Annotated in this window: 49 protein-coding genes (2 of these 49 only partly in view); 26 read left to right on the plus strand and 23 right to left on the minus strand. The window is 35.8% G+C overall.

Going from position 1 to position 57,671, the window contains the following annotated elements:
- The 9 genes from AC1RNE_RS10935 to AC1RNE_RS10975 all read left to right on the plus strand — a co-directional run.
- Positions 1 to 604: the 3' portion of an efflux RND transporter periplasmic adaptor subunit gene (locus AC1RNE_RS10935; protein ID WP_492801007.1), read on the plus strand. Its footprint begins 449 nt before the window's first position; only the last 604 of its 1,053 coding nucleotides appear in the window; the start codon falls outside the window, past its left edge; its stop codon occupies positions 602 to 604.
- Between the two features lie 119 nt (positions 605 to 723).
- Positions 724 to 3,819, plus strand: coding sequence for an efflux RND transporter permease subunit (locus AC1RNE_RS10940; protein ID WP_492801008.1), 3,096 nt, complete (start codon positions 724 to 726; stop codon positions 3,817 to 3,819).
- Positions 3,820 to 3,846: 27 nt separating this feature from the next.
- On the plus strand, positions 3,847 to 5,163 hold the full coding sequence (locus AC1RNE_RS10945) for a TolC family protein (RefSeq protein WP_492801009.1): 1,317 nt from the start codon (positions 3,847 to 3,849) through the stop codon (positions 5,161 to 5,163).
- A 477-nt stretch (positions 5,164 to 5,640) separates the two neighbouring features.
- On the plus strand, positions 5,641 to 6,180 hold the full coding sequence (locus AC1RNE_RS10950; RefSeq protein WP_492801010.1) for an RNA polymerase sigma-70 factor: 540 nt from the start codon (positions 5,641 to 5,643) through the stop codon (positions 6,178 to 6,180).
- Between the two features lie 82 nt (positions 6,181 to 6,262).
- Positions 6,263 to 6,934: a hypothetical protein gene (locus AC1RNE_RS10955; RefSeq protein ID WP_492801011.1), complete on the plus strand. Its 672-nt coding sequence runs from the start codon at positions 6,263 to 6,265 to the stop codon at positions 6,932 to 6,934.
- Positions 6,935 to 6,950: 16 nt separating this feature from the next.
- Positions 6,951 to 8,171 (plus strand): DUF4374 domain-containing protein, encoded by a 1,221-nt coding sequence (locus tag AC1RNE_RS10960; protein WP_492801012.1) that lies wholly within the window; start codon positions 6,951 to 6,953, stop codon positions 8,169 to 8,171.
- Positions 8,172 to 8,340: 169 nt separating this feature from the next.
- Complete coding sequence (locus tag AC1RNE_RS10965) at positions 8,341 to 10,713, plus strand: carboxypeptidase-like regulatory domain-containing protein (protein ID WP_492801013.1); 2,373 nt, start codon at positions 8,341 to 8,343, stop codon at positions 10,711 to 10,713.
- A 62-nt stretch (positions 10,714 to 10,775) separates the two neighbouring features.
- A complete protein-coding gene (locus AC1RNE_RS10970; RefSeq protein ID WP_492801014.1) occupies positions 10,776 to 11,975 on the plus strand; it encodes a DUF4374 domain-containing protein in 1,200 nt (399 codons plus the stop codon).
- An 86-nt stretch (positions 11,976 to 12,061) separates the two neighbouring features.
- Positions 12,062 to 13,240: a PepSY-associated TM helix domain-containing protein gene (locus tag AC1RNE_RS10975; protein WP_492801015.1), complete on the plus strand. Its 1,179-nt coding sequence runs from the start codon at positions 12,062 to 12,064 to the stop codon at positions 13,238 to 13,240.
- A gap of 112 nt (positions 13,241 to 13,352) precedes the next feature.
- Here the strand turns inward: AC1RNE_RS10975 and AC1RNE_RS10980 are convergent, their stop codons facing one another.
- The gene (locus AC1RNE_RS10980; protein ID WP_492801016.1) at positions 13,353 to 14,774 is read right to left on the minus strand and encodes a glycoside hydrolase family 125 protein; all 1,422 of its coding nucleotides are present in this window, start codon (positions 14,772 to 14,774) and stop codon (positions 13,353 to 13,355) included.
- Positions 14,775 to 15,011: 237 nt separating this feature from the next.
- Positions 15,012 to 16,043, minus strand: coding sequence for a uroporphyrinogen decarboxylase (gene hemE / locus AC1RNE_RS10985; protein WP_492801017.1), 1,032 nt, complete (start codon positions 16,041 to 16,043; stop codon positions 15,012 to 15,014).
- A gap of 275 nt (positions 16,044 to 16,318) precedes the next feature.
- Between hemE and yihA the strand changes: the two genes are divergently transcribed.
- Entirely contained in the window at positions 16,319 to 16,921 is a 603-nt protein-coding gene (yihA, locus tag AC1RNE_RS10990; protein WP_309921864.1) for a ribosome biogenesis GTP-binding protein YihA/YsxC, read from the plus strand.
- A 92-nt stretch (positions 16,922 to 17,013) separates the two neighbouring features.
- Positions 17,014 to 17,475 (plus strand): DUF5606 family protein, encoded by a 462-nt coding sequence (locus AC1RNE_RS10995; protein ID WP_492801018.1) that lies wholly within the window; start codon positions 17,014 to 17,016, stop codon positions 17,473 to 17,475.
- A 79-nt stretch (positions 17,476 to 17,554) separates the two neighbouring features.
- Here the strand turns inward: AC1RNE_RS10995 and AC1RNE_RS11000 are convergent, their stop codons facing one another.
- The 13 genes from AC1RNE_RS11000 to AC1RNE_RS11060 form a co-directional block, all read right to left on the minus strand.
- Positions 17,555 to 17,845 (minus strand): hypothetical protein, encoded by a 291-nt coding sequence (locus AC1RNE_RS11000; RefSeq protein WP_323252866.1) that lies wholly within the window; start codon positions 17,843 to 17,845, stop codon positions 17,555 to 17,557.
- Positions 17,846 to 17,956: 111 nt separating this feature from the next.
- Positions 17,957 to 18,298, minus strand: a complete 342-nt coding sequence (locus AC1RNE_RS11005) for a c-type cytochrome (protein WP_492801019.1) — start codon at positions 18,296 to 18,298, stop codon at positions 17,957 to 17,959.
- A 148-nt stretch (positions 18,299 to 18,446) separates the two neighbouring features.
- Positions 18,447 to 19,277, minus strand: coding sequence for an N-acetylmuramic acid 6-phosphate etherase (gene murQ, locus AC1RNE_RS11010; protein ID WP_492801020.1), 831 nt, complete (start codon positions 19,275 to 19,277; stop codon positions 18,447 to 18,449).
- A gap of 205 nt (positions 19,278 to 19,482) precedes the next feature.
- Complete coding sequence (locus AC1RNE_RS11015; protein WP_492801021.1) at positions 19,483 to 20,838, minus strand: dipeptidase; 1,356 nt, start codon at positions 20,836 to 20,838, stop codon at positions 19,483 to 19,485.
- A gap of 122 nt (positions 20,839 to 20,960) precedes the next feature.
- A complete protein-coding gene (gene plsY, locus AC1RNE_RS11020) occupies positions 20,961 to 21,611 on the minus strand; it encodes a glycerol-3-phosphate 1-O-acyltransferase PlsY (RefSeq protein ID WP_309921845.1) in 651 nt (216 codons plus the stop codon).
- 257 nt (positions 21,612 to 21,868) lie between these two features.
- Complete coding sequence (locus AC1RNE_RS11025; RefSeq protein WP_492801022.1) at positions 21,869 to 22,663, minus strand: LytR/AlgR family response regulator transcription factor; 795 nt, start codon at positions 22,661 to 22,663, stop codon at positions 21,869 to 21,871.
- Entirely contained in the window at positions 22,660 to 23,589 is a 930-nt protein-coding gene (locus AC1RNE_RS11030; RefSeq protein ID WP_492801023.1) for a sensor histidine kinase, read from the minus strand. Before AC1RNE_RS11030 ends, AC1RNE_RS11025 begins: the two co-directional genes overlap by 4 nt.
- 659 nt (positions 23,590 to 24,248) lie before the next feature.
- A complete protein-coding gene (locus AC1RNE_RS11035) occupies positions 24,249 to 26,801 on the minus strand; it encodes a DUF5686 and carboxypeptidase-like regulatory domain-containing protein (protein ID WP_492801024.1) in 2,553 nt (850 codons plus the stop codon).
- A gap of 252 nt (positions 26,802 to 27,053) precedes the next feature.
- Positions 27,054 to 27,626, minus strand: a complete 573-nt coding sequence (locus AC1RNE_RS11040; RefSeq protein ID WP_492801025.1) for a non-canonical purine NTP diphosphatase — start codon at positions 27,624 to 27,626, stop codon at positions 27,054 to 27,056.
- A 61-nt stretch (positions 27,627 to 27,687) separates the two neighbouring features.
- On the minus strand, positions 27,688 to 28,566 hold the full coding sequence (locus tag AC1RNE_RS11045) for an FKBP-type peptidyl-prolyl cis-trans isomerase (protein WP_492801026.1): 879 nt from the start codon (positions 28,564 to 28,566) through the stop codon (positions 27,688 to 27,690).
- A 12-nt stretch (positions 28,567 to 28,578) separates the two neighbouring features.
- Entirely contained in the window at positions 28,579 to 29,463 is an 885-nt protein-coding gene (locus AC1RNE_RS11050) for an FKBP-type peptidyl-prolyl cis-trans isomerase (RefSeq protein WP_492801027.1), read from the minus strand.
- A 244-nt stretch (positions 29,464 to 29,707) separates the two neighbouring features.
- Positions 29,708 to 30,574, minus strand: coding sequence for an FKBP-type peptidyl-prolyl cis-trans isomerase (locus tag AC1RNE_RS11055; protein ID WP_492801028.1), 867 nt, complete (start codon positions 30,572 to 30,574; stop codon positions 29,708 to 29,710).
- A gap of 61 nt (positions 30,575 to 30,635) precedes the next feature.
- Positions 30,636 to 31,661 carry a DHH family phosphoesterase gene (locus AC1RNE_RS11060; RefSeq protein ID WP_492801029.1) on the minus strand — a complete coding sequence of 342 codons (1,026 nt, stop codon included), beginning with the start codon at positions 31,659 to 31,661 and terminating at the stop codon, positions 30,636 to 30,638.
- A 224-nt stretch (positions 31,662 to 31,885) separates the two neighbouring features.
- On the opposite strand from AC1RNE_RS11060, the gene AC1RNE_RS11065 reads away from it, so the two are divergent.
- Positions 31,886 to 32,305 (plus strand): nucleoside-diphosphate kinase, encoded by a 420-nt coding sequence (locus AC1RNE_RS11065; RefSeq protein WP_309921818.1) that lies wholly within the window; start codon positions 31,886 to 31,888, stop codon positions 32,303 to 32,305.
- 43 nt (positions 32,306 to 32,348) lie between these two features.
- Here the strand turns inward: AC1RNE_RS11065 and ftsA are convergent, their stop codons facing one another.
- The 3 genes from ftsA to AC1RNE_RS11080 form a co-directional block, all read right to left on the minus strand.
- Positions 32,349 to 33,731: a cell division protein FtsA gene (gene ftsA, locus AC1RNE_RS11070; RefSeq protein ID WP_492801030.1), complete on the minus strand. Its 1,383-nt coding sequence runs from the start codon at positions 33,729 to 33,731 to the stop codon at positions 32,349 to 32,351.
- A 132-nt stretch (positions 33,732 to 33,863) separates the two neighbouring features.
- Entirely contained in the window at positions 33,864 to 34,619 is a 756-nt protein-coding gene (locus tag AC1RNE_RS11075; RefSeq protein ID WP_492801031.1) for a cell division protein FtsQ/DivIB, read from the minus strand.
- A 240-nt stretch (positions 34,620 to 34,859) separates the two neighbouring features.
- Positions 34,860 to 37,193: an alpha-ketoacid dehydrogenase subunit alpha/beta gene (locus tag AC1RNE_RS11080; RefSeq protein WP_492803631.1), complete on the minus strand. Its 2,334-nt coding sequence runs from the start codon at positions 37,191 to 37,193 to the stop codon at positions 34,860 to 34,862.
- Positions 37,194 to 37,577: 384 nt separating this feature from the next.
- On the opposite strand from AC1RNE_RS11080, the gene AC1RNE_RS11085 reads away from it, so the two are divergent.
- From AC1RNE_RS11085 to AC1RNE_RS11100, 4 genes are all read left to right on the plus strand, one after another.
- Positions 37,578 to 38,030 carry a DUF1573 domain-containing protein gene (locus tag AC1RNE_RS11085; protein WP_492801032.1) on the plus strand — a complete coding sequence of 151 codons (453 nt, stop codon included), beginning with the start codon at positions 37,578 to 37,580 and terminating at the stop codon, positions 38,028 to 38,030.
- A 317-nt stretch (positions 38,031 to 38,347) separates the two neighbouring features.
- On the plus strand, positions 38,348 to 38,902 hold the full coding sequence (locus AC1RNE_RS11090; RefSeq protein WP_492801033.1) for a fasciclin domain-containing protein: 555 nt from the start codon (positions 38,348 to 38,350) through the stop codon (positions 38,900 to 38,902).
- Between the two features lie 440 nt (positions 38,903 to 39,342).
- Positions 39,343 to 39,930: an RNA polymerase sigma factor gene (locus AC1RNE_RS11095; RefSeq protein ID WP_492801034.1), complete on the plus strand. Its 588-nt coding sequence runs from the start codon at positions 39,343 to 39,345 to the stop codon at positions 39,928 to 39,930.
- An 83-nt stretch (positions 39,931 to 40,013) separates the two neighbouring features.
- On the plus strand, positions 40,014 to 40,838 hold the full coding sequence (locus AC1RNE_RS11100; RefSeq protein ID WP_492801035.1) for an anti-sigma factor: 825 nt from the start codon (positions 40,014 to 40,016) through the stop codon (positions 40,836 to 40,838).
- A 190-nt stretch (positions 40,839 to 41,028) separates the two neighbouring features.
- Here AC1RNE_RS11100 and AC1RNE_RS11105 read toward each other — a convergent pair whose 3' ends face one another.
- A complete protein-coding gene (locus AC1RNE_RS11105) occupies positions 41,029 to 42,360 on the minus strand; it encodes a DUF58 domain-containing protein (RefSeq protein ID WP_492803632.1) in 1,332 nt (443 codons plus the stop codon).
- Positions 42,360 to 42,758 (minus strand): DUF4296 domain-containing protein, encoded by a 399-nt coding sequence (locus AC1RNE_RS11110; RefSeq protein ID WP_492801036.1) that lies wholly within the window; start codon positions 42,756 to 42,758, stop codon positions 42,360 to 42,362. Before AC1RNE_RS11110 ends, AC1RNE_RS11105 begins: the two co-directional genes overlap by 1 nt.
- Positions 42,759 to 42,867: 109 nt before the next feature.
- On the opposite strand from AC1RNE_RS11110, the gene AC1RNE_RS11115 reads away from it, so the two are divergent.
- From AC1RNE_RS11115 to AC1RNE_RS11135, 5 genes are all read left to right on the plus strand, one after another.
- Positions 42,868 to 43,734 carry a DUF58 domain-containing protein gene (locus AC1RNE_RS11115; RefSeq protein ID WP_323251592.1) on the plus strand — a complete coding sequence of 289 codons (867 nt, stop codon included), beginning with the start codon at positions 42,868 to 42,870 and terminating at the stop codon, positions 43,732 to 43,734.
- Between the two features lie 47 nt (positions 43,735 to 43,781).
- Entirely contained in the window at positions 43,782 to 44,888 is a 1,107-nt protein-coding gene (locus tag AC1RNE_RS11120; protein WP_492801037.1) for a hypothetical protein, read from the plus strand.
- A 20-nt stretch (positions 44,889 to 44,908) separates the two neighbouring features.
- Positions 44,909 to 45,901: a VWA domain-containing protein gene (locus AC1RNE_RS11125; RefSeq protein WP_492801038.1), complete on the plus strand. Its 993-nt coding sequence runs from the start codon at positions 44,909 to 44,911 to the stop codon at positions 45,899 to 45,901.
- A 262-nt stretch (positions 45,902 to 46,163) separates the two neighbouring features.
- Positions 46,164 to 47,618 carry an inorganic phosphate transporter gene (locus AC1RNE_RS11130; RefSeq protein ID WP_492801039.1) on the plus strand — a complete coding sequence of 485 codons (1,455 nt, stop codon included), beginning with the start codon at positions 46,164 to 46,166 and terminating at the stop codon, positions 47,616 to 47,618.
- A 97-nt stretch (positions 47,619 to 47,715) separates the two neighbouring features.
- Positions 47,716 to 48,546 carry a DUF2490 domain-containing protein gene (locus AC1RNE_RS11135; protein ID WP_492801040.1) on the plus strand — a complete coding sequence of 277 codons (831 nt, stop codon included), beginning with the start codon at positions 47,716 to 47,718 and terminating at the stop codon, positions 48,544 to 48,546.
- Positions 48,547 to 48,642: 96 nt separating this feature from the next.
- Here the strand turns inward: AC1RNE_RS11135 and AC1RNE_RS11140 are convergent, their stop codons facing one another.
- Together AC1RNE_RS11140 and AC1RNE_RS11145 are read right to left on the minus strand one after the other, a co-directional pair.
- Positions 48,643 to 49,926: a metallophosphoesterase gene (locus AC1RNE_RS11140; RefSeq protein ID WP_492801041.1), complete on the minus strand. Its 1,284-nt coding sequence runs from the start codon at positions 49,924 to 49,926 to the stop codon at positions 48,643 to 48,645.
- A 150-nt stretch (positions 49,927 to 50,076) separates the two neighbouring features.
- Positions 50,077 to 50,946 (minus strand): AraC family transcriptional regulator, encoded by an 870-nt coding sequence (locus AC1RNE_RS11145; RefSeq protein ID WP_492801042.1) that lies wholly within the window; start codon positions 50,944 to 50,946, stop codon positions 50,077 to 50,079.
- 155 nt (positions 50,947 to 51,101) lie between these two features.
- Here AC1RNE_RS11145 and AC1RNE_RS11150 point away from each other — a divergent pair, with 155 nt between their 5' ends.
- Complete coding sequence (locus tag AC1RNE_RS11150) at positions 51,102 to 51,659, plus strand: RNA polymerase sigma factor (protein WP_309921773.1); 558 nt, start codon at positions 51,102 to 51,104, stop codon at positions 51,657 to 51,659.
- 410 nt (positions 51,660 to 52,069) lie between these two features.
- Here the strand turns inward: AC1RNE_RS11150 and AC1RNE_RS11155 are convergent, their stop codons facing one another.
- Positions 52,070 to 52,441 carry a hypothetical protein gene (locus tag AC1RNE_RS11155; protein ID WP_492801043.1) on the minus strand — a complete coding sequence of 124 codons (372 nt, stop codon included), beginning with the start codon at positions 52,439 to 52,441 and terminating at the stop codon, positions 52,070 to 52,072.
- A 181-nt stretch (positions 52,442 to 52,622) separates the two neighbouring features.
- On the opposite strand from AC1RNE_RS11155, the gene AC1RNE_RS11160 reads away from it, so the two are divergent.
- The 4 genes from AC1RNE_RS11160 to AC1RNE_RS11175 all read left to right on the plus strand — a co-directional run.
- Positions 52,623 to 53,828 (plus strand): acetyl-CoA C-acetyltransferase, encoded by a 1,206-nt coding sequence (locus AC1RNE_RS11160; RefSeq protein WP_492801044.1) that lies wholly within the window; start codon positions 52,623 to 52,625, stop codon positions 53,826 to 53,828.
- A 200-nt stretch (positions 53,829 to 54,028) separates the two neighbouring features.
- Positions 54,029 to 56,176: a 3-hydroxyacyl-CoA dehydrogenase NAD-binding domain-containing protein gene (locus tag AC1RNE_RS11165; RefSeq protein ID WP_492801045.1), complete on the plus strand. Its 2,148-nt coding sequence runs from the start codon at positions 54,029 to 54,031 to the stop codon at positions 56,174 to 56,176.
- A gap of 75 nt (positions 56,177 to 56,251) precedes the next feature.
- Positions 56,252 to 57,160, plus strand: coding sequence for a TraB/GumN family protein (locus AC1RNE_RS11170; protein WP_492801046.1), 909 nt, complete (start codon positions 56,252 to 56,254; stop codon positions 57,158 to 57,160).
- 108 nt (positions 57,161 to 57,268) lie between these two features.
- Positions 57,269 to 57,671 carry the 5' portion of a 2OG-Fe(II) oxygenase gene (locus tag AC1RNE_RS11175; RefSeq protein ID WP_492801047.1) on the plus strand. The gene runs 212 nt beyond the window's last position, so only the first 403 of its 615 coding nucleotides appear in the window; the start codon lies at positions 57,269 to 57,271; its stop codon lies beyond the right edge, outside the window.

Consider the following 57,671-nt stretch of genomic DNA (forward strand, 5'->3'; position numbering starts at 1 on the left):
TTTGGCTTATACCCAAGTGTTAATCGATAAAACTGTATTGAAAGCACCATTTACGGGTGTGATTGGTCTTCGTCAGATAAGTTTAGGAGCTTTTGTTTCAGCTACCACTATCATTGCTACCATTCAGCAAGTAAATAAATTGAAAGTTGACTTTACAGTTCCTGAAGAATACTCTCCACTCATCCGTAAAGGAAGTGTGGTAGAGGTTGAAGTAGAAGGACAAAGAGACGGTCGTTGCAAAGCTGTAGTAGTAGCCCGCGAACCGCAAATCAACCAAACTACCCGTAACTTACTGGTGCGTGCCTTGTTGTCAAACTGCAATGCCAACCCTGGTACTTTTGCAAAGGTATATTTTAGTGCAGGCCCAGCACAAAATAGTATCTTGATTCCTACCAATGCGATTATCCCAGATGATAAAACGAAAAAATTGGTCATTGTAAAAGACGGCAAAGCTAGTTATGTAGTAGTAGAGACTGGTTTTAGAAAAGAAGATGTTGTTGAAATTACAAGTGGCTTAACCGAAGGAGATTCTGTAGTGGTTGATGGCGTTTTATTTGCTCGTGCAGATAAACCTGTAAAAGTAAGAAGTGTAAAAAAACAGTAGTCATTTGAAGGTGAATGGGCTATCAGCGATGTTGGCGTCATCATCCATCATTAAAAAGATTTCATAAAATTGCTTTTCATCTTCTACAAAAGATGGGAGTAATTTAATCATCAATATTCATGAATATTTCAGAATTATCTCTTAAAAGGCCTGTACTCGCCACAGTACTGAATATCCTGATTATCCTTTTTGGGATAGTTGGATTTTCGTTTTTGGCAGTAAGGGATTATCCAGCTATTGACCCACCGATGGTTACTGTAAGAACAGCTTACACTGGTGCCAACCCTGATATTATTGAAAACCAAATTACTGAGCCTCTCGAAAAACAAATCAATGGTATTCCAGGAATTCGTTCTATTACGTCATCAAGTACTTTAGGAAGTAGTTCTATTTCAGTAGAATTTAACCTTGATGTACCATTGGAAGCAGCCGCCAGTGATGTGCGTGACAAAGTGGCTCAAGCTGTTAGAAGTTTACCCCAAGATATTGATGCACCTCCTGTCGTGTCCAAAGCGGATGCTAATAGTGACTTTATTTTGTTGTTGGCTATCCAGAGTAGAAGTAAAGGTTTATTAGAACTGAGTGATTATGCCGAAAACGTATTACAACAACGTTTCCAGACCATTAATGACGTAAGTGGTGTAAACATTTTGGGTCAAAAACGTTATGCCATGCGTATCTGGTTGAAAACAGACCGTATGAATGGTTATGGCTTATCTTTTACAGATATCCAAACAGCTTTAGCGCGTGAAAACGTAGAACTTCCTGCAGGTAAAATTTATGGTAGTAACACAGAGATGACGATTCGTGCTTTAGGTAGATTAACATCGGAACAACAATTTCGTGATTTAATCATCCGTGAAAGCAATACGGGTATCGTTCGTTTAGGTGATATTGCTGATGTGGAATTAGGACCAGAAACCCTAGAACAAAGCTGGAAATACAATGGCGTGTATGCCGTTGGTTTAGCAGTTGTTCCTCAGCCTGGAGCTAATTATATCAAAATTGCGGATGAATTTAATAAACGTTTGCAGGAAATTGAGAAAGAGAATAAATCTGACATTCAGTTTAAGCTATTAATTGATAATACTAAAAACGTTCGTCGCTCATTAGAGGAGGTAGAAGAAACCTTAATTATTTCTTTTGGTCTGGTAGTATTAGTAATTTTCTTCTTCTTCCGAAATTGGCTTATTGCGATTCGTCCCCTTATCGATATTCCTATTTCATTGGTTGCTACCTTCTTTGTAATGTATTTCTGTGGTTTCACCATTAATGTACTTACGCTGTTAGGTATCGTTTTGGCGACAGGGCTTGTAGTTGATGATGGTATTGTTGTTACAGAAAATATTTTCCGAAAGCTCGAACAGGGCTTACCTATCCGTAAAGCTGCTTTGGAGGGTAGTAGAGAAATCTTCTTTGCCGTAATTTCTACTTCCTTAACATTGGCGGTGGTGTTCTTGCCTGTTATTTTCTTAGAAGGATTCGTAGGTAGCCTCTTCCGTGAATTTGGTATTGTGGTCGCAGGTGCGGTATTGATTTCAGCCTTTGTTTCACTGACGATTACGCCTGTACTGAATGTGTATTTAACACGTAAAAAAGCAGGTCACGGGTGGCTTTACGACAAAACTGAGCCATTCTTTACAGGCATGGAAAATGGCTACAAGAGTATCCTAAAGGGCTTTATGAGCGTCAGATGGATGGCTTGGGTAATTGTAGTTGCCTGTGGATTGTTGATATGGCTAGCGAGCAAAAATCTTCAAAGTGAGATTGCTCCGATGGAAGATAAAAGCAGTATTCGTTTTACGGTAAGTACGCCTGAAGGGTCTAGTTATTTATATACTCAGAAGGTTTCTGATGATGTAACCAATTTCTTGAACGATTCTATTCCTGAAAAAGAATTTGTATTTAATGCTGTGCCTGGCTTTGGTGGAAACGGTGGTACAAACTCTTCTGCGGCTCGTATTGGTTTGGTAGACCCCGACCAAAGAACCAGAAGCCAAGATGAAATAACCAAGTTATTGAACAAAAAAATGAGCAGGTTTAATAATGCTCGTGTATTTGGTGTACAAGAACAAACTATCTCGGTGGGTTTAGGTTCAAGAGGAAGTTTACCTGTACAGTTCGTATTACAAAATATCGACTTTGCTAAGATTAAAGACGCTATTCCGAAATTTTTGGAGGAAGCTCGTAATGATAAAACTTTCCAGAATGTTGACGTAAACTTGAAATTCAACAAGCCTGAGATTTTAATGACCTTCGACCGTATTAAAATCAAAGACTTAGCCCTTACGACACAAGATGTTGTAAGTGCTGTCCAAGGGGCATTCAGTGGTAGAAGGCTAGCGTATTTCACCATGAATGGTCGTCAGTATGAAGTAATTGCGCAAGTGGAAAGAAAAGACAGAAAAGAGCCTACGGATATTGAAAACATTTTTGTGACCAATACGCGTGGTGAAAGGATTCCTTTGAGTGCCGTAGTGAAGTTGGAAGAAAGTAGTAATCCTTCAACGTTGTTTCACTTCAACCGTTTGAAATCGGCTACTGTGTCAGCCTCTTTGGCAGAAGGAAAAACCATTGGAGACGGTGTAAAAGCGATGCAAGCTATTGCAGATAAAGTATTGGACAAATCTTTCCAAACAGCCTTGAGTGGTCCTTCAAGAGATTATTCTGAAAGTTCTTCTAACACAACTTTTGCTTTTGGATTAGCCTTAACATTGATTTATTTACTATTGGCGGCTCAGTTTGAAAGCTTCAAAGATCCTTTCACTATTATGATTACCGTGCCTTTGGCTTTGGCGGGTGCATTGGGTAGCCTTTGGTTGTTTGGACAAACATTGAATATTTTCTCGCAGATTGGTATGATTATGTTGATTGGACTAGTAACCAAAAACGGAATTTTAATTGTTGAATTTGCTAATCATAAGCGAGCCGAGGGTATGTCAAGAATTGAAGCTGTTGTTGAAGCCGCAACCCAACGTTTGCGTCCGATTTTGATGACAAGTTTAGCAACATCTTTAGGAGCTTTGCCGATTGCTTTGAGTTTAGGGGCAGCATCTACTAGCCGTATTCCATTAGGTACTGTTGTTGTGGGGGGTATTTTATTCTCTTTAATTCTTACGTTACTCGTTATTCCAGCAGTTTATACATTTATCTCTAGTAAAAATTACGTAACAGAAGAATCTAAACTAGTAGCAGAAGAACAAGCGGCAGATTAAACTAAAGCTGAAAATCAACAAAAAAACATGAGAATCATTTTTAAAAGTAATATACTGTTGGTAAGTTGTTTGCTAATGATGGGCTTTTCAGAAGGTTTTGCTCAACAGCAAATAACATTGAACCAAGCCGTTGAAACAGCCTTAAAAAACAATTTAGATATTCAGGTTTCTAAAAATACGCTATCTGCCAATACTATCAATAATTATATTGGTATCGCTGGTGGTTTGCCTACAGTTACGGGCGCTTTTAGTACAAACGAACAGATAACTGGACTGAACCAAGAGTTAAGTAATGGTACAAGTACTAACAGAACGGGCGTAGTTTCCAACAATACCAATATGAGTTTTACAGCAACGATGATGCTGTATAATGGCGGAAGAGTAATAGCAACAAAAAAGCGTTTAGAGGAATTACAAAAACTTAGTCAGGAGCAATTGAATGCTACAGTACAAAATGTAGTGGCTGACGTGATGTTAAAGTATTTTGCAGTAGTTCAGCAACAAAATTTTGTAACTACCTTACTTCAGTCTATCGAAGTATCAAAACAAAAACTATCGCTGATTGAAGCCCGCAAAAGCGTAGGATTATCAAACGAAGCAGAATCTTTACAAGCTACGATAGATTTGAATGCCCAAACGCAAGCTTTGCAAACTCAAAAAATAGTGATTGAACAAAGTAAGGCTGATTTACTCCGTAGTTTAGTATTAAACCCTAGAACTGCTATTACTATTTCCGATACGATTGTATTGGATAGAAGCCTGCAATGGGAGAATTTAGACGCCAACATAAAGAAACATCCAAGTATTTTATCGGCTGAGGCACAAATTAATATAAATCTTTTGTTAGAAAGAGAAGCCAATGCTAGGCGTTATCCTACTATCAATTTGAATACAGGCTATAACTATGGCCGTAACCAAAGTGGTGCAGGTTTTACACTTTTAAACCAAACCTATGGTCCATTTTTAGGAGTGAATGCCAGTATTCCTATCTATTCAGGTGGTGTAAATACGCGACAAGTACAAATAGCCAAAATCAATACTGAAACGGCTCGATTACAGAAAGAAATAGTTTACCAGAATTTCGAAACTGCGGCGGCTAAATCTTGGGAAGCATATAGCAATACGTTACAATTGATAGAAGCCGAACGAGAAAATTATGCGTTAGCAGATAAATTATTGAAAATAATGAATCAGCGTTTTCAATTAGGTCAAGCTACTATCATTGACGTAAAACAAGCACAGCAAAGTTTTGAAAACTCGGGCTATCGTCTGAATAATTTGAGCTATACAGCCAAAGTAGCTGAAATTACGTTGAAGCAAATAGCTAGTCAGTTAGGTAATTAATACTTCATAGAAAATAATAAAATATCAATTTTGAAAACATGAGTCATCCCGAATTTTAAGCAAAATTTGTCCATAAGATATTTTGAATGACTATTCTTATTCTGTAAATATGTGTCATTCCGAATTCTATCATCAAAAAGCGGTCAGAAAAATTATTTTTCTGACCGCTTTTTGATGATAGATAATGGATTATAGTTCCGTTAGGAACAAGATATCGGTAGAAAAAGTATTCTGTTAACCCCACAAGCCCCATCGGGGCGAAATATATCGCCTCTATGAGGCTATTTTATTAAACTTTCTCATTTTAAAAAAAATTCGAGATAACCCCATGTTTGTAAAGATAGTTCTCCTACATATTTAGCTAAAAATGTATATTATTTCAAGAGGGTGGAAAATAAAAAGGTTTTTCTTATTTGGACTAATTATAAATAATAACGTATATTTGTGCATTATTAGTCTTTCCACAACTCCCATAGCATGAATAACATTCAGGTGGACAATATCTCCATTAAAATTAACGAGGATTCCTTTCGGGAAATCTATAATTTGTATTGGGAAAAAGTTTTTTCGGTATGTTATGCTAATCTGAAAGACGAAGAGCTTTGTAAAGGAATGGTACAAGATATTTTTAAGTCACTTTGGGAAAAGAGAGATAAGCTTGAAATTAATCAGTCTGTTGAGAAATACCTTGTAAAATCTGCTAAGTATAAAGTATTTGAACATATCAGAAATAAAAAAATCAGAGAACACCATTTAGAGCAAATTGCTTCTTCACAAACAGTATCTAGTAATTATACTGAAAATGAAGTGATGCTAAGTTCTTTAAAAGAAAGAATATCTACCTTGATTGAAGACCTGCCTAATCAATGTCGTAGGGTTTTTAAAATGAGCCGTGAACAAGGCTTATCCAACAAAGAGATTGCCTTAGACCTACTTATCTCTGAAAGAGCGGTAGAATACCACATTTCTAAAGCTATTTCCTCTCTTAAATCCAATTTACCAGAATATTCACTCTGATTTTCTTACCTACAGCTTCGGGAAACCCTTAAATATGCTACTTTTACAAAAAAGAGTCTTTTTGTTCTAAAAAACATGTTTAATGAAGGTTAGTAAAGAGCTTATTGAAAAATACCATTGCGGACAATGTACACCAACAGAAATAATGTTGGTTGAAAATTGGTTGCTCGATGAAAACGAAGACGATTTTTTAGTCTTTCCTGAAAACATAGATAAAGAAAAAACAGCTACAGAAATGTGGCAGGATATTGCTGATATTCTCCCTTCAAATTCCAAAAAATCAACAAATAATCCGTTTTTTATTTTTCAGAATACCAAATATCTTTCCATAGCAGCCACTTTAGCATTTGCCATTCTTGCGTCTTCTCTGTATATTTTTTATCAAAAAGCAGACGAGGCATTGATTACTGCCGTAAATACTACGGGTACTACCAATAAAGAAATTTTTGCCAAAGATTATACCATCTCGCTTGGACCAGAGAGCAACGCCAACATTGATGTAAACAATGATTCGATTCATTTTTGCGGAAGCATGCTGATTAGTCCCAACAAAGATATCTCTATTACCGTAAAAGGACTTTGTACTAAAAGTGCGAACCAAAGTAATAAGGTGAATTTCAAGAAGGGCGAAAGTTATATCGTTCTTGATGACCCTAATACCCAAAACAGTCAAGTGATTATTATGGACGAAAAACTGTTGATGGGCTTACCTCCCGTAATGAAAAGACAATTGATGGATCAATTTAATATTTGAAACTCTTGATTATATTATGTGCTTTAAAAAAAGCCCGATTACTTTTATCATAGCCTTTATCGTAGGATTAACTTCTTTGTTGGGTTGTTCAGAATCAAAAGATGCCCCTGATAAACATAAAAAATATAGCATTTATGTCATGGCAAAGGACTATAAAGAGTACATTATTCATACTGACGATATTTCTACGGGCAAGATTAATCCGATAGAAGAAGGTACCCGAGTTTTTCCCAAACAAATCTGGTATGATTTAATTGTTAAGAATGGTTTCTATTATCGGTTAGGGCGAAAAAGTCAGTATTTAATAAAATCGGTTATTACCAATAATAGTCTTCAACCTATCGACTCTGTTTTGCTTAATGGCTTTGTGTATTTGGATAATTATAGTTGGGTTCATCCAGATTCACTTTTTTTAATTTCTCATAATAAGAAACTCAATAAACTTCAATATGCCAAAGTGAATGTCAATGACATGAAGGCTCAGATAGGTATCTTCCCTCTTCCTAAGCCCACTGGCATTTACAATTCCATTTCTGTAGGGTTTTCTAACTTCTTGACCAACAAAGTGGTTGTAGGCTATACTTATCATGCTATCTCGACACCACAAAATTATCAAACTAGCGATACGGCTTTTGTAAGTATCTTGACATACCCAGCACTCAAATTAATAAAGACTCAAAAGGATACTCGCTCTACTTATCCTGGGGGTATCAATACCGCTCAGCCCAATACCTTTACTGCTCAAAACGGCGATTTTTATTTTCTCGCCTGTCCAGGTATCGCACTAGGCAATAATCCTAATAAGCCTACGGCGATGTACAGAATTCGTAAAGGACAAGAATCTTTAGACAGTTCATTTTTCTTCAATATTTCGGCTTCTATTAAAAATCATGCTTATGGTATGTGGGACATTGGCGACGGTAAAGCTATTCTCAGAAGTGAGCGAAAAGATTTATTCACAGGCTTTGAAGACCATTATAAAGTGCCTCACGTAGAGTTTTATGTAGCAGATCTTGTAAAACAAACCCTAAAAAAGTTGGATTTACCTTTGGATAAAGGGACTTCTAGGCGTTGTATTCTGGTAGAGCATGGTTTAGTCTATATTTCTCTTAATTCTGATACGGGTGGAAACAATATTTGGATTTATAATCCCAAAGATGGTAGCTTGAAAAAAGGATTACAGCTTGAAGGCCCTATAGATTACATCCTCCGCATTGAAAGGTTATATGAAGATTAAAATAAAGAATTATACATAACCAATTTTCAACAATAATTATCAGCATTTCCTTAAAATTTCTTTCTCCTGACCTTCGGGGGTAGCAGAGTTGTGCTACTTAGGTATTTGAAAAGGCAAGTTTAGTAATTGCCTATTCATGTATCTAAACAGTATTCCTCAGCTAAAACCAATGTGCTCAACTAAGTTTTTATTTACTACAATTTTATTTTTCTTATTACAAATCAATAGTCTTGTCTTTGCACAAACTGGAAATAGTGTTTCTGGAACGATACAGGGCGAAGATGGCAATAAATTAGCAGGCGTAAATGTCGTATTGAAAGGTACGACTATTGGTACTGTTACCAAAGACGATGGATACTTCAAACTATCTATCACGAGGGCTGGTTCTTATACTTTAGTAGTTTCTTCTGTAGGTTACTTATCACAATCAAGAGTTATCTCACTCAAAAATGGTCAGGAAGTTAAGGCCAATTTTACCCTAAAGTTTGATTCTAAAAACATGGACGAAGTGGTTGTTCATGGCAAAACAAAAACACAGGAAGTAAAAGAACAGGCTTTTGCCGTTAATGCGATTGAAACTAAGCAATTCGCTAATACTACCGCCGACCTTAACCAAGTATTAAACAGAACCGCAGGAATAAAAGTACGTGAAGAAGGTGGGATGGGTTCTGATTTCAACTTTTCAATCAATGGATTATCGGGCAAAGCTGTAAAATTCTTTTTGGATGGTGTTCCGATGGAATTAATGGGCAGTACGATGTCGCTGAATAATATTCCTGTCAATCTTGCTGAACGCATGGAGGTTTACAAAGGTGTTGTGCCTGTAAGCTTAGGGTCGGATGCCTTGGGTGGAGCTGTTAATATCATTACTAATCAAAACATCAGTAATTATTTAGATGCTAGCTATAGTATCGGTTCTTTTGATTCTCACAGACTAGCCCTAACGGGTCAATATCGCTTTGGAAACGGAATTATCCTTAAAGCCAGTGCCTTTGCTAACTATTCTAAAAACAACTATATCATGCGTGATATGGAGATTTGGGATGAAGCACAATACAAATACGTTAATAAAGATTTTAAACGATTCCACGACAAGTATCAATCAGCGATGGGACAGCTTGAAGTAGGTGTAGCTAATAAAAAATGGGCTGATATTTTCTTTGTAGGGCTTTCTTATTCGGGTACTAACCAAGATATACAAACGGGAACGCGACAAGATGTGGTTTATGGGGCTGTCACTAAAAATGGTTATGCCTATAATGGGTCGCTTCGTTATCGTAAAGACAACCTATTTACGAAAGGCTTAAATGCTAATATTTTTGCTTCACGCTCGGTTGATAATTATGTGGTTACTGACACATCAAGTTATAAATATTATTGGGATGGCTCGCGTGTAAAAACTAGTTTAGCCGAAATCGGTTCGATAAAAACGGTTAACAACATTAATCGTCCAAGAACTTTTGTGCGTACCAATTTTGGCTATGAATTATCTTCTGTACACTCGTTCAACCTGAACTATACTTATGACCACCTCAGAAACGAAACCTATGATGAGTTAATTACCGACCATGCAGATATTCCGGGAATATTAAGCAAACAAATTTTGGGCGTAGCTTATCAGCAAAATCTACTCAATGAACGCCTTACGAATACTTTATTTGGTAAAGTATATGGGTTAAGTGTTCAGCAATCTAAATACATTTCTGTTTCGGGTCAGTATGGACAAGTAAACGATTCTCAGATCTACCAAGGTTACGGATTAGCCAGTCGCTATAAAATAACAGGAGATATTGGTGTGAAGGCATCCTTCGAAAAAGCATATCGTTTGCAAGAAGTAGGCGAAATGTTCGGGAATGGTTATACTGTTGTGGCAAACCTAGACCTAAAACCAGAGTCGAGCAATAACTTAAACATCGGAGCTTACTACGGTTTCCGTTATAATAAGCATAAGTTATTTGTCGAAGCATCATGGTTCTATCGTAATGCCAACGACTTTATCTATGCCGTAGTTTATAAATCTAATTCTAGTGTAAGCCGTTACGAAAATACTTCAAATGTAAAAGTGAATGGTTTGGAAGGAGACATCAAATATAATTATGGTGATTTAATCTACTTCAACGCTAACATCAGTTACCAAAATGCTATCAATAATACTAAGTATTCACCTGGTTCAGCGGGTACTACTATTGAAGCAACTTATTTAAACAAAATTCCTAACCAACCTTGGCTTTTTGGGAATGTAGACTTGGGCATTGGTAAAAACAATGTAATCGGTAAGGCATCTCGTATGCAATTCAATTTAAGTACGCAATATGTCCATTGGTTTTATTTGACTTGGGAAGCTTACGGAAACAAAGCAGGAAAAAGTACTATTCCTGAACAGTACATCCACAATGCGTCTATCTCAAACTCATGGAAAAATGGCCGATACAATCTCTCTTTAGAATGCCGCAATTTCACTAATAATCTGGCATTTGACAATTTTCGCTTACAGAAACCTGGTCGTGCATTTTCGGTAAAACTCAGGTATTTTCTACAATAATTTCAACCATCATTTTATCAAATAAATCGTAATTATTTAATCCATTATATTATTTAAGCATCATGTTTAAAACATTCAAATTCTATTCATTTTTGGTGGCAATTGCCCTAATTTCATTACTAAACGCTTGTAGTAGTGATGATAACACACCAACTCCTGTAGATGAAACACAGGAAAAATATACCGTTTGGTTACAAATTGGTAGCTGGCCAAATACTACGCAGTATATTCTGGGAACAAACTCATTGACAGAAGGTTCTATCAACTTGACTGGTCACGGAGCGGAAGTTACAGGCAAATCTGCCTATGGAATTATTACAAAGGGAGGATATTATTACTACTATAATACTACTTCTGGTCGTTTCTCTAAATTCAAGTATGAAAAAGAGCTATACAATACTATCTTGGAAGTGCCTTATACTCACATGAGCGATGTTGGTGGCTTTACTTGGATTAACGATAAAACACTTTTCTTAATCGGGACCGATGGCGAAGGCAAAAAACTTCATTATTCAGTAGTAGACACAGAAACGCTTAAAATGACAAATGGTGTGTTTGAAACACCCGCCATCCCTACAGGATACAAAAGCTTAAACTTAGGAAACGTTGAATATACTAACGGTAAAGTTTTTGTTCAATTTGGATACACTGCCGATAGGCCAGCACCTTGGCAAGAAAAAACATATTTCGGTGTAATTGATTATGCTACCTTAAAATATGAAAAAACATTAGAAAGTACTCAATCTGCTGGCCCAGGAACTAATAAATTATGGTTGTCATCATCTTTTGTGGCTGAAAACGGAGATACTTATTTCCAAACTAACGTAGAGTGGAGTAGTATCGCGACTAAGAAAACGGCTATTTTCCGTATCAAAAAAGGTGCTACAGTATTAGACGATACGTATACAGCTAACAACGCTACAATAGGTTATCACGGGGTAGGTTTATGGTATATCGGTGGTACAAAGGCTATCATTAAATATATTGACAACGCTATTACTAATTCAGCACACATTTATGCTTTTGGTGTATTTGACCTTGAAACTGGAAAAATCACTAAAAAACTGACTGAAATACCAAACGATAATGATGCCTATATGCAGAATATCATTGTAGAAGATGGCAAGGTTTATATGATTACAAATGCTGAAACGGGCAAAGATTATATCTATATCTATGATATTGCTGGTCAGACTGTAAAAACTGGTATGGAAATGATTGGCGGATATGACTATATTCTTCGTCTTGACAAAATGCGTTAATATTCACTTCTCACTAACAAATTAAAATATATACCTACCTGAAACAGTACTTCTATTTCAGGTAGGTTAACTAATTTCTGTTCTGAATGACCACATTAAGTAAAATAAATGCATGGTTGCATCTTTGGCTTGGGCTTGTATCTGGTATTATCGTATTTATCGTAGCCTTGACGGGTTGTATTTTAGTCTTTGAACAAGAGTTTGAGTCCCTTACTCAACCTTGGCTTCATGTTGAAAGACCTGAAAATGCGCCCTATCTTACTCCTTCTGCTATTGAAAGTAAGGTTGCACCTTTATTTCCAGACAAAAAAATCACTGGGATTTGGTACTACGGGCATGAAAGGTCTGCTCAAATAAGTATGAACTCAGACTCCTTAGTATATGTAAACCCATACACAGCGGCAGTAGTAGGGATTGTAGACCATGATAATTTCTTTCACTTTGTTTTAGAAGGTCATACTGAATTGTGGATTGAGGCAAAAATTGGTGATGTAGCCATTGGTCCAACCATTGTGGGGTATGCTACGCTTATATTTTTTGTTTTGCTAGTTAGTGGTCTGATTCTATGGTGGCCCAAAAAGTGGAATAAAAGCAATCGTGATAAAAGTTTTAAAATAAAATGGAATGCCAAGTTCAAACGTGTTAACTATGACCTCCATAATGTATTAGGCTTTTACGCACTAATCGTTGCATTATTGATTACCATTACTGGTTTAAGCATGAGCTTCTCGTGGGTCTCTAAAAGTGTTTATTGGTTAAGTTCAGGCGGAGGTGCTCCAGCACCATTTACACGTTCATTTTCAGATACAACCAAGATTGTTCCAAACGTTGCGATGCGAAATGTGGATATTGCCTTTCAAAAAGGAATTGAAAGTGTAGGTGTTTATAATAAAGATGCCATTATTGTTTCTTTTCCTCAAAAACCTGCTGATGCTATTGCGTTATGCGTGGATATGTACAATGGTTCTTGGCGATATGTCAACTTGGACCAATATACCCTTAAAGAGCTTCCATCTACACAAGTACAAATAGATGACTTGAATGTTGCCGACTGGATTAGACGCACCAATTATGCCATCCATGTAGGGGCTATTGGTAACATTCCTACCAAAATATTATACTTCCTCGCAAGTTTGATTTGTGCTACCTTACCCATAACTGGGTTTTATGTGTGGTGGGGACGTAGTAGATTTAGTAAATCAAAAACGAAAAAAAGTAAGAAGACGTCTTCTACATCATTAGAAAATGAGACTGAGAACGTATAGTCATTATATTACACAAATAAACATTTTCCCAGTTCTGTCTTACTTCTATTCCTTTTTAAATTTAGTCGCTCTTTATAAAAGTCATAAAGAGCGACTAATATTTTATCAAGTACTACAGCTTTACTGTTAGTAAATGCGGTCTTTCTCTTTCTATCTTCAACATTAATTCACCGAACAAAGTATTTGCCCAAGCAAACCATTTACGGGTAAATTTAGTAGCATCATCTTTATCAAAAGATTCGTGCATAAATCCTGTATTAGCATGAGTCTTTTTCAAGAAACGCAATTGTGCTAATATCTCTTGGTCATTTGTGGAGGTCATGGCACGCATAATGATACTCATTGGCCATATTTGATCCACTAAAGTATGCGGACTACCAATACCCTCAGCATCTTTTCCTTTAAAGAAGTAAGGGTTATTATCACTAAAGATAAATTTACGGGTATTCTGATAAATAGGGTCTGATAGTTTCAAGGCTCCTAAATAAGGCAATGCCAATAAGTTCGGTACGTTAGCATCATCTTGTAACAAACGATTTCCATAACCATCTACTTCTAAAGCATACATTTGTCCATAAACTGGATGCGTAATAATTGCGTGTTTCTTTACTGCTGTTTCCACTTCATTGGCAAAGGTTGAACATTCTTTGGCAAATGAAACATCTTTATAAACCTTCTCCGCAATTTCTGCTATCTGACGGAAAGAAACTACGGCGAATAAATTGGAAGGAATTAGGTAAGGGAAAACCGTAGCGTCATCTGAAGGACGGAAAATACTATTGATTAAGCCATTTGGTTTTGTCGGATTACCATATCCATTCCCCGGTACCGTATCGGTAGACCATGAGGTAGTTCTTCCAAAATGATATGGGCCTTTTCCATGAAAACGTTGCTGTTCTCTGCAAGTAGCAATAATAAGCTTGGTAGCTTTCAGCCATTTTTCATCAAAAATACTCGTATCATTAGCTGTTTTCCAATAATGAAAAGCCAAACGAACGGTATAGCACAATGAATCTAATTCCCATTTTCTTTCATGTAATTCAGGCTTCATATCCGTATGGTCAGTAAGCCATTCTGACTTTCCTGGTCCATCATTAAAAGCATTAGCATAAGGGTCAATCAAAATACATTCTGTTTGGCGGTTTACTACGCCAGCAATCAGCTCTCTTAATTTATCATCTTGCTTAATTAAAGGTAGGTATGGCCAAACCTGTGCAGTACTATCACGCAACCACATCGCATGGATATCGCCTGTAATCACAAAAGTATCTGGTCTATTATTCCTGATTTGGAAATTAACCGTAGTATCTAACGTATTAGGAAAACAGTTTTCAAACATCCAAGCTACCTCCGCATCTTTGATGCTGGTTTTCATACGCTTGATGGTTGACTCAATCAGGGGACTATTAAATTTTCTTTGCCCTACGCCTACTCGTACAGTAGGAAATTCATTGGCAAAAACAGGCGAGTTTACCATTAAGCCTGCACTTGCAATAGACGAAGCCTTAATAAATGTTCTACGGTTGATGTTCATTAATTTGTTGTTTTATAATTGTATTGAATTGGATAAGGCTTAAATATCCCTATTTTTTGAAGGCTATCTACCCTTTTTTGTAAAGATATATTGGTGGAATACTACTCAGTTGATAAGTATTAAAGCCTTTTTATCAAACGGTAATTTTGTAATGTCATGTATAAAGTCAGGGCGTTAAAAACACCTAAGGCACGGACTCTTTGCCGTGCCTTAGGGAGATATTGTATATTTGTAATACTACAAACTATATTCCTTTACCGTATCAATAAAACATTTTACTTTTTCAGGGTTAGTATCTGGGTATACGCCATGCCCTAAATTGGCAATATATTTCTGTGCGCCAAACTGTTGAATCATCGAGCGAGTATGTGCCTTTATTTCAGCGAATGAACCATATAATACACATGGGTCAAGGTTTCCTTGTAAGGTTTTGCTATCGCCAATTAATCTTCTAGATTCGGCAATGTCCATGTTCCAATCTAAACCGATGGTTTCGCAATTCAATTTACCCATTTCTTCGCGCGCAAAAAATGCACCTTTAGCAAATACCGTCACGGGTACTTCGTTGATGGCATCACAAATCTGAGCGATATAAGGCAATGAATAAATACGATATTGTTCTGGAGAAAGAATACCTGCCCAAGAGTCAAAAATCTGAACAAGGTTTGCTCCAGCGGCTATTTGTGCTTTTAGATAAGCAATTGTGCTATCCGTAATTTTTTGTAAAAGAGCATGCGAAAGTTCGGGCTCTGAATACAAGTATTTCTTAGCCTTCGAGAACGTCTTTGAGCCTCTACCTTCTATCATGTAGCAAAGCAATGTAAAAGGAGCGCCAGCAAAACCAATTAAAGGCACACGACCATTCAATTCTTTCTTTACAATTCTGATAGCATCTAATACATATTTCAATTCTACCTCTGGGTTAGCCACACGAAGCTTATCCACATCTGCCATCGTTTTAATGACTTCTGGAAAGATGGGTCCTACTTTTTCTTCCATCATATACGGCAAACCCATTGCTTCGGGAATGACCAAAATATCTGAGAAAATAATGGCTGCATCTACGCCTAAAATATCAACAGGTTGGATGGTTACTTCAGCAGCTAATTCAGGTGTTGTAGCCAATTGTATAAAACTTCCTGCTTTCTCACGAACGGCACGATATTCAGCTAAAATTCTTCCTGCCTGACGCATCATCCAAACGGGTACACGTTCTACTTGCTCGCCACGGGCGGCTCTTAACAATAAATCATTTTGTAAAATTTCCATATAAACTACACGATTGCATGAATCGTTTGTGGTATTGATAAAAGCGAATCGTCTAATCGCTGTAATTTGCACAAAGATACGATTGTTTCATTAGACTGGATTTTGATACTGAAATAAATCGTTGAGCTTTTCCTTAGATTATGATTAGTTTGTGAGATAATTGTCGTTAAAAAGCTTAGAAGCAAGAGAAGTGCTAAATCTTCCGTAAATTTGTGAAAGTTTAAAAAAGAAGTATCTCCTTCAATAAGTAGGCATACTATTTTAACATTAGTTTTATGAAAATCACAGAAGCAATATTTTTACAGAGTAATACAGAATACGAAAAGTGCCCAAAACCTGATAAACCAGAATATGCGTTTATTGGTCGTTCAAATGTGGGTAAATCATCGTTAATCAATACGATTGTTCAAAAAAAAGGCTTGGCTAAAACATCACAAACGCCAGGGAAAACTCAATTGATAAACCATTTTTTGATTGACCAAAAATGGTATTTAGTAGATTTACCGGGGTATGGTTATGCCAAAATCAGTAAAACAGAGCGTGAAAAGTTTGAATCGATGATTCATGATTATCTTTCAAACCGTGAAAATTTATTATACACTTTTGTATTAGTAGACATTCGTCATGAACCACAGAAAATTGATATGGAATTTATCAATCGTTTGGGGGAAGAAGGTATTCCTTTTTGTTTGGTTTTTACAAAGGCTGATAAATTATCAAAAACGGCTGCTGACAGAAATGTTGCCTTGTATCAAGAAAAGCTATTGGAAACATGGGAAGAAATGCCACAATTTTTTGTAAGCTCTTCCGTTAATGGCTCTGGTAGAGAAGAAATTCTTCATACAATTAGTGACTTAAACCAAGAGTTTAAAGCTTGAAAAATAGCTACCTAGGTAGGTTTTCAGCCTTAGTACTATTTTGCTAAGAACTAATTGAGTAATTTTGCAAAAACAAATCATTAAAATAAAACATGGAATTATTAAAAGAAATAGCCAATATTTCTGGCCAAAGTGGGTTATACAGAATTTTAAAACCAACACGTACAGGAGTTATTGTTGAGAGTTTGGATGGCAAAAAAGCTCGTTCAGTTGTGGGAGCAAATGCACGCGTATCAGTGTTAAAAGATATTTCAGTATATATTGAAGATCACCAAGATGCAGCAATGCCTCTAGCAAATATTTTCTTGAAAATCAGAGAAACGCATGGTGAAAAAATTGAATTGAATACAAAAAATGCTACTGAGGCTGATCTTTTTGATTTCTTAGGTACGGTAGTTCCTAATTTCGACCGTGAACGTGTTCATGGCTCGGATGTGAAAAAAATGATTAATTGGTATAATATCATTTCACAGAATTTACCAGAAGCATTTGAAGTAGAAGAAACTACTGAAGAAGCTGTTGAAACAGAAGAAACAAAAGCAGAAGAAGCTTAACAATATGATAGAATAACTAAAAAAGGCTTGGATGTTTAATAACATCCAAGCCTTTTTTAGTTATTTGTATATTCCGTTCTTAGTTCATAACCATTTTGGGGAAACGATATGATTGTGAATCATACACCATCAATTGGTCTATCTCTAATTCAAAATAGCTATATAGTGGCGAACGTTCTAGGTATTTATGAACACTTTCCTTGCTTTTAGCATTGACGATAATCCATCCTCTGCCAGCTTCTGCTGAAATAGCATAAGAATCTATTACTCCTTTCAGAATTAAGTCATTTATCACACTACGGTGTTCAGGAACCAAGCTCATGAATTCTTGGTCAACACTAAAATAGACGGTTACTTGGTATTTGTTCATATTAATAAAAATTGCGACTCGAATTAAAAATACTAATATTGTGCCAACAAAAAAAATACCTTGACAGTTCGTTAACGCCGTCAAGGTATTTTTTTTTAATGTTCAAAAGTATTAGCCTTTTTTGCTTTTTCCTTTAGACTTCGCAGCTAGTGAATTAATCCAACCTGCTATTTTCAAAGCATCTTCTTTAGGTACTTTCAAAGCAGCCATTGGTGGATAACCTGGCCAGTTTGATGGCTTAGGAGCACCGATTAATTCTACGATTTTTTCATTCGTATATTTCTTTTTTGCAACATCTGTATATGCAGGGCCAACCAATCTAGCGTCTACTTTATGGCATGCTGTACAAGCATACTTTGTTACAAGTGGCTTAATATCTTCAGGAAAATCCTGTGCTTTTGCATTAATTGCTAGGGCTGAAAGCAACATCGCACTTAATATCGTTTTTTTCATAATAAAGAAAAGAAAGGGTTACTGATGTATTGATTAAATCTTATTGTTGGATAAAATAATTAGACATAAGACTAGTTCGCCTTTTAAGTAATTCAACTTATAACGACAAACATAGTTGCTTGTTTTTGTACTTGGTGTTAATGATATGTTAATGATTGGCTCTGTAGGCATCTACCGAGGCTCTTACACTTCCATGTTGCTGTAATAAGCCTTCGGCTTCTTCACGGCTAATGCCTAGCTCTTCCATCACCATATTTTCAGCCCTCACTACCAATTTATTATTGCTTAATTGCATATCAACCATTCTGTTTCCCCTTACTCTTCCCAATTGAATCATCACAGAGGTAGAAATCATATTCAAAATAAGCTTTTGAGCCGTTCCAGATTTCATACGTGTACTTCCCGTTACGAATTCTGGGCCTGGAATTGCTTCAATCTTAAATTCAGCTGCTTTTGATATTTCACTGTCTTCATTACATGAAATAGCGCCCGTCAATAAGCCGTTTTCACGTGCTTTGTTCAAACCGCCAATTACATAAGGTGTTCTTCCAGATGCCGCAATACCAATTACGGTATCTAACTCATGAATATCATAAGCTTCTAAATCCTTCCAAGCTTGTTCTATATCATCTTCGGCATTTTCTACGGCCTTACGAATAGCACCATCCCCCCCAGCAATCAAACCAATGACTAAATCAAAAGGTACGCCAAAAGTAGGCGGACATTCAGAGGCATCTACAATTCCTAAACGGCCACTTGTGCCTGCTCCGATATAGAAAAGTCTTCCTCCCTTTTTCATTCTAGGAACAATTGCCGACACAAGTTTTTCTATTTGCGGGATTGCCTTTTCTACAGCATAAGGCACTGTTTTATCTTCATTATTGATGCCTTCTAAAATCTCACGCACAGACATCTCATCAAGGTTTTCATACCGTGAGGTTTCTTCTGTGGTAAGGGCTTCTAAATTAATTTCGGTCATGATGATTATAATTCTTTCAGAAAAGGTAAAATCAACACTAATACCTCTCTTTAATCTATGTTCTTAAGATATTTCTTTGCTTTTGCTCACTTCTATCTTTTTGCAAATATAACAATTTAGCACTTTAATTAAACACTGTATTGTATTGACTATTTTGTGATTAATCCAAAAAACAGAAGAATATCGCAACATTTTATACCATTACTTATGATTCTGTATAGTATTTAAAGAATAAAGGTATCGTTTCTATGCCTTTATAATAGTTAAATAAGCCATAATGTTCGTTAGGAGAGTGAATCGCATCTGAATCTAACCCAAAGCCCATCAATACAGTTTTCAAGCCTAATTCTTTCTCAAATAAAGCCACAATTGGAATACTTCCACCACCACGAGTAGGTACTGGTTTCTTCCCAAAGCTTTCTTCCATGGCTTTTTCAGCCGCTTTATATTCCTTAGAATCTGTCGGTGTAACATAAGGTTCACCACCATGATGTGGGCGAACGCTTACCTTAACTCCTGCTGGAGCGATAGACTCAAAATGTTTGGTAAATAGCTCGGTAATTTTATCTGATTGCTGATTAGGTACTAATCTCATCGAAATCTTTGCTGAAGCTTTTGAAGGTAATACAGTTTTGGCACCTTCTCCAATATAACCTCCCCAAATACCATTCACATCTAATGTTGGACGGATGGATGCTCTTTCTAAAGTAGAATAGCCTGCTTCTCCTCTTACATCATCAATGTCCAAATCTTTCTTATATTCGGCTAAATTGAATGGCGTTTGTGCCATAGCTTCACGTTCAGTAGGTGTTAATTCAACTACATCGTCATAAAAAGTAGGAATAGTGATATGGTTATTTTCATCATGCAATGAAGCAATCATTTTGCTCAGCACGTTGATTGGATTAGCTACTGCCCCTCCATAAACGCCAGAGTGTAGATCTCTATTTGAGCCTATTACTTCAACTTCCAGATAACTCAATCCTCTCAACCCTACATCAATGGAAGGAATATCATTGGCAATAATAGCCGTATCAGAAATCAAAATAACATCTGCTTTCAAGCGGTCTTTATTGGCTTTTACAAAAGTTCCGAGGTTGTCTGAGCCTACTTCTTCTTCACCCTCAATCATAAACTTTACGTTGCAAGGTAAAGCGTCTGTAGCAACCATTGTTTCGAAAGCCTTGATGTGCATATATACTTGGCCTTTGTCATCACAAGCACCGCGAGCATAGATTTTTTCATCTTTTACTACTGGCTCGAATGGCGGAGAATCCCAAAGATTTAAAGGGTCAGCTGGTTGCACATCATAATGCCCATACACTAAAATAGTTGGCAGTGATTCATCTATTATTTTTTGTCCAAATACAATCGGATGCCCTGCTGTTTCACTTATTTCTGCAAAATCAGCCCCAGCCGTTTTAATTTTATCAGCAATAAATTCAGCGGCTTTTCTAACATCATCTTTGTATTTGCTATCAGCACTGATTGATGGAATTCTTAGCAAGTCGAGTAATTCAGATAAGAAACGCTCTTTATTAGCTTCAATATAGTTTTTCATGTTGTTGTGATTGTGTAATGGATGAGCCATTATTTATGTTTTCAATGCTGAAACAATGAGTCAAAAAAATACCTTCTGCCAAAAAAATGACAGAAGGTACAAATATAATATGTTCTACCGATTTAAACGGATTCTTTCTTTCGACGAAGGTAAATTCTGCTTTCTTGTCCTTTGAATAACCTCACTACATTTTTACGGTGAGTAATTAGGATAAGAAGGAATAAAATGAAGCCAAAAATAATCACTAGGTCGTTTTCTTTGCCAAAAGTCTTTAATAAAAGTAATATTGGGAAAGACAAAGATGCAATAATAGCCCCTAATGATACATAATGGAATGATATAAAAACCAAAAAGAAAATCACCATACAAACCAAGGCGGCTTCTGGATGTACCGACATCACCATCCCTAGCAAAGTAGCCACACCTTTTCCTCCTTTGAAATTAGAAAATACTGGGAAGATATGCCCCAAAACTGCCGCAAAACCAAAAAGCAATTTCAGATTTTGACATTCACTCCATTCTATAAGGTGACCATAGTACATCATTAATGCTAGCGAAGTAGCTATCCAGCCCTTGATAGCATCAATTAATAATACAATCGTTCCTGCTCTTTTACCTAAAACCCTAAATGTATTGGTAGCACCTGCATTACCACTTCCATGTTTACGAATATCAAACCCGAAATAAGCTTCGCCATACCAAATAGCAGTTGGAATAGACCCCAGTAAATATGCTGCGATTGTGCAAGAAATTATAAGTACTAAAATTGACATTGATTGATAGTAATTAATATACGTTGACTGTGCTATTATTTTCCTTAAAACAAATATAAATTAAAAATTATTAAAACAAGAAACCCTCTAAAAGTTCTTAAAATTGTACAAATTGGCTCTTTTAAATGTTTTATTTTTAATCAGATGTTAAGTTTTCATTTCATAAAGAATGAACGTTGGTAGAAATATTCCCTAAAAAAAAGCCTTGATACTTCGTTAGTATCAAGGCTTTTTGGCATTAATTTAATGCATGAATTTTAGCTTTTGTCTCCCCCTATTTTTCTATATACTAGGGTGGCACTGTCTTTCTCTTTATAGTAAATACTTCCTTCAATGGCTTTAGTAAATTCTTCTGCATAAGTATCTCCCACAGGAATCCTCACTACTTTATCCAAGATTACTTCATCCCCTTCTATCCCTGTTATTTTCTCAGTAGAGATAATATAAGAACGGTGAATCCTCATGAAGCGGTCTTGCGGTAAGCGTTTTTCTAAATCCGAAAGCGTAAGGTTAGTTGTTATGCGTTCTTCTTTGGTATAGATTGACGCATAGCTTTTCTGGGCTTCCATATACACCACATCTTTATAAAGAACTTTATGAAATTTACCTTTTACATCTACCTTCACAAAAATAAATTCTTCTCTTTTGGTAGGTGGTTCTGGCGCTGATTCAATTGTCTTAGTAGGGTCTTCTACAAGGGTCATATTGAAAGGCATTTTATTAACTGCCTTCAAAAAACGTTGATATGAAAAAGGTTTTACTAAGTAATCTAATACGCCATACTCAAAACTTTTCAAGGCATATTCTTGATACCCTGTTGTCATCACAAACTTCACTTTGTTTTCAAATAAGCTCACCAAATTAAGTCCATTCATCCTTGGCATCTGAATATCTGCAAACACTAAATCAACCTCTCTAGACTGCAAAATTCCTACTGCTTCCATAGGGTTGGTTGTAGCAGCCACTAAATTAAGGAAGGGTGTATCATTGATATAATCCACCAAAAGATCTAATGCAGATTGTTCATCATCTACCACAATACAATTAATCATTTCTTCAGAAGGTTAAAATTTACTGTAAATATAACCGTATAGTCTTCTTCACCATCTATTATTTCTAAACTATGGGCTTCAGCTGGATACGTCGTTAAAAGTCGTTTTTTAATGTTTTTAATCCCTATACCCGTTTGTCCAGCATCAGCAATGGCATTGGGATAGGGGTTTTTCTTGTTAGAGGCTATAAATACAAATTCTTCATCAATCAAGGTTGCTCTGATTGTGAAAGCTATTTCAGGGTCATCAAAAACCCCATGTTTAATGCCATTCTCAACAATGGTAATCAACACCATCGGAACGATTCTATGATAGGAGAAATCGCCGTCTTCTTCAAAGTCTATGTATACCTTATAATGGAATCGCTGAAGGTGTAATTCAATGTATTGTTTGACAAAATCTAGTTCTCCTCTTAAACTCACCTCATCTTCTTGTGACTTCGTACTGGTGGCATATCTCAACATTTCAGCAAACGCTAATACAATGTCTCCAGCTTCACGAGATGCTTTTCTTACCCTTTCAAAAATCATATTAAGGGTATTGTACATAAAGTGCGGATTTATTTGGGCCCTTAAAAATGCCATTTCCGCCAAGGCTTTTTCTTTCGCTAAGATAGCTATTTCCAATTCTTGTTTTGCAATTTTCGCTTCCTTTTCTGCAAGAGCAATCTTTTGTTCACTTATTTCTTTATCTCGAACAGCAATTTCTATTTGTTGATTAATTGATTTTTCTGCAAAATAATAGCCTAACGCATAGAAAGTATAAATCTGAGCACTCCAAAAATTACGAGTTAATCGTTCTGCATTAATCTCTGCTCCTGGATAATCGGGAAAAAAGAATTGGACCGAATAGGCATTAATAATGGAAAATATAAAAACAGTTAAAAAACATAGAATAATGACTGTGGTATATTTTTTTGATGTCAAAAACTTAGGGTAAATAAATAATGCACAGCAGTAGAATATCATTATCCAGCAAGCACAATTTATCAAGATTATTATACTTGAAGCTAAATCAAACTTAAATAATACAATTATATAGTTTAGTTGATAATAAATCACATACAAAATCCAAAGAATGATATGTGCCTTCTTTTTTCTATTCATTTTTTAAAATACTTTAAATATTTCTAACGTCAACGTAAATCTCATTGAATAATAGATGTAGGAAGTCTTATCAATTCAAATCTATAATAAGGCTTTTCGGATTGATAATAAGTTGATTAAGGCAAAGAGCCATTTTATCGGTCATTTTCTTTGCAATTTTGAATCAACAAAATCAGTAACACAAATAAAGAAATTAAAAAAACAATTATAATTTTAATAAAATGAAAACTTCAAAATTAAATCTTTCGAAAAAAACTGTTTCTAGCTTCACTAAATCTACTACTACTAATAATAAGTTTTGGGCTACAACTGATTTAACTAGTCTAACAACCTCTACTGGTATTTTTGATATATAAGTAATAAAGTATCTATTTCATAAAAAACAGTTTGATTTTATTAGCCACCCAAAAAAAATCCCACCTCACAGATTTTTTATAAGCTGTAAAGTAGGACTTTTATGTAAAGCTAATAAGTTTGCCTTAAAAAGAGAAATGTACTGACCCTTTTAGTGCAAAAGGAGAAGGGATTCTTCCAGAAGGAGAAACGTGATCGAGATATGATAGGCGATGAAATGCCTGTAATCTAAATATCTTGAATATGTTATCAATACCATATCCTACTTCAATGTACGGCTTGTCAGATTCTAATCCTGAAAAACTGTATCTTGGTTGAAGTTCACCTTTTATGTGACGTGGATTAATCACGGGTATTGCTTCTTGCATCAACTCTGTATTTTCTGCTCTTTGGCTACCAAATAGTACATTGGCAGAGGCAATCAAACGCCATTTTAGTTGACGAATGGCAGGAATACGATTGAAAAGTAATCCATCAAAATTGTGATTATAATTCAAGGATACGTATTTATCACTTACGAATTCAAAATAGTGCATCGTATTAAATGCTGCACGATTATAAAAAAAAGTCTCGTTCCCTAAATGTGGGAACAATAGCGGTGCAGGCAATACTGTTGGTATATAGCCTGCTTGCAAGGTATAGTCTGAACGTCCCAACGTTCCTACTCTGAACGATTGAAAGATTTTTGCCATGAATTTATCATAGCTAAAATCACCATTCAAGGTCTTCATACCATGCTGATACGTTAATGTAACAGTTGGAATACGTTTACTGCCAAGCGTTATGCGTTCGTTACCATCCATCAAGAAGGTTTCGTTCTTTGCAAAACGTGCTTCAATAGTAAAAAACGTATCATCGTAATTATCTACTGTTGGTGATTTTGGACCTTCTTCAGGTCTGGTTCTGTATTGAAATTGGAATAAAGGGTCAAAACCTCTGGTTGTTAATGACCCAGTGAAAGTAAACCCTTTCGTCGGTTCTGATTTTATGAAGATTTCGCTTTCTCTTCTATAGAAAGCTCCAGAAAACATACCCCATCGCGAGAAGGCGTAAAATATTTTGTTGTCCCCAATTAATTCTGGTGTCAATCCAATACGCTCTAGGTCATAGCTATGTTTAACTCCTGCAACAGTCCAATGTCTGCGAGAAAGGATATAGTCTACCTCACCACCGTATTTTAATACTAAATCTTTGGTTCCAAATCCTGCCCAACCTTTTACAATCCATTCTTTACTAAATTGAGAATTGGTTTTAAATCCTAATCTCATTCTAAAGCCCTCTACTTTATTGACAGAGAATAAATTGATGTATGGGCCTATTCCAAACTTATTAAATCTCTTATAACCACTTGCTATAATCTCGGCTACTTCAACATACGTCTTAACAATAGGAACATTCCTAACAGTATCTATCAGTCTGGATGCAAGAATATCTTGCGCAGAAAGCGATTCGTGCCTAGCACCAAGCCAATAATTTGGGTCAGGTTCTTTAGAGTCTTCTGCTATTTCTATCGGCAAATCATAAAAGCTTAATTCTTTTGGCTTATTGATGACAAAATCTTTGTTAGAGATATACATCTTCAACAACATACCCGCTGAATTTTTCGATAGCTCGGCGATATCAACTAAAAATCTGGTTTTGGCTGGTAGCCAAGCACCTTCTGAAGTTTGTTCTAACTCTTGAGAGATTTTTATTTTATCAATAAAGTTGATATTGGCTTCTTTTCCAATGGTTGCATCTATCTGTACCAAAGCGTATGACGTAGTATCAACATAAGCTTTTCCTACAAAAACTAAGTCTTTATCGTTTTTAGGGTCAAATTCTAATCCATAACAAACATGTCCATCTACATCGGTTGTATCTGATAAAAACCATTTATAGGTTCCTTTCCAGTTTTCTCCAAAGGGTGATATAATATCTTTCCCTAGAAAAGGAACAAAGTTGTCATAGAAATTATAATTGGCAAATAGGTTTCCTCCTACCAATTGTGATACAAACCCTCCTTCTTTTACCCCTACTCCTTTGATATTATTTTTCAAGATAATCTCTTTCTTTCTTGCCGGACTTTCACGGAAATAATATTTTGAAATGGTTTCTGAAATAAAGGTCGGAATTACAGCTTTTCCATCTTCGCCAGCCAATTTTTCAAACTTGGCTATCGCTCCTTGGATTTGCTTCATCACTTTTCTTTCCTTAAATTTTTCAGAGATGTTGTCTACGTCCAATTCCATTTTTGAATAGGAATCATACTCAAAAGCTGATAGGCGTTTTCTATCATTCTTTTCTCTATTTTCATTAAGTTTCCGAAGAATTTTGAAGGCAGGATTTTCGCCAGAATACACAACGACTTCATCCAAGGACTTTGTTTCTCCTTGTAATTGAAAATCAATTTTCTGACTCAAGGCTTTTTTGTCAATCGCTTTGGTGCGTTTTTTATAATTGACAGTACTCACATAAATTGAATCTGTAAGGACTTTGCTTTTTATTACATATACTCCCTCAAAATTTGTTTGAGCTCCAACGTTCACACCTTTCAAACCGACTGTTGCAAAAGGCAAAGGGTCGCCATTTTTTGCATCAGTCACCACTCCAGTTATTACATATTGGGCATTCGTATTTTGATAAATTAATATAAAGATTAAAGCAATTAGCAGTTTTTGGATTTTTTTATAAGCCATTCTAAGTAGGAATGTTTAAAGAAATAAAATAATTTTTATCGAATTTACATTATTTAGATACAATATCAAATTTGCTCTCATAATACAGACATTTCATCTATGCAAAACCCCTATTGGACTGTAAAATTCTTATTAAAAGGCAATTACACGTTTACTTATTCAATCATAAGGCCTTATGTATCATCCAAAAAAAGTCACTACCTTAAATAAAATTGTATTTAAAGTAGTGACTTACTATTGATGAATATTTCTTTATTTTAAAAAAGTAATTAATTTTTCAACAGCCCTCGCTCGGTGTGAAATCTTTCCTTTTTCGTCAATACTCATTTCAGCAAAGGTCAAGTCAAAACCTTCTGGGACAAAAATTGGATCATATCCAAACCCTTCAGTACCTTTTAACTCCTCAATAATCGTGCCCTTAATAATGCCTTCAAATTGATTTACTTGCCCATCTATAATTAATGTAATTACCGTTCTGAATTGTGCAGAACGATCTTCCTTACTAGCAAGGTTTTTTAATAGCAAACTGATATTATCGGCATGACTTCTTTGTTCACCTGCATAGCGGGCTGAACAAACACCGGGTTCGCCCCCTAGTGCAGTTACTTCTAAGCCCGAATCATCAGCAAAACAATCAACCTGATAATGTTCATACAAATATTGTGCCTTTTGTAACGAATTGGCTTCCAAAGTATTACCTGTTTCTGGCAATTCTTCATTACATCCTATCTGGTTGAGAGTCACTAGCTCAAAATTTTGTCCTAATATCGCCTGAACTTCTTCAACTTTATGGGCATTGTTCGTAGCAAAGCAGAGTTTTTTCATAATAAAATAAATAAAAAGCCTCCTCAATGAAAATGAGGAGGCTTCAAATGAAGTAATATATTTATTTAACCGCAGTAACTTCTATTTCAAAATTTAAGGGCGAATATGGAGGAATAGTATAAGTACCCGTAGTATTATCAATTCTTCCACCCGTTCCATAACCTAATGACGAAGGGAAAACAAAACTACCTTTGTCTCCTAGTTTCAGTTTAGAAACAGCTTCTTCAAAACCTGCAACCGTTGAACCTTGTCCTAACACAAAGCTAAAACTTCCTGTATCAAACTGTTCATTGTAAATATAAAAGCCATTACTATCTCTTTTCTTAGTAGGATATAGTAAATTTCCTGTGTAGCTCACAGTAATCGTTTGGCCAGTCTTTACCAAGTCTCCAGTAGATGTTACTTTAGTAAGTACATATTGTAAGCCACTACTGGTTGAGTTAACATTTAAACCTGCATATTTACTCTGTACAAATTCACCTACTTGCTCTACTTCTGTACGAGTAGAAATTAACTGTATCGTTAAAATTGTTGGTTCTGTATATTGGCTTGTTTCAGGAAAAATAAATACTCCTTTTTCGCCTTCTTTCAACAAACTAACAGGGACATTTAAAAGGCTACTGTAGGTTAGATATGGGTAACTGACAGGTACTGATGTAGTACTATCAAGCAAGGTTCCATCTAACTTTCTGTAGGTATAATAAACTTTTACTAATTCTGTTGCCTTTGGGCTTCTTCCTGAGCTATTTAAAGTTGTTAGGGTATAATAAGCTCCAGAGCTAGCATCTTTAGTAAGCGTAAGGCTTTTATCTTTACCATACTGAATTACTTTGTTTTCATTATCAAGATACCTCTGTGTTGTATCTTCGCCTGTACTCATACAGCTACTTAGTAATCCTACTACGCCAACCAACATTATCCAAAATGTACTTCTATTCATAATCTGTGTTTTTTATTGATCTTTTAATGCTACTATTTCGACTTCAAAAATAAGGGGAGTGTACGGCGGTATCGTTGTACTACCAGTTGAACTGTATCCCAAGGCAGATCTGAAAATCAACGTTGCTTTTTCACCTAGCTTCATTTTATTAACACCAACTACGAAGCCAGTCACAAATGAAGTGGATGATGAACCAACCGTTAAACTCAAAGAATCTGTTTTACCAACGTTGGTATCAAAGATTTCTCCGCTCAGGAACTTACCTGTGTATTTTATCTTAGCTACTTTTCCCGAAATTAAATCTGCCGAGCCATCTTTTGTTTTGATGTATCTAACACCTTCGGTTGTTTTTTCAGTAACTGTAATCTTATTTTTAGCAATATAGTGGTCAATATCGGCTTCTTCACCGAAAGTGTAGAAATAAGAAATATCACAACGCACTGGTTGATTAGCCGCTAGATTCGGAAATGCTACGCCACCACCGACTAATTTTGAAGGTAAAATAAACGTACCCGTTTCGCCTTCGTGCATTAAATAAAGAAATTTCAAAAAGATATTAGTATTTACTCCGTTATGATAAAACGTAAAAGGCTTGTTCGTTAGTACTGACGAGCTATCAATTTTAACACCATCTAGTCTTGTAATTACATAATGTACTCTGATAGTATCTCCCAATATTATTTGGCGACCACTAGCATTTGCCTTACCGATAGCATAATAAACCCCATTTGAAGCTTTTTGCATCGTTAGGCTTTTACTACTGATATACTGCTGAATTTGTGTTTCGTTTTGTTGGTCGATTACATTCTCTTCCAATACAACTGTTGAAAGACATGAACTGAGCATACACACTAGCGCCCCAAACACTAAAAGGTTTAATAATTTGAACTTCATCATTACTGACTGTTATTTGATTATCAGTTATTCGTTAAATCATAACGAAACTAAACTCCTAAATGAAACGCAAAATAACGAAATCCATTGCTGTTAATTCGTTAAAAACTGTTAAAATGGCATAAAACAAAAAAGGTAAGCAAAAAAGTACAATAAAATCTTTGAAAAAATTAAAATCAAGCCTCATTGGTCTGTGCTTTTAATTTTTCCTTTTTCATTGTTCTTCCTACTTACCTTCTTGCAAGGGCTATTGTCCTCCTTTTTTGAAATCGATTGCTTCCACAGTAAACACTAAAGCAGAGTTTGCTGGAATCGGACCTTGAGCGGCTTCGCCATATCCTATTTGAGGTGGAATCAAGAAAGTACCTTTTCCGCCTTTTTTCATCATCAACAATGCTTCATTGAAGCCAGGAATCATTCCACCGATAGGCATATCTAATGGGCTTGGGCTTTGGTCAAACACTTTTCCATCTAAAAACTTACCTACATACATACATTTACAAACATCACCAGTTTTTGGTGTTTCACCAGTACCTTCTTTCGTAATAACATATTGTAAACCTGATGGAGTAGTTTTGAAGGCTAATCCTGATTTTTTAACATAATCAGCCATCAATTCTGGTAATTTAGCTTTACGTGTTTCAGCTTCTACTTTTGCTTTTGCTTGGTCAGCAGCCATATCTTTTTCAAATTCAGCTTTAGTCTGTACTTTCAAGATTTTAACTGTATATTTTAAATCTGTACCTTTCTTTAAGAATGGAGGCAACTGTTGTCCACCTTTTGCCAAAGAATCAACAGGTACAAAAATTGTTGCGCTATCACCTAATGAAAGTAAGCGTAAACCATCTTCAAATGAACCTTTGAAGCCTGATACACCAGCAGGTTGCAACATAGCACGTGCAGGCTGAGAAGCTGGAGATTCTTGAAGAACAGAATCAGTCGAGTTTTGGATTTTTGCAGTAAACGAAATAATATCTCCGTCTTTTAATTTTCTTGCTTTGTCATCGTGACTATGAATTTGGATTTTCACTCCGTCTTTTACTTCTACACGATTCTTGTTACATGCAACCATCATGCTGGCAGCCAACAATACAACACTGATTCTTTTTAACATTTTGTTTGATTTTATTGATTTTATTTTAGTTTTATTGCTCAAAGAGCCTTTGTTTATTTTTTTAAAGGGGTACTGCCAATAATTCTGATTGATACTCTGGTAATATACTAATAAATTTTTCGACGGTTGCGTCCAAACCAATCCCTGTAGTTTTCCCGCCAGAGGCGTTTTTGTGTCCTCCTCCACTAAAATATTTTGAGGCTATTTTATTGACAGCAAATTCTTCCACAGAACGGAAAGACATTTTTACGGCTTCGGGTCTATCTACAATAATAGCCGACATCACCATGCCTTCAATTTGTAAACCATAATTTACAATGCCCTCGGTATCGCCAGTTTGGGAATTAAAACGCTTTAATTCTTCTTCTGTAACGGTAAAATAGGCAACTCTGTATTCTGGCAACACCACTAGTTTTTCCGAAAGGACATAACCTAAGAAATTCAAACGTTCGGCAGTAGTACTATCATAGATTCTACGGTGAATCAGATTGGTATTAACGCCTATTTCCATAATGTCTGCTACAATCCTATGCACGGCTGGTGTAGTACTTGGATGACGGAACGAGCCAGTGTCTGTCATTATTCCTGCATACAAGCATTCACAAATAGCCACATCTAACAAAGCTTGGTCTCCTAAAAGAACAATTAATTGGAATATTAACTGTGCAGTAGCAGCGGCATTGGTATCATGATAACTAAACTGGGCAAAATCTTCAGGAAAAGTATGATGGTCAATCATTACTTTGATTGCCTGCGACTGTCTGACAGGCTCGGTCATACTTTCAATACGCGATAGTGCCGAAAAGTCTAAGCAAAAAATAACATCTGCCTCAGCAATTAATTTATTAGATTTTGCTCTTAATTTATAATCTTCATAATTGATGACCTCGTCATTGTTAGGCATCCAAAATAAAAATTTAGGGTAATCAGATGGCGTGATTACTGTAATTTGATGTCCCTTCTTTTTTAAATATCTTGCTAGTCCTAATGATGACCCAAGTGCGTCTGCATCGGGTTTAAAATGGGTTGTAATTACAATTTTTTTGGGCGTATTTATCAACTCACGAAAGGCTTCAAGATTTTGCATTATATACGATTGATTATCAGGATATTATGTTTTATTCTAAAAATGAATAGCAAAGTTAGCGAGAATTCTCCACAAAAAAAGCTGCAAGGTTTCTAAAACCTTACAGCTTTGTCGTAATTTTGCAGAAATAATCTATTTAAAATCAGTTTTAGAATCTTTTAATAAGATTTTATGCATTTCAATGACTTCAAAATTACATTCCACACATTTCATAAATCCAAAATATGGCAACTAACAGAACTTTTACAATGATTAAGCCCGATGCAGTAGCTGAAGGTAATTCGGGAGCAATTATTAAAATGATTGAAGAAGCTGGTTTCCGTATTGTAGCTATCAAAAAAACGCTACTTACTAAGGAAAGAGCAGGAGAGTTTTATGCAGTTCACGCTGAAAGACCTTTTTATGGTGAATTATGCGACTATATGTCGTCGGGGCCAATTATTCCAATCATCTTGGAAAAAGAAAATGCAGTATTAGATTTCCGTACTTTGATAGGAGCGACAAACCCTGCTAATGCAGCAGAAGGGACTATTCGTAAAGCTTTTGCTAAATCAGTTCAAGCAAATGCTATTCATGGTTCTGATTCAGATGAGAATGCATCAATAGAAGGATTCTTCTTTTTTGGAGGTATCGAGCAATTCTAAGATATGATTTTAATGATAAATATGAGTAGCAAGGGTTATTTTACTACTCGTATTTATCATTATCACCCAAATCTTCTCCAATAATTCTACTTGCTGCTTGCTTCAATTTCCCGAAAAAACCCAAAGAGCTTTTCTTTCCATTGGTTTCAGCAGTTTTGGTATTTTCTCTACCGTTTTTATTAACACCAGTATTATTATTGATTGGTACAATTGGTATAATTACAGGAGCATCTTTTCTAAGTATTTTATAACCTTCTTCACGCTCGTCTATTTCTCTGATTCCTTTCCAAACCAATCCTACGGCTGTAGAATAAGTTGGATTTTTAATTTCTTCGGTAAATGATCTTCCTAAGTTTTCGTTTGGATAGCCAATTCTTACGTCTCTTTGTGCTACTCTTTCAAAAAGCTGGTCGATATATGGCATTTGAGCAGAACCTCCTGTAATAACAATACCACAGTTGATTCTATTTAAATAGCCAGAACGAGTAATTTCGGCTACTACCAATGTCATAATTTCTTTGAGTCTTTCTTCAATGATAATGGCAATATTTTTAACCGAAACTATTTTAGGCTTACGTCCATTAGCACTCGGGATAGAAACAACCTCTTCGATAGCTACTTCTTCCGCAATAGCCGACCCAAACTTTACTTTCAATTGCTCTGCTTGTTCTACAGATACGCCACATCCCTGCTCAATATCAGTAGTAACTGAATCTCCAGCAAATGGTAGTACTGCTACATGCCTCACTATACCTTTATAATAAATTACGATTTCTGTAATTCCACTTCCTATATCAACTAGGGCAACGCCTGTTTTCTTTTCTTGTTCTGTCAGTACAGCCAATGAAGCTGCTAAAGGAGAATAAACTAATCCACCTTCAATCTCCATTTTATCTTTTGAGCGTTCAATACAGCGTTTTGTTTTATCTAACTCAGCTTGTGGCGAAACAATCATTAAAAATTCACCCTGCAATTTCAATCCACTAATACCTACTGGTTCTTGAATACCATTGGCAGAGTCTACAGAATATTCCTGAGGTAAATTATGAACAATAGCATTCCCCTGCGAAATAAAAGTTCGCTGGGCATCATTGGCAACTTGGTCTACATCTGTAACAGTTACTTCTTCACCACGAGTTTGTCTGGTAATACCAGCCTTATGTTTTGAACTATGTATGTTGGGACCAGCGATACTGGCTACAACTCCTCTGATATGAATGTTAGCTTGGTTTTCAACTTGCTCAATAGCAGACTGAACTGCTTCTATTGTTTTATTGACATTCAACACGACACCCTTGGAGACTCTTCCAGTGGTATCGGCTTTACCCAAACCAAGAATCTCCAACTTGCCCAAACTGTCAAGTCTGCCAGCAACAACACTTACTTGCTTACTGCCTATGTCAAGTCCAACGATTATTTCATTCATGGAAGGTAGAATTTAAATAATTTGAGATTAAAAATAGCTACACAATAAATTTTCCCAATAAGCCCCCTAAGGTAACTACTCTTACTGAATAATTATTTACCGATTAATAAAGCTTATGGTGAAACGCCATTTTTACTCACAAATAATCTGATTTCTGTATTTTACACTTACTTTATGATAGGTATCCCACCCTTTTACGGGTAGAATATCCTTATAAAAAATTTTAATTTTCTTAAATTTTGCTTCAATATCTATTCCCATTCCAAATTCAATCACATGATTCCCTATTTCGGGCACCATTGTAATCCCACCATCTTTCTCAACGATTAATTGTGTTATTTGTGCTTTCCAAAAAGTATCCTCATTGATTGCATTGATTAGATCTACGATAGCTTTACTTTTTACCTCCTTTAAATTTTGTATTTTTTCAAAATACCCTCCCGAAAGCAGTAAAACTCTGGGAGTAAAATGCTGAGAAATACCGATAAAATCGCCTTTCTCTGTTACGTAACTATCTGAACCTTTATTATATAATACTCGGGCGAGTGGTGTGTGTTCTACAATATCTATTGTCATTTCTCCACTTAAATCTCGGTGAACCTGACACGACTTTACTAACTTATTTAAACTAACTTTTTTTTCTATTTTCTTAAAATCAATCTTATCAAAAGGTTTTCCCTCTGGGCTATCCACTACATTCGGGCTAACAATGGCTAATATTTCATTAGCAGTTACTAATTTACTCTCATTAGCTCCTTCGATTCTTACATTTATTTTCTTACATTTCTGATAATGATGAACATTTTCAGCATAAATTACAATCAACAGTAAGACTACAGCTAGTACTGTTGGCCAAATCCATTTTCTAATTTTTCGTAAGGGGTTCAATGTAATTTAATTAAGGTTATTGTTATCAAGCAATTAGAAAAAGCCTATTCATATACTAATGAAACTAATCATTATACTATGAAAATTTCTAAAAGTTTGAAAAAACCATACGAAATTAAAAAAAATAACTTAAAACCTTCACATTATTTATTAAAAGGCAATTAAGTAGTTAAAAAAGTGGAAAAAGTGTTAATTCTTCTCTTTTTCTAAATATAAAAAAGTATTTCTATCCCAAAATATTTAATAAATAGCTGGAAACTTTGTAGGATAACATTCTGCCATCAATTGGTAGGCCGTATCCACTACATTCTCAACGTTTGGTTTAGAAAAATAATCACCATCTGAACTATAAGCTGGTCGATGTGGCACCGCTGCCATACAAACTGGTTTAGCATCTAAATACCTGTAGGCATTTTGTCCATCCACTACTTGTTGCATCATATAAGCCGAACCTCCGCCAGGCATATCTTCATCAGCAAATATCACTCTGTTTGTCTTCTTAATCGATTCAACAATTCTATGCGAAATATCAAATGGCATCAATGTCTGTACATCTATTACTTCTATAGAAATATCCATGTTTTCTAATTGTCGAGCGGCCTCCATCACAATTCTGCACATTGAACCATAAGTAACAATGGTAATATCTCTCCCTTCACGAATTACCTCTGGCACACCCAATGGTACTTTTGTTTCATGCAGATTGACTGGCAATTTTTCTTTCAATCGATAGCCATTCAAACATTCAATGACGATTGCTGGGTCATCTGAACTCAATAATGTATTATACATTCCCGCTGCTTGTGTCATATTTCTTGGCACACACAAATGGATTCCTCTTAAGCCACCCAATAAAACCGACATGGGTGAACCCGAATGCCAAATTCCTTCTAAGCGGTGTCCTCGTGTTCTGACGATTAACGGTGCTTTTTGCCCTCCTACTGTTCTGTATTGCAAACATGCTAAATCGTCTGATAAAGTAGCAAAAGGATAAAATATATAATCAAGATACTGGATTTCAATGATTGGGCGTAAGCCTCTCATTGCGGCACCAATTCCTTGACCTACTATTGTCATTTCTCTGATACCTGTATCTGTTATTCTTAACTCTCCAAATTTCTCTTGTAAACCTGCTAATGTTTGATTTACATCCCCAATTTTCCCCACATCTTCGCCTAAAATAAAAATTCTGGGGTCTGTACTGAACAAATGGTCGAAATTTTTATTTAAAATCTCTCTTCCATCTAAAAGTGGGGAATTTATTTCATACTCTGGCTTAATTTCCTGCACTTTTAATGGCGAATATTTCGAAATACTGAACTGACTAGAATTAAACCGTTGGTCATTCTTGGCATCAGTTTGTTCAAGCCATTTTTTTAGTCCTTGCTTAGTAGAAAAATCTTCCAATCGTAAAGCTCTGAGTGCTTTTCTAGCGGCTACTACATTCTCATGATGAATTGGATTAACAGCTTTGCGTAATTCCTCCGCTATTTTTTTAATCTCAACGCCATTTTCACTTTCAGCAGCAGCTTGGTATAACAAAGAAAGTAAATCTTCTCTTTCTGGCTTTATTGAGGTCATATAAGCAGTCCAAGCAGCTTTCTGGCACGCTTTAGCTTCCTTCACTGCTTCTTCGTCAATGCTCTCTAACTCGGCTTCAGTGGCAATACCTTCAGCAATAATCCATTCTCTGAATTTTAAATTACAGTCAAAATCCACTTCAAATTTTAGTCTTTCTGCAGACTTATATCTTTCATGTGACCCTGAGGCAGAATGTCCTTGCTGTTGAGTAGCATCTTCTACATGTACTAAAGACGGAATGTGGTATTCTCTGGCCAATGTTGCTGCTTTTTGGTATGTTTCCATCAGAGCAACATAGTCCCAAGCCTTCACCGTAAAAATTTCTATGCCAGCACCATCTTCATTTCTTTGATAACCAGCCAAAGCTTTGGAGATAGACGACTTCGTTGTTTGATATTCAGAAGGTACAGAGATTCCAAAGCCATCATCCCATACCGACATCACCAAAGGAATTTGTAATACGCCAGCGGCATTCACACATTCCAGGAACATTCCTTCTGAGGTAGAAGCATCTCCAATAGTAGAGAAACACACTTCGTTACCATTACGGGTAAATTTTTCTGAAATTTCGTGTAGTTCTGGTTGTTGTCTATATAATTTTGAAGAATATGCTAATCCGACTGCCCTTGGCATTTGTCCAGCCGTTGAAGAAACACCTGCGACTGAATTAAATAATTTTGTTTGGTCAACCCACTCTCCTTCTTCATCCAGCCATCTTGTGGCATGGTGATTATTCATTGCCCTTCCTCCTGTGTGTGGGTCAAAAGCAATGTCTGGATGTCCGTATAATTGTGAGAAATATTGAGTCCAAGTCATATCGCCAACAGCGGCTACAATGGTTTGGTCACGATAATATCCTGAAACAAAGTCACCTGCTTTCATTGCTCTAGCTAAAGCCAGTTGACAAAGCTCCTTACCATCACCATAGATTCCAAATTTAGCACGCCCTGCAAAAACTTCCTTTCTTACAATAAGGCTACACTCACGACTCATGCGAGCAACCTTGTAATCAGTCAAGACTGATTCTTTGGTAAATACTATTGTTTCTGACAGAAGTGTGTTTTCCAAGACAGTGAGATGGGTAAAAATGAACGATAATATACAAGTTTCAGTACCAAAAATAACAAAAATTAATTAGGGTAACAAATGTAAAGCTTTCAACAAAGCAATTTATACCCTTGTTAATGATTTGTTAAAACCTATAAAACATTTTGTAAAGCACCTATAAGACTTTATTTTTGTTTTGTGAATTAAGGGTAATTTTTATTAAATTAACCAAAATTTTCATTTTAAAGCATCGTTTAACACTTTGTTCTAATTATAATAATTTTCACATTTATTTTAACATCATTTTAAAACAAAACTATTAAAGCTAATATGAAAAAATTACTTTTCGTTTTCGCATTGGTATTTGTTGCTTCTTTTGCTAATGCTCAAGGAGTGATTAAATTCAAATCAGAATCTCATGATTTTGGTAAAATAGAAGAAGGCGTTGTGGCAACTCACGTTTTTGAATTCACAAATACAGGTACTGCACCAGTTGTTATTTCTAATGCCTCGCCTTCATGCGGTTGTACAACACCAGATTGGACAAAAGAGCCTGTAATGCCTGGTAAAACTGGTAAGGTAACAGCAGCATTTAGCTCGGCTGGTCGTCCTGGTGGTTTTTCAAAAACAGTTACTGTTATTAGTAATGCAGAGACTCCTCAAATAGTATTATCATTCAAAGGCGAGGTAGTTCCAAAAGGTACTCCTGCTGAAGTTACTGCTCCAGCTGCTGCTCCTGTAGCTCCTGCAAAAGCTCCTGCAAAAAAGAAAGCGACAAAATAAAATTTTTCTAAGATTTTAGGAAAAAAGGCGTAGACAGCAATGTTTACGCCTTTTTTGTTTTTTAAGTACTTTAATAAAGAAGCTGTTTAAACTTTCCCTTTCGGGTTAAACTAAGTCTTTTAGAATAGCTTGTTCCAAAATTTACTCAACGTAGCGATGCTATGCTTCGCAAATTTTGAAAAAATCAATTCAAAAATACAATACTTTCACCTCAGAAACGGAAAGTTTAAACAGCTTCAAATCCAAAACGTTATTGCTTGCGTAAATCTGTTTAGAAATGTTTAAAAACAACAATTTACATAAACCGCCAAAATAAAATGAGAAAGTTAATATTAGTATTAGGAATAGCTTATTGTAGTGCTATTGCATTCACATCAAAAGCTCAAAATGTCACAGTAGGCAAAGAGGCAATGCTACCCGCCAAGAACATTGTTCAAAATGCAGTTAATTCTAAAGTCCATACTACATTGGTTGCCGCAGTAAAAGCAGCCGATTTAGCCAGTACGCTACAAACCAAAGGACCCTTCACAGTTTTTGCTCCTGTAAACGATGCTTTTGAAGATTTACCTGCTGGAACAGTAGAAAATTTATTAAAACCAGAGAACAAAGCAACCTTAGTGAAAGTTTTAACGTATCATGTTGTAGCGGGCAAGTTAGACTTCAATGCAATCGCAAAAGCTATTAAAGCCAGCAACGGAACTGCTACATTAAACACGGTGAGTGGTGGCAAATTATATGCAATGATGAATGGTCCTCATAATATCATGTTGAAAGACGAAAATGGAGGCACCTCAAACATCAGTACTTATGATGTCTATCAGTCCAATGGTGTGATTCATGTATTAGATGCCGTGGTATTACCCAAAATGTAATCCCTTATCCAAAAGGTATGAAGTTAGTTATCAACACTTTCTTCACGCCTAATAGACAGGTGTGGTTTAATAATGGGTAATGTACAAAGGGCTTTCTTTTTGGAAGTCCTTTGTTTTCAAACCACTTATTTCTCCTCACTCATCTTTCTAATTATCCATGCGGTCTCTCTAATTATTTAAGTAAGCGTAAAACAGTAAAGTGTTATTATTTCCGTAAAAACTTCTCGCATAAATGAATGATTATTAAACCGTTAGATTAATTTTATAAACACAGATTATTTCAATCGTAGAATATTGAAATAATCCCATTATCTTTATTAAGCCCTTTTACAAGAAGGTAAAGTATGAAAAAACTTCCTTAAACATAACTACTATTTTGTTGTTATATTAAGTAAGGTTATTCTTCACATCATCTTACATTCATTGAGAAGCAAACATTCATGTCTAAACGCAAAACCATTATAGCTGAAGAAGCTCTCGTTTCCTTACTGCAAAGTCAGGATGAGCGAGGATTCTCCATCTTGTATGATAATTACTCATCAGCACTTTACGGGGTTATTCTGAAGATAGTTCGCTCAGAAGAGGTGGCCGCTGATGTCATGCAAGACACCTTTGTGAAGATTTGGCGGAATATCGAAGCTTATAATCGTACTAAAGGAACATTATTTACATGGATTCTGAATGTGGCTAGAAATACTGCCATCGATAGAATTCGTTCACAAGAATTCCAAAATTCGCAGAAAAACCAAGACATTGATGACCACGTACAAGTCATCGATAGCCAAGGGGGTAGTCAATTTGATATTGATGCCATTGGGGTAAAAAAGGTAGTAGAAAACCTTAAGCCCGAACATCAACAAATTATTGATTTGCTTTATTTCAAAGGATACACTCAAGCAGAGGTTGCTGAAGAATTTGGTATTCCATTAGGAACTGTTAAAACAAGAGTAAAGTCTGCCATTGCACAATTAAGGCAGTATTTTGTTCAATTGGGATTAATATTCCTTACTGGATTTTTTGATTTGTAATTGAACGATTTAATGATTGTTCGGTATAAGTCAATCAGAAATCAATCTTTCACAGAAATCAACCACGATCAACATTTATAAAAATGAACATTCAAGAATACATAGAATCGGGTATTTTGGAAAGCTACTTGCTAGGAGTTACCAACCCTGCGGAATCCGCGGAGGTAGAACGCCTCTTAGAAGAGTATCCTGCCCTTCAGATAGAACTGACGGCATTACAGGGTACGCTTGAAAATTATGCTCTTCAATTTGAACAAGAACCTCCTGTTGCTCTTAAGAATAGAGTAATGGAAGCCCTTACGATAGAACAAACAAACACTGAAAATACAGGATGGTCAGCACTAGAGCTACCCCCTGCGCCAGAACCTCAAAGTAATATCAAGCCTCTCAGGGGTAAAAATACTTGGCAAATGGCAGCTTCATGGGTGCTTTTAGCCCTCAGTATTGCAGGAAATGTTTGGTTCTTTACTAATTGGCGAAATTCTGAGGAGAAAGTCCTTGCATTGGAATCTCGGAATCAAATTTTAGCACATGAAGGACAAACCTTAAAAGCTAATTATCAAGAAGAGGTAGCTATTTTGCGAAGTCCTCATGTAAAAATTATTCCCTTAGCAGGTCAGCCAGATTTTCCAACTGCTAGCGCCGTGGTGTATTTTGACCAAACGAGAGAATCGGTATATTTATCTGGGCTCAATTTACCAACCGCACCTGCTGGAAAACAATATCAGCTTTGGGCGATTGTTGACGGCAAACCTGTTGATGCAGGGATGATTGATGGGAATTCAATGTTGTTAAAAATGAGGTCATTCTCGACAGCCGCAGCTTTTGCAATTTCATTGGAGAACACTGGCGGTAGTACTACGGAAGCAGGGCCTAAAGGAGCTATTTATGTAATGGGAGCAGTTTAGAGTTGTGAATTGTGAGTGAGGAATGCTCCGCCATTGTGATTGAGAGCGGTCTTTCGCTAAAGTTTAAATATTTATATACACTACTTAATTATCAATAAAAAAGCCTAAAAGTGTTTAAAATTCACTTTTAGGCTTTTTTATTGCTCATCGAATTGATTAACTGATACCCGAAATCCGATACCCGAATGCCCTATATTATTCCTCTTGATTTAAGTTCAAGGTATTTGTTTACTGTATTGACAGTGAGGTTTTGAGGAGGCGTTAATAATGCCTGAATACCATATTGAGCTAATTCACGAACGATTTGCTGTTTTTCATAGAAGTATTTTTCTGCAATCGTTTTATGATATATTTCTTCGGTGGTTACTGCTGGCTTATCCAACAATGTCTTTAGTTCTGTATTCTCGAAAAAAATAACCATTAACAAGTGGTCTTTGGCAAGTTTTCTAAAATAAGGCAATTGCCTGCGCATAGACGTTACCGTTTCAAAATTTGTGTATAACAATAGTAAACTTCGCTGGCGAATATGCGTTTTGGTATAAATGTATAAAGCTTCATAATCGGTCTCCAGATACCTCGTTTTTTGTTTATACAATAACTCCAAAATTTTTGTCATTTGTCCAGCCTTTTTATCTGCCGTTAAAATCTGTCCAATCCTATCTGAAAAAGTAATTACCCCTGCTTTATCTTGTTTGTTAATGGCAATGTTAGATAAAATTAGCGTTGCATTAATGGCATAGTCTAACAACGATAGGCCATCAAAGGGCATCTGCATTACCCTTCCTTTATCTATTAAGCTATATACGTTTTGTGATTTTTCTTCTTGGTAAGCATTGACCATTATGTCGTTCCGACGAGCCGTAGCTTTCCAATTGATATTGCGGATGTCATCACCTTGAACATACTGTCTGATTTGCTCAAATTCTTGACTTTGACCGATTCTACGGATTTTTTTGATGCCTAATTCAGTAAGCCTATTTGATATCGCCATTAACTCGTAAGCCCTCATTTGTAGAAAAGAAGGATATACAGCCACCATTTTTTCATTAGAAAACTGATACCGACGTTTTAATAAGCGAATAGGGCTTTTTACATATACATTCACTGCACCAAAACTATACTCTCCTCTTTTAGTTGGGCGTAGTTGATATTCAATAATTTGCTTTTCCGATGATTTTAAGGTCGTATTAAACTGTAAATCTCGTTTCTGAAATTGAAAAGGAATTTCATCGATGATTTCTAGTAGAATTGAAAAGCTATAACGGTTTTCGATAAAAATAGCAATTGGGTTTTCATCGCCATTTGAAAGTCTCTCAGGAACGTTCCTTTCACAAAGAATTCCTTTCTTAGTTTTATATAAAATAATGCTATCTACTAACAGCATTAATATCAATACCATAAAAAACAGCTGTGTAATACCCAATAAAAAAGGGAATACAAAAGCCAATACAAACAAAAAGACAATCCCGACAATAAAGTAATATACTACTTTAGCAATATACAAGGACTTGAAAAAATGTATCATATTTGTTTCACGGGATGATTAGCGGGTGCTTTTTTTAACGTATCAATAGGTGTTAGCTTAGGACTATTCACGGCCTTGCGTCTATCTTCTAGTTCTATTTTTACCTCTTCATAAATATTTTTAAAAACCTTCGGGTTTAATATATAATACTTTAAGCTTACATTAAACGTTGCAGTATCAGTTTGATGCTTTTTCATGACCTTCCAACGTAGGCGTTGATACACCAACAAGGAAGAGTCTTGGCTACCCAAGTGCATATTATTTACACTAGCTTCGGCTTCATGAATGTCTGCCAAGATTTTTGCCATCTTATCTTGTTCAATCAAGTTTGCGGGCTTATCTTCCGAACCGCAAGCTATCAACAAAGTTGCTATCAACAGAATTATTAATCTCATATTTCAAATTTACAGGGAATTTGGCTAGTTTTAAACTTGTAAAAGTTTTTTAAGTAAAATTATGAAATGATTTTTGTTTGAAGCACGCTTCAACGAATGATAATAATAAATGACTCCCAACGAATTTTTAGCCAAGCTTTATAAATATGAAATTAAAATCCGCAAGGCTGTTACTTCACAGATGCGGGGAAATTTTCATTCTATCTTCAAAGGCTCGGGTCTAGAATTTAGCGATTTACGACAATATCAATACGGCGATGATGTTCGCTTGATTGACTGGAACACTTCTGCCAAAGGGCATGGGACGTATGTCAAAATCTTTAAAGAAGAAAAAGAACAATCCGTTTTTTTTGTAGTTGATGTAAGTGCCTCACAAGATGTAGGCAGAACCGACCGTTCTAAATTAGATACTACGAAAGAGATTTGTGGGGTGTTGGCACTATCTGCCATTAAAGAAGCCAGCCATGTGGGGCTCCTTTGTTTCTCTGACCAAAAAGAAAAATACATCAAACCTGCCAATACGCTAAAACATGGTTATCAAACGATACTGGAATTATTCAAGCTAAAAACAGAATCGACAGGGACGAATCTGAAAAAGATGATTTTGTTTACCCTGAATGTATTAAAACGCAGGAGTTTGGTCATTTTAGTTTCCGATTTTATTGATACTGGCTATGAGGAAAACCTAAAAGCATTGGCACGTAAACACGATTTAATCGTTATTCACTTGTACGACCAGAGGGAAACTAATTTACCTCGTTTGGGCATTATTCCAGTGTATGATACTGAAACACGTAAAACGATATGGGTAAATGCTTCGTCGAGTTGGTTTAGGAATCGAATGAAAATTCTTTTCGACAAAAACTCTCAACAAGTAGAGCAGGTTTGTAAACAACATAGAGCCAATTATTTAGCCATTGATGCTTCGGAAGATTATGTACCTAAACTAATAAAATTATTCAAAGTAAGAAAGTAGACTATACAAACCCATTGGTTGTAACACTCAGTATGAACCCTTTTTTAATGAAGTATTCAAACATTAACTTCACAGATTCATTAAAAGAAACATCAAAGATTACGATTGCCTGCAAAGTTTTCAAAACTTTACAGGTGTTTCAGCATAGGTTCAACTTTGGTATTAATGCTATTAAGTTTTATATCCTACATCTTAAATCCTATGTCTTAACACCCAAACCTTACTCAAAGTCTTGTGTTTTGCGTCTTGTATCTTACGTCTTGTGTTTTACATGCTGTCTTTCAATCACTCAGACAAATGCCCAAAATACTTACTGGAAATTGCCTAGAGGGAAATTCATGAGTGAGAGTTTGAAAGTAGGTTTACCCATAAAATATGCATTGAGTTATCGACACAAGCCAACGGCAGATATTTTCTTTCCAGACTCTACGTTCAATTATGCACCCTTCGAATTAGTTTCTCGAGAATACTTTCCAACCCTTACGGATGATAAAGGCAGTCTGGATAGTGCCATTTATACCCTTATTTCCTTTGAGGTAACCCCTGTTCAGGAACTTAGCTTACCTATTTTTGTAAAAGAACAATTGGACTGTACGAGTGTATTTGCCCCTATGGATTATGTCCGTTTGAAAGGTACAATTGCTGAGAGTGGACAAATGGATACGCTATCTTTAAAAAAGGATACTAATGTTATCCTTTTATCACAACAGCCTAATTATCCCTTAATCTTTCTATTTATTATTGGGCTAAGTTTTTTAGGCGTACTGACGTTTTGGTTTTTTGGTACTCCTATTAAAAGACAGATTAAGCTTTTTCAATTCAGACGCCGATATGATGAGTATCAAAGGGGTTTTCAAAGACTAAGCAGGGCTACTGATGACCAGAAAAAAGGATTAGAAAATGTTGAAAAAGCAGTAATCCTCTGGAAAAATTATGTAGAACGCCTAGAGAGTAAGCCTTTTACTACTTTTACAACGAAAGAGATTCTGGATAATTTACAAGATATCCGTTTGTCGGAGGCACTCAGAGAAATAGATGCGACGGTGTATGGGGGTATTTATTCTAAAAAAACAGCCTCTTCATTGGAAATTCTTCAAGAACTAGCAGAGACTCTTTATCGAAAACATCGAAAAGTTCTGGTACAAAGTTCTTAACTTGAACGAATTACATTTTTATGCAAGATTGGTTTTCAAAATATTGGTTTTTACCCTCTACCCTTTCAGGTTTTGATTGGGCCCATCCTTTTTTTCTGTATGGATTAGCCGTTATTCCATTGCTCTTTCTACTGAGGGGCTGGCTTCGGGGTGGGGCTATCCAAAAATTAAATATCTCTTTCCCTGCTAATGATATTCAATCTAACTGGATAAGTTATTTACGTTTTATTCCTGCTATCTTTTTAATATTATCTATTGCTACGATGCTCTTGGCGTTGGCTCGTCCACAAAAAGTCATTTCCGAAACCGAAGAATTTTCCGAAGGCATCGATATTATGCTTGCATTGGATATTTCAAAATCAATGGATAGCAAAGATATTCCACCATCCAGACTAGCAGTTGCTAAAAAAGTAGCTAAAAAGTTTATTGGGGGCAGATTGCATGATAGAATTGGCATGGTAATTTTTTCGGGTGAGCCTTACTCCTTATGCCCCTTGACGACTGACTACGAAATGTTGGATGAATATGTAGATGAAATTTCGTCTCAACTTATCCAAACCTCAGGCACCGCCATCGGTAATGCCTTAGGAATGTGCATCAATCGTTTGAGAGAAATAGAATCAAAAAGTAAAGTTGCCATCCTTATTTCTGACGGCGATAATACATCGGGTAATCTAGACCCTGTAACCTCAGCCTTATTAGCGAAGGCATTTAGCATTCGTGTGTATACTATTGCCGTGGGAAGTAATAAAAATGAAACCGAAAAAGTAGATGAAGGCACGCTTCGTGAAATTGCGAAAGTAAGTGAAGGCAAGTTTTTTAGGGCCAAAGATGCTAAATCGTTAGAAACAATTTTTGAAGAAATTAACCTTTTAGAAAAGGTAGAAATCAAACAAAATAAAATGCGAAATGTCCGTGATTTTTATCATGCCTATTTACGTTGGTCTATTGCCTTTTTACTTTTATCATTCGCCTTCAAAAATACCTTTATGGGGAATATTCTTGAAGATTAAAATAATATAGCATTGTTTGATTCATTTACCAACAATAAAGTCCAACAAAAACTACAATAAATCTATTAAATTGTATTTAAATACTCTCACGCTTAGATTTAATAATTCCTTAACATTCCGATAACTAAGTATTTATACCTTTGTGGCGAAATTACCAATATGAAAAACCACGATACTTGAAAACTTACTTAATAACCTAAAGTTTCTGTAAATTTTCAAGTTAACATTAGGGCGATTCGTTGCTCTTCAAATCAATAAAATAATGTTCGGATTAGACACGTCTCTATTCATTTTACTTTTCCTGTGTTTGTTTTTGGCTTGTGCTTTTGAATTCGTCAATGGCTTTCACGATACAGCCAATGCTGTAGCCACAGTAATTTACACCAATTCGTTAAAACCAACGCAAGCAGTAGTTTGGTCTGGATTAATGAACTTCTTGGGCTTACTTACTGGCGGTGTTGGTGTAACAATGTCAATTATTGGTTTGCTTCCAACAGAGCTCCTCATCGACCCCAACGTGTATCACTCCATGGCAACTGCCCTAGCGATGTTGATTACTGCCATTCTTTGGAACTTAGGAACTTGGTATTTTGGTATTCCTGCTTCTTCTTCGCATACATTAATTGGTTCTATTATTGGTATTGGTGTGGGTTATGCATTACTTCCAGAAAATAAGGCTGGCTTAGAAACAGTCAACTGGGACAAAGCTATTGAAATTGGTAGAGCACTTTTATTATCTCCATTATTTGGCTTTGCAGTGGCTATTGTGTTGATGTACCTTATGAAAAAAGGTATTTCTAATAAAGATATTTTCAAAGAGCCTAAAAAAGACACTCCTCCACCGATGTGGATTCGTGCTATATTATTTACTACTTGTACATTGGTAAGTTTCTTCCACGGCCGTAACGATGGACAAAAAGGTATTGGTTTAGTAATGATGATTTTGATTGCTTTCTTACCGGGATATTTTGCGATTAATACAGATGTTGACCCATTTAAACTACATGCTGAAGTAAACACTGTACAACAGATAGTTACGAAAATAGATACTTCAAAACTATCAGCTACTGAAAAAGAAGGATACCATAAAATCATTAAAGCTACGAATGGCTTAATTGTTATTTTAGATGATAAAACACTTACAAACGATAATTTATCAGTTGATAAAAAATTAGAGATTCGTAAAGATGTTCTTTCTATCAACAAATATTCTAAAAAATTGACTGAAAGTGATGCTGTTACCTTGAGCAAAGACGACAGAGAGGCTTTGAAAAAAGCTACTGCTGGTTCTGCTCCTGCTTTCTTTACCTTTGGTACTTCTTCAAGTGGCTTATCTTCTTTAACAGATTTTGCTCCTACTTGGGTAATGTGGATGATTGCACTTTCATTAGGATTAGGAACAATGATTGGCTGGAAACGTATTGTAGTAACTGTTGGTGAGAAAATCGGGAAACAACATTTATCATACGCACAAGGTGCTTCTGCTGAATTAGTTGCTTCGTTTACTATTGCCTTATCTACTTTATATAAATGGCCTGTATCTACCACACACGTACTTTCTTCGGGTATTGCAGGTTCAATGGTGGCATCAAAAGGGATTAAAAACTTACAAGGCGGCACTGTAAAAAGTATCGTAATGGCTTGGGTACTTACATTGCCTGTTACCATTTTGGTTTCTGCTACAATATTCTATTTACTACGTACTATTATCGGATAATACATTAAAAAAAGAGATGTGGTAGCGCTTTATTCTATCATATCTCTTTTTGATTACAGCATTTCGAGTACCCCAACTACCAATATAGAAAATCCTAATGAAAAACTTTTTATTGTCGGCAATCCTATTGCTGACCTTGTTAAACATATCCTTTTCCCAAAGTCCAAGGCAATATTATCATATCTCTAATGGCTGGACAGACATCAATATCTCGGGAAAAATAGCGGGGAAATTCACTTGGCAATTAGAAAACCAGCATCGTCGTGAAGATATGCAAGGTGACTACAACGCTGCTACCACCACGGGGAATCCTTACAACAACCTTAATCAACACGTTTTTCGTCCTTGGGTACATTATCAGTTTAACCCTAATGTTCGTTTTTCATTAATGCCTTTGGGTTGGATTGGCTCTAATCGTTTTGCAGAAGGTGCTCCTTCGGCTTTCTTTTCAGAAATCCGTGTTTCACCGCAAGTAATGTTAACGCAAAATCTGGGAAGAGTACGCATTGATCACAGGCTACGATATGAATTTCGTTGGTTCGGAAAAAATCAGGCACTCAATGATAAAAGCTTTATTTATGGTGGTGATTTCTCAACGACTACTTATAAAGAGCGTTTTCGCTATCAGATAAAGGTAACCGTGCCAATAAATCATGCTAAAATGGATGATAAAACATTATATGCGCAGACTTATAATGAATTGTTCATCAATACTGGAGAACAAGTAGGCAACATTAATTTACTAGACCAAAATCGTGTCTTAATTGGACTTGGATATAAATTCAATAAGTTTTTGGCTGTTGAAGCAGGTTATATGCAACAAACGATATTTAAGTTTAATAACAGTGCTAAGAACAATGTTGATGTCAATAATATCCTTCAACTAAATTTAGCAGTGAGCAATTTTGAGCAATTGTTTAAGAAGTAATAAGAGCATGAGTCATTTTTAATACAAAATCATCAAAAAAGTGGTCAAAATCAGTTTTTAGACCCCTTTTTTTGATGATTTTGTATCGCTATTATACTACGCTCTTTTTAGTTCAAATACCGTAATTTCTGGAGGCATCCCTACTCTACCCGGATAACCAATATAACCATATCCACGGTTTACATACAGTTGTTGGTCTCCTTCCTTATATAATCCTCCCCATTGTTTGTAAACATACTGTGCGGGCGTCCATGTTTGTCCTGCAACCGTAATCCCGAATTGTGTTCCGTGCGTATGTCCAGAGAACATCACATCAATATCTTGGTATTTTGTATTTACTTCTCTATCCCAGTGGGTTGGGTCGTGCGATAGTAATAATTTTACGGGTGCTTCTTCCGTACCTTTCACCGCTTTGGATAAATTGCCATAGGTATGAAAACGATTTTGTCCACTGATATTTTGCACGCCAATAATCGCTAATTTTTCTCCACCTTGTTCAATAAATCTATTTTCGTCCATCAGCAAATCGTAACCTAATACTTTATGTGCATGCATTAAATCTGTCAGGTTTTTTCGTTTCCCTGCTAAATCATTACCCCAGTTTACATAATCTGCATAATCATGATTTCCCAAAGTGCTATATACGCCTAAAGGTGCTTTTATTTTATTGAAAATGTCAATATACTCTTGCACTTCACTAGCAAGGTTGTTCACTAAGTCGCCTGTAAAGAAAACCACATCAGGTTTTTCTTTCATCAACATCTCAACCCCACCTTTTACAGCCACCCGATTAAAAAATGAACCTGAGTGTATATCTGAAATTTGGGCTATCGTCATACCATCAAACTCCTTTGGTAAGTTTTTCAAGGCTAGCTTTACTCTTCTTATTCTATAATCGTGAGCACCTGAGATAATTCCCCATGTTAATGCCAATGCAGGAACTGTGCCTGCAATAACAGCCGTCTTCATTAAAAACTCACTCCTAGTAATAGGTGTATTTAATGCAGAAGGAGTATCGGTTGTGGTAGTAGTAACAATAGTTTCTGAAGAACCTGTAAATTTAGCAATTACCCAACGGAATAATCTAATGATATCGTCAATTAACAAAAATAGTACTACAAAAATTTTAGAAATATAACTGATAAAAACACCTACCAAGATGATCGTTCTAAGGGTTTTACCCAACCATTCTGGTGGTGCGAAATTATATAACCATAGCCCAAATATAGAGATAGCAGTAAATGCCCAAAAAACATATTTAACAATGTTCTGTATATTAATAGAAGTATTTTGAACGGAAACTTTTACGGCTTGCCAAACGTACCAATCAATCAACAAGAGAATCATTGATAAAATTGGAATAATAATTAATTTATTCATTGAAGTAAGGGCTATTATATAACAATAACAGAAAGAGTATTAAATGATTGAGACAGAGTGATTTTCACCTTTAAACTAAACGATATTCGGTAAGTCTAGGTTCTGGACGGCATTATTTTTATGATAAACGGCAATTTTCTACCCTATTTTTTACTTTTTCCTATATAATCTTTGGTAAGCCTGTGGTTTCATTTGCATCAATGATTTGAACGAGCGATTGAAATGTGAAAGATTATTAAAGCCACTTTCAAAAGCCACTTGCGATATACTTAGTTTTTCGCCTGCCAATAATTTACAGGCGTGCCCTATTCTAAGTTCTTGTAAAAACTGAAAATATGTTTTGCGCGTATGGGTTTTAAAATATCGGCAAAATGAATTTACACTGATATTAGCTACCTCAGCTACTTCTTCTAAAGTAATTTCGCGGGCAAAGTTGTTCAATGAAAAAGAATAAATCATGTCTATTCTTCTTGTATTGTATTCATCTAAAGAAACATTAAATTCTGTTTTTGATAAATCAATCACATCTTCCGCACTCGCTATATAGCTTAGAATGCTTAATAACTGAATTACTTTATCTATGCCAGTGGTGTTTAACATTTCTTCCATCAAAATGCCTACTTTTTCACGTGCACCTCCGCCAATAAGTAATCCCTTTTTGGCCTTTTGAAATAATTCGTTTAATAATATCGATTCTGGTATTTTCATGAAGCCATCACCCCAAAAATTTGGGTTGAAGTGAATCACGATTGAACGAGACATTAAAGTAGAGTTTTGTTCAAAATAATGTGGGTCACTTCTAAAAAAGTGAGGTACATTAGGGCCAATGATAATCAAATCGTTTTCACGGAAACTTCTTACACCATTCCCTACTAAAAGCGTTCCAGTTCCTTCAAAAATATACACTATTTCAATTTCTGGGTGATAATGCCAATGATTATAAAAATAAGGAACAAAATCCTTGTTAACATTGAATGATTGCTCGGGCATTACCTGAACTTTTCTAAATAATGGCTTCATGCTATGTAAATTATTACCGAATCACGGTGTCGCTCAAAATTAATGCTAATATAGTATCAAAATGTACTAATAACGGAAAAGTTTATGTAAGAAAAAAACGTTCACTTTGTAATGAAGTTTTTTTATAATTTATTGTAATAAAAATAGATTTGAAGATGATTAAGCGTCCGCATTACGATAATTTCGAGCTTTGGCAAAGATTTAAGAAAGGAGATCAGCAGGCTTTTCACTTGATTTATAAATTAAATCATAAAATTTTAGTCAATTATGGTAGTAAAATAACACAAGACATAGAGCTTGTGAGAGACACCGTACAGGATTTATTCGTAAACTTATGGCTTAGAAAACATAATCTTGCTGATACTGACAATATTGAACCCTATTTAAAAACTTCGTTGCGTCATGATTTGGTCAGGAAAATTACTGAATCGAGAACTGGCGTTCCTTTTGATAATATTTCAGAGCTTGCCCATCAGTTGGAAAAGTATCATTTTTCGTATATTCATGAAAATGAAGAGCGAGAAGAAATGTTCATTAAACTTGAAAAAGCTTTGTTGTCGTTGCCAACCAGAGTATCGCAGGCTTTAAAGATGCGCTATTTTGATAAAATGGGCAATCAAGAAATTGCCACTAAAATGTCGATTAACTATCAGTCTGTTAATAACAATATTCACAGAGGCGTAGAAACATTAAGAATCGCGATGACTCAGTAATATACTACTTATCTATTTATTTTAAAGTATTCCTAAAAATAGTAGATAGATAAGTTATTTCAGAATATATCCTCCCTTTTCTATCTTATCTCTATTTTTAACGCTACAATTATACAATTAACATTTAGGTTGATTTTTCATCTCTATTATTTTTCAAACAACTCTAAAATACCTCACTAATTGAATATTCGTGCTTTTTATCTTCTTAACCTTTGATAATACGTGTATAGACACATATATTTGTGATGTAAATAACTAATCACAATTTACCCACTTAAATTTTATAGCGATATTTATACTAGCTTTTAGTATAAATTCAAGACTCCTGAATGATAATCTTTAATGTATTACAAACTAAAGTGGCGGCTTTAATTTGTAATCAAAGATAAAGATTAGTAACAGGAGTTTTTTTATTCCTTTGTTCCTAGCAATTCTTGCCCTTGCACAATTACTTTCACGCCTGATATCAATCCGCTCGTGCGAACAAATATAATTTGAGCGCCAAAGCTACCTTCTTCAAATTCATCATCTTTCTTTTTCATTAGCTTAGTCTCTGGATAATCTGCTGCTTGTCCATACAATTCGCCTGCTTTAAAGAACACTTTCATTTTTGGCACATAAGGATTATCAGCCATTTTATAGCTACCATAATAATCTTTGTATTCCAAAGAATCATTTTGAGCTACATTCGCACTGTTTGATGTGGTGGTTTCTTTTTGAAGGGCAAATGTTGAAATTGAGATAAAAGTTAAAAGAGCTGCGAAAACAATTGTTTTTTTCATGATTGAATAATTTTCTTGTTAAGTTAAAAATGAAGCAATTAGGTACTGATAATAAACATTTGTTAAGTTAATTGTTTTTTTAAATTTAATCTAAAAATTGTGCCAAATTTGGTATGCTAGCATAATGTTTTTATTAAATTCGTAATAATATTTAAAAGCAATCATTAAAACATCATCACAAATGAATGTAGCTTATATATATGATGCCGTTCGGACACCCCGTGGACGAGGGAAATCGGATGGTTCATTGCACGATATTCAACCTGTTCAGCTCGCTCAACAGGTATTGCAACAACTCCGTGAACGCAATCATTTAGATACTACATTGGTAGATGATGTCATTCTGGGTTGTGTAACACCTATTGGCGAACAAGGAGCAGACATTGCCCGAACAGCGGTATTGGCTGCTGGCTATGATCAACGGGTGGCAGGTGTACAAATTAATCGTTTTTGTTCTTCAGGGTTAGAAGCTGTTAACATGGCGGCGGCTTATGTTATGTCTGGTCAACAAGAGCTAATTATTGCAGGAGGAATTGAATCAATGTCACGTGTGGCAATGGGTTCTGATGGTGGGGCGATGATGATGAATCCTCAATTGATTGCCGACCATAAATTTGTTCCTCAAGGTATTTCAGCAGATTTAATTGCTACTAAATATGGCTATAGTCGCGAGGCACTAGATGCGTATGCGGTAGAATCGCAAAGACGTGCTGGTATTGCTCATCAAAATAACCGTTTTGCTAAATCGATGTTCGCTGTAAAAGATGATATCGGACAAGAAGTATTGACTTATGATGAAGGTATGCGACCACAAACTTCTTTAGCTTCACTCTCAACATTAAAACCCGCTTTTGAAATGATTGGTCAAATGGGCTTAGACCATCTGGCTTTGATGAAATATCCTGAACTCAATGAAATCAAACATTTGCACCATGCTGGCAATTCATCTCAGATTGTAGACGGCTCGGCAGGTATTCTGATTGGCAGTAAAGCAATGGGAGAAAAAATGGGCATTAAACCAAGGGCAAAAATTACAGCTTTTGGCGTTTGTGGTTCTGAACCAACCATTATGCTGACAGGCCCTATTCCTGCCACGCAAAAAGTATTAAAACGCAATGGCATGAATATCAGCGACATCGATTTATTTGAAGTCAACGAGGCTTTTGCTGCCATCCCGATGCTATACATGGATATACTAAACATAGACCCTTCCAAAGTAAATGTGAATGGTGGAGCCATCGCACTAGGTCATCCTCTGGGAGCAACAGGAGCTATTATCCTAATGACACTTTTGGATGAATTGGAACGAACAGACAAAAATGTAGGTCTGGCTAGTTTATGCATAGGTGGAGGAATGGGCATTGCAACTGTTATTGAGAGGACTTGAGGATTTGAAGACTAAAGAACTTTAGGACTTTTTATAGACTTTAAGACAACAGACTTTATGATTAGAGGATTTTAAGACTTCTCTACTCCTATAGTCTTTAAGTCCTAAAGTCCTTTAGTCTTCAAATCCTCAAGTCTTAAAATCAAAAATCCTGTAGTCCTAAAGTCTTCCAGTCCTAAAACCCTAAAGTCTCTGAAAAAATGATCTCATACAATATCTTACATAACGTTGCTATTTTAAGCATTAATGTTGCTAATCAGCCGATGAATGTGCTGAATGATGAATCAATTCCTGCCCTTTCAGAGGTACTAGACAAGGCTTATGCTGACTCATCCGTAAAAGGTATCATCATTACGTCAGAACGTCCAGAGTTTATTGCAGGGGCAGACTTGCGGATGATTCTTCATAATAATGGCAAAGCCCCTGCGGAATTACTAACGCTTTCATTATCCTTAAATGCTATTTTCAGGAAAATGGAAACCAATGGAAAGCCCATTGTAGCAGCCATTAATGGTACTGCTTTGGGAGGTGGTTATGAAGTCTGTTTAGCTTGTCATTATAGAGTAGCGCTTAATAATCCGAAAGCAGTAATTGGTTTGCCCGAAGTAACCATTGGTTTATTACCTGGTGGTGGCGGAACACAGCGTTTACCCAGAATGATAGGCATAGAAGCTGCCGCTCCACTTTTATTAGAAGGCAAAAAAGTATCGCCAAAAGATGCCCTTGCCTTAGGATTGGTTAACGAATTGGTAGATTCCTACGAAGAGATGATGGATAAAGCCTTTGCTTGGATTAATGCCAACCCTAATGCATTACAACCTTGGGATGAAATCAATCGAAAAACAGGGAAAATACAAGCCAGAGAAAACTATAAAATTCCGGGTGGAAATATATTGAGCCCTAAAGGCACCCAATTAATGATGGCTGGCACAGCCATGACGATGAACAAAACCAATGGGAATTATCCTTCGCCCATTGCGATAATGTCGTGCGTATATGAAGGGCTACTGGTAAATATTGACAAAGGACTTGTCATCGAGGCACGTCATTTTGTAAAAGTAGCCAACTCGTCGGTAGCAAAAAACCTGATTCGCACCATGTTTTTTGGGCTGAATGAAACAAACAAAGGCGTAAGTCGACCAAAGAAAACGGAAGTAAAAAGATTAGGCATTATAGGGGCAGGGATGATGGGGTCGGGCATTGCCTATGTGGCTGCTATGGCAGGGATTCAGGTAGTATTGAAAGACGTTTCATTGGAAGTAGCTGAAAAAGGCAAAAACTATACTAAAAACCTCCTTGAAAAGTCCATCATCAAGGGCAAAATGGATGCTATAAAAGCAACTAATATCCTGAGTCTAATAAAAATATCTGACAATTATGCTGACCTTTCAGGAGCAGATTTAATCATAGAAGCAGTTTTTGAAAACCCCGAGTTGAAGGCAGACGTTTCAAAAAAAGCAGAAGGTTTATTGAAGACCGAAGGCGGTGTTTTTGCTTCTAATACTTCCACACTCCCTATCTCTGATTTAGCCAAAACAGTGAATCGACCTGATAATTTTATTGGTATTCACTTTTTTTCGCCTGTTGATAAAATGCAATTGGTCGAAATCATCATGGGCAAAGAAACATCAGACTATGCATTGGCTGTAGCCATGGATTTTGTTAAGAAAATTCGTAAAACGCCTATTGTCGTAAATGATTCTCAAGGGTTTTATACTTCAAGGGTTTTCTTTACCTATACTTCCGAAGGCATAGAATTATTAAAAGATGGCGTGAATCCTGTCATTATCGAAAACATAGCCAAACAAATGGGCATGCCCGTTGGGCCATTGGCAGTATCTGACGAAGTGGCGTTGGATTTAGCCTACAAGATTTCTCAGGAAGCTGTAGCAAAAGGCATTTTGCAAGCAACCGATACTGCTTATTTAGTCAGTAAACAATTTACTGAAATGGGTCGTGTGGGTAAAAAAGCCAAAGCAGGATTTTATGAGTACCCTGAAAATGGCAAAAAATATCTTTGGGAAGGTTTGTCTGAACTTTTCCCTATCAAAGAAGAAGCAATTGATGTAGAAGAAATCAAGAAAAGGTTATTGTATCGTCAGGCATTAGAAACGGTAAAATGTGTGGAAGAAGGCGTTATCCGTAAGAAGCTAGATGCTGATATTGGCTCTATTTTCGCATGGGGGTTTCCTGCCTATTTGGGCGGCACATTATCATTTGTAGATACTGTAGGTATTAAAACCTTTGTTTCAGAAGCTGACCGTTTGGCAGATACCTATGGAGAACGATTCAGACCTACGGATAAACTTCGTAAAATGGCAGAAGATGGAATTGGGTTTTATGAATAGAGTTTTATGTAGTATTTTTGAAGGTAAGCCAACGATAGGTTTACCTTTTCTTTTTCTATAAATATAAAACACTAAATGATGCTCCTAATTTACAAACGCCTAACATTTATTCTTCTACTTTTTTATACAGCCAATTCTTATTCTCAATCAGTTCTATGGATAGTTGAAGACAATGGTTTAGAAAAGCCCTCCTATATTTTCGGTAGTGTACATGAAATGTGTAAACAGAATTTCAAATGGGACATAAAAATAGAAAGGGCTATCAAGATGACCCAAAGGGTTTACTTCGAGATTGACATTAATAATATTTTTGAATTTTTCAAACAAAAAAGAGTAGAGAAAATGCCTGAGGCTTATTCTCTTAAAGACTTTTATTCAGAAGAAGATTATGAACTAGTTGCCACCTATTTTAAAGAGAATTTCAACATTGATATTGAGAAAAAAGACAATATTTCTCCTTTGTTTTTGATGATGAATGCTGATTATAAAGGGCTCAAAAAAATCTGTAAAAAAAGGATGTCTTATGAATATGAAATCCTTCAATTTTGTAATAAAAAATATAATTTCCCAATTAATCCAGGCAAAGTAAATGGACTTGAAACAGCTTTTGAAAGAGAATATATACTCAAAAAAATAAGCTATCAAAGATTAGCAGACATTGTACTTCACATGATTCGTCAAGAGTCTTTCGAAGAAACATCAATGGCTCTATCCTATGCTCAAATGATTACATCATATTATAGAATGGATATTGACGAAATCAGAGAAACTTCTAATGAAGACCCAGAAACAAAAGAGTTGGATAATATAATCATTGATGCTAGAAATAGATTATGGCTTAAAAAAATGCCTACTATAATGGAAGACAAGCCTACTTTTTTTGTAGTGGGAGCTGCTCACCTTGGGGGAGAAAATGGATTAATTAATCTTTTAAAAGAACAAGGTTACACAGTAAGACCCCTGAAAATGAATTGGGCTAATTAATTATAAAAATAGTATTTTTATAATTATCATTTTACTTTTCCTACCTTTACACAAATCCCCAAATCCCTTGTAAGTCGGCAAGATTTACAAGGGATTTTTTATAGTGGGATGCTAACCCAAGAAGAAAAGTTTGAAGGCTTAATAGAAGGAATATTAGCCAATGGTTACGGTGTTTGCGATGATTTTTTAAGTCTGGAAGAGGTTAAGAGTCTATCAACAAGATTTGAGACTAGGTTTGATGCAGGTAATTTTAAAGAAGCAGGCATTGGCAAACAAAGTGAAGTGCATAAAGCCACAGCAATAAGAGGCGACAAAATACTTTGGTTAGAAAGTAATTCTGTTGACCTGTCAGAAAGAATACTCTTAGATAAAAATCAAGCTTTTATCGATTACCTCAACCAAACTTGTTATTTAGGCATTATTGACTCCGAAATCCATTTTGCCAAATATGACATCGGGAAATTCTATCGTCGACATCGAGATACCTTTCAAGCCCAGAAGGGAAGAATTT

The sequence above is a fragment of the Arcicella sp. GW822-FHT02H01 genome (assembly GCF_058802005.1).

Bases quoted from the DNA above. Each gene is read 5' to 3' on its own strand.
- ftsA (WP_492801030.1), bottom strand. From the start codon at position 33,731: ATGAATGAAATAATCGTTGGACTTGACATAGGCAGTAAGCAAGTAAGT.
- AC1RNE_RS11135 (WP_492801040.1), top strand. From the start codon at position 47,716: ATGAAAAACTTTTTATTGTCGGCAATCCTATTGCTGACCTTGTTAAAC.
- AC1RNE_RS11065 (WP_309921818.1), top strand. From the start codon at position 31,886: ATGGCAACTAACAGAACTTTTACAATGATTAAGCCCGATGCAGTAGCT.
- hemE (WP_492801017.1), bottom strand. From the start codon at position 16,043: ATGGAAATTTTACAAAATGATTTATTGTTAAGAGCCGCCCGTGGCGAG.
- AC1RNE_RS11160 (WP_492801044.1), top strand. From the start codon at position 52,623: ATGAATGTAGCTTATATATATGATGCCGTTCGGACACCCCGTGGACGA.
- AC1RNE_RS11005 (WP_492801019.1), bottom strand. From the start codon at position 18,298: ATGAAAAAAACGATATTAAGTGCGATGTTGCTTTCAGCCCTAGCAATT.
- AC1RNE_RS11085 (WP_492801032.1), top strand. From the start codon at position 37,578: ATGAAAAAATTACTTTTCGTTTTCGCATTGGTATTTGTTGCTTCTTTT.
- AC1RNE_RS11080 (WP_492803631.1), bottom strand. From the start codon at position 37,193: ATGAGTCGTGAGTGTAGCCTTATTGTAAGAAAGGAAGTTTTTGCAGGG.
- AC1RNE_RS10980 (WP_492801016.1), bottom strand. From the start codon at position 14,774: ATGAACATCAACCGTAGAACATTTATTAAGGCTTCGTCTATTGCAAGT.
- AC1RNE_RS11145 (WP_492801042.1), bottom strand. From the start codon at position 50,946: ATGAAGCCATTATTTAGAAAAGTTCAGGTAATGCCCGAGCAATCATTC.
- murQ (WP_492801020.1), bottom strand. From the start codon at position 19,277: ATGACCGAAATTAATTTAGAAGCCCTTACCACAGAAGAAACCTCACGG.
- AC1RNE_RS10975 (WP_492801015.1), top strand. From the start codon at position 12,062: ATGACCACATTAAGTAAAATAAATGCATGGTTGCATCTTTGGCTTGGG.
- AC1RNE_RS11110 (WP_492801036.1), bottom strand. From the start codon at position 42,758: ATGAGATTAATAATTCTGTTGATAGCAACTTTGTTGATAGCTTGCGGT.
- AC1RNE_RS10960 (WP_492801012.1), top strand. From the start codon at position 6,951: ATGTGCTTTAAAAAAAGCCCGATTACTTTTATCATAGCCTTTATCGTA.
- AC1RNE_RS10965 (WP_492801013.1), top strand. From the start codon at position 8,341: ATGTGCTCAACTAAGTTTTTATTTACTACAATTTTATTTTTCTTATTA.
- AC1RNE_RS11140 (WP_492801041.1), bottom strand. From the start codon at position 49,926: ATGAATAAATTAATTATTATTCCAATTTTATCAATGATTCTCTTGTTG.
- AC1RNE_RS11100 (WP_492801035.1), top strand. From the start codon at position 40,014: ATGAACATTCAAGAATACATAGAATCGGGTATTTTGGAAAGCTACTTG.
- AC1RNE_RS10950 (WP_492801010.1), top strand. From the start codon at position 5,641: ATGAATAACATTCAGGTGGACAATATCTCCATTAAAATTAACGAGGAT.
- AC1RNE_RS11060 (WP_492801029.1), bottom strand. From the start codon at position 31,661: ATGCAAAATCTTGAAGCCTTTCGTGAGTTGATAAATACGCCCAAAAAA.
- AC1RNE_RS10940 (WP_492801008.1), top strand. From the start codon at position 724: ATGAATATTTCAGAATTATCTCTTAAAAGGCCTGTACTCGCCACAGTA.
- AC1RNE_RS11040 (WP_492801025.1), bottom strand. From the start codon at position 27,626: ATGAAAAAACTCTGCTTTGCTACGAACAATGCCCATAAAGTTGAAGAA.
- AC1RNE_RS11090 (WP_492801033.1), top strand. From the start codon at position 38,348: ATGAGAAAGTTAATATTAGTATTAGGAATAGCTTATTGTAGTGCTATT.
- AC1RNE_RS10945 (WP_492801009.1), top strand. From the start codon at position 3,847: ATGAGAATCATTTTTAAAAGTAATATACTGTTGGTAAGTTGTTTGCTA.
- AC1RNE_RS11095 (WP_492801034.1), top strand. From the start codon at position 39,343: ATGTCTAAACGCAAAACCATTATAGCTGAAGAAGCTCTCGTTTCCTTA.
- yihA (WP_309921864.1), top strand. From the start codon at position 16,319: ATGAAAATCACAGAAGCAATATTTTTACAGAGTAATACAGAATACGAA.
- AC1RNE_RS10995 (WP_492801018.1), top strand. From the start codon at position 17,014: ATGGAATTATTAAAAGAAATAGCCAATATTTCTGGCCAAAGTGGGTTA.
- AC1RNE_RS11015 (WP_492801021.1), bottom strand. From the start codon at position 20,838: ATGAAAAACTATATTGAAGCTAATAAAGAGCGTTTCTTATCTGAATTA.
- AC1RNE_RS11170 (WP_492801046.1), top strand. From the start codon at position 56,252: ATGATGCTCCTAATTTACAAACGCCTAACATTTATTCTTCTACTTTTT.
- AC1RNE_RS11115 (WP_323251592.1), top strand. From the start codon at position 42,868: ATGACTCCCAACGAATTTTTAGCCAAGCTTTATAAATATGAAATTAAA.
- plsY (WP_309921845.1), bottom strand. From the start codon at position 21,611: ATGTCAATTTTAGTACTTATAATTTCTTGCACAATCGCAGCATATTTA.
- AC1RNE_RS11000 (WP_323252866.1), bottom strand. From the start codon at position 17,845: ATGAACAAATACCAAGTAACCGTCTATTTTAGTGTTGACCAAGAATTC.
- AC1RNE_RS11050 (WP_492801027.1), bottom strand. From the start codon at position 29,463: ATGATGAAGTTCAAATTATTAAACCTTTTAGTGTTTGGGGCGCTAGTG.
- AC1RNE_RS11130 (WP_492801039.1), top strand. From the start codon at position 46,164: ATGTTCGGATTAGACACGTCTCTATTCATTTTACTTTTCCTGTGTTTG.
- AC1RNE_RS11125 (WP_492801038.1), top strand. From the start codon at position 44,909: ATGCAAGATTGGTTTTCAAAATATTGGTTTTTACCCTCTACCCTTTCA.
- AC1RNE_RS10970 (WP_492801014.1), top strand. From the start codon at position 10,776: ATGTTTAAAACATTCAAATTCTATTCATTTTTGGTGGCAATTGCCCTA.
- AC1RNE_RS11055 (WP_492801028.1), bottom strand. From the start codon at position 30,574: ATGTTAAAAAGAATCAGTGTTGTATTGTTGGCTGCCAGCATGATGGTT.
- AC1RNE_RS11150 (WP_309921773.1), top strand. From the start codon at position 51,102: ATGATTAAGCGTCCGCATTACGATAATTTCGAGCTTTGGCAAAGATTT.
- AC1RNE_RS10955 (WP_492801011.1), top strand. From the start codon at position 6,263: ATGAAGGTTAGTAAAGAGCTTATTGAAAAATACCATTGCGGACAATGT.
- AC1RNE_RS11120 (WP_492801037.1), top strand. From the start codon at position 43,782: ATGAAGTATTCAAACATTAACTTCACAGATTCATTAAAAGAAACATCA.
- AC1RNE_RS11045 (WP_492801026.1), bottom strand. From the start codon at position 28,566: ATGAATAGAAGTACATTTTGGATAATGTTGGTTGGCGTAGTAGGATTA.
- AC1RNE_RS11035 (WP_492801024.1), bottom strand. From the start codon at position 26,801: ATGGCTTATAAAAAAATCCAAAAACTGCTAATTGCTTTAATCTTTATA.
- AC1RNE_RS11025 (WP_492801022.1), bottom strand. From the start codon at position 22,663: ATGATTAATTGTATTGTGGTAGATGATGAACAATCTGCATTAGATCTT.
- AC1RNE_RS11165 (WP_492801045.1), top strand. From the start codon at position 54,029: ATGATCTCATACAATATCTTACATAACGTTGCTATTTTAAGCATTAAT.
- AC1RNE_RS11155 (WP_492801043.1), bottom strand. From the start codon at position 52,441: ATGAAAAAAACAATTGTTTTCGCAGCTCTTTTAACTTTTATCTCAATT.